Below are 57,671 nucleotides of genomic sequence, written 5' to 3' on the forward strand. Positions count from 1 at the left end.
CCGCCGCGACGGCATCGACGCCCAGGTCAGGGTGGTCGACACGGTGCGGCGGCCCACCGCGACGCCCAGCACGCTGGCCCGGCTGAGGGTCGAGGCGGGCCGGCCCGGCGTCGAGGTCGTCTGACCCGGTCCGCGAGCGAGTGAGCCCGGTACTCTCGTGAGTCCCGGGCTCTTCGCCGTACGGGGCGGACGGAAGGCCGAGAAGTCCGGCCCGGGTTTGCGGCGTATTGCTGCCGCCGAGACCGAAATGCTGCGGAATCGCAACCAGGAATTCCCTGCCATTGGGCTGACGGGAGAGCCGTATTCGCGGCCCGCCGTCATGAAGAACACGTGCAGCCGTGTGTACCGGGAAGTGGGGATCCGCGCACCTGGACCCACGTCCCCGGCCCCGCGGACGGCGGGCGCGGTACGCGGGGCGTCCCCAAAGGGCGTACCGTGCACTGGACATCGTCCGAGGAACCCGTGAAGGTGCCCCCGGTCACCGCTGTCCCGTGCGGCTCCGCGGCCCCTGAGCTTCTGTGCAGTTACTCACAGCGCAATTCACCGGGGCTCGCGCAACCGTCCGCAATCACCAGTGCCGTCAGGTGAATGAGAGGTGGCGCGCACATATGCGGTGGAGGGCGCTCACCTTGCATCGCGGTAACCACAAGTGGGACCATTTCCGGGTTCCCTGTCGCCCCAAGGTAGGTCACCTGTGTCCCAGCACATAGCCAAGCCCCGTACCACCGCAGTGATCCTGGCCGGTGGCACCGGTCAGCGCGTGGGTCTGTCGATCCCCAAGCAGCTGCTGAAGATCGCCGGCAAGGCAGTCATCGAGCACACGCTGACCACCTTCGAGAACGCCGACTCGATCGACGACATCATCGTGCTGATGGCGCCGGGTTACGTGCCCGACATCGAGAAGATCGTCGCGAAGGCCGGATTCAAGAAGGTCTCGAAGGTCATCGAGGGCGGCTCCACGCGGAACGAGACCACCGAGCGTGCCATCGCCGCGCTGGGCGAGGGCCTGGCCGAGGGCGAGGACGCCAACGTCCTCTTCCACGACGCCGTGCGCCCCCTGCTCTCGCAGCGCGTCATCGACGACTGCGTCGTCGCGCTGGAGCGCTACCAGGCCGTCGACGTGGCCATCCCGTCCGCGGACACCATCATCGTCACGCGCACGCACGGCGAGGACGGCGAGTTCATCACCGAGATCCCGGACCGCTCCCGGCTGCGCCGCGGCCAGACGCCGCAGGCGTTCAAGCTGTCCACGATCAAGCGGGCCTACGAGGTCGCCGCCGGCGACCCCAACTTCCAGGCCACCGACGACTGCTCCGTCGTGCTCAAGTACCTGCCGGACGTGCCGATCCACGTCGTCGCGGGTGACGAGTACAACATGAAGGTCACCCAGCCCGTCGACGTCTTCATCGCCGACAAGCTCTTCCAGCTGGCCTCCACGGCCGCGCCCGAGCAGGTCTCCGAGGAGGCCTACCGCGAGCTCCTCACCGGCAAGACCGTGGTCGTCTTCGGCGGCAGCTACGGCATCGGCAAGGACATCGCCGAGCTCGCCGAGTCCTACGGCGCCAAGGTCTACGCCCTCGGCCGCTCCACCACCGGCACCCACGTGGAGAACCCGGAGGAGGTCGACGACGCCCTGTCCAAGGCGTACGCCGAGACCGGCCGCATCGACTACGTGGTCAACACCGCCGGCGTGCTGCGCATAGGCAAGCTCGCCGAGACCGACAACGCCACCATCGAGGAGGCGCTGAAGGTCAACTACCTGGCACCGGTGCAGATCGCCCGCTCGTCGTACAAGTACCTCTCCGAGACCAAGGGCCAGTTGCTGCTCTACACCTCCAGCAGCTACACCCGGGGCCGCGCCGAGTACAGCCTGTACTCCTCCACCAAGGCCGCCATGGTGAACCTCACCCAGGCCCTGTCCGACGAGTGGGCCGGCGACGGCGTCCGTGTCAACTGCATCAACCCCGAGCGCACCGCCACCCCCATGCGCACCAAGGCCTTCGGCCAGGAGCCCTCCGGGTCCCTGCTGTCCTCCGAGGCCGTGGCCCGCACCTCCCTCGACGTGCTGCTCTCCGAGCTCACCGGCCACGTCATCGACGTCCGCCAGCAGGACCCGACGGCCGGCGCGGCCCGGGCCTCCGGCTTCGAGCAGGCCCTGGCCACGGTGCTGGACCGGCAGGACGGCGTGTAATAATTGGCGCCAAATAGACTTCAGTAATTCAGGCCTCTGCGCCCTCCTGCCAACGGGTTTCCGTGTACAGGGGGTTTCGCAGGGGCCTGAATCCATACCGTCTCGCGAATATTCACAGACCAGCCGCATTCTCGAACCACGACCGGCACACCCCTCCCAAGAGCAGGTTTATCCGTGATATCCACCGCTATTCGCGTCGCCCGGGTGGGCAGCGCGGCCCAGCTGGCCGCGGCGGTCCTCATGGTGGCGGGCTTCCCCGCCCTCATGCTGGCCGCGCTCGTCCCGAGCGTTCCCGCCTTCGCGGCAGCGGCCGCCGTGACGTACCTGGCGGACCACTATCTGCACCGCAAGGGCAGCTACCTGATCAACCGCCTCGGCAAGGTGCGGGCCGGCCTGTCGATCCGCTTCCTGATACGGCAGCTGCTGCTCGTCCTGCTCCTGGCCAGGCTGTCCCTCGCGGACAACCTGATCTACTACGGGGCGATCGCCTGCTTCATCGCCTTCTACGGCCTGCAGGCCCCGCACGGCGCGCTGGTCCAGCTGATCCGCAACCGCCGCCGCATGCCGGTCGCCACCCGCAACGTCGACCTGGCCTCCCGCATCCGCATCCCGGACGCCCCGCCGCGCAAGCTGCTGCACCGCTCCGCCGAGAAGATGCTCCACCTCGACCTCGCGGCCGTCGTCGGCGTCCTGCTCGCCGCCCAGGTGAAGTCGTCCCTGGTCGGCTTCATCGGCATCGGCGTCACGGTGGCCCTGGCCACCCTGTACGTCCTGGCGCTCGTGCCGTTCGTGCGCGGCCGGAAGATCCCGCCGAAGGCCGAGATCGTCCTGGCCGCCGTCGACGACTGGCTGGCCGAGTACAAGCCGGAGACGGTGCTGTACTTCTCCGGTTCCAAGGACTCCGCCTACCAGGTCAACATGTGGCTCGACACCATGGAGAAGCTGGAGTCCAAGCCGCTGATCATCCTGCGTGAGCGGGCCATCCTGAACAACCTGGCGCCCACCACGGTCCCCGTCATCTGCGTGCCCGGAGGGGTGCACCTGATGAACATGGACCTGTCCACGGTGCGCGTCGCGCTCTACGCGGCCAACGTCGGCAAGAACATCCACATGCTGCGCGTGCCCACCATCAAGCACGTCTTCATCGGCCACGGCGACAGCGACAAGCTCGCCAGCGTCAACCCGTACAGCAAGGTCTACGACGAGGTGTGGACGGCCGGCCGCGCGGGCCGCGACCGCTACGCCATCGCCGACGTCGGTGTCCGCGACGACGACATCGTCGAGGTCGGCCGCCCGCAGCTCGCCCCGATCCAGACCTGGCAGGGCGTGCCCGAGGGCCGCATCCCCACGGTGCTGTACGCCCCCACCTGGGAGGGCTGGGACGGCAACCCGGGCAACACCTCGGTCGTGCTGGCCGGCGAGAACATCGTGAAGAAGCTGGTCGCGGCCGATCCGCCGGTCCGCGTCCTGTACAAGCCGCACCCGTTCACCGGCAACGTCAGCAAGGAGGCCGGCGCCGCGCACAAGCGGATCACCGCGCTGGTGCAGAAGGCCGCCGCCGAGCGCGCCATGGACAGCCGGTTCATCGCCGACACCGCCGCCCAGGCACAGGCCAAGGCCGAGCTGGACCGGATCCAGGCCCGGCTCGCGCAGCTGTCCGGTTCCGGCGGGGACCGCGGCGACGAGGCCGTGGCCACCCGTGACGGGCTGGTCGACGTCGCCCGGCACGAGGAGGTCGCCCGGCTGCGCGCCGAGTGGAACGACGCCTACTGGCGCTCCTTCCCGTCCTGGGAACACCGCGTCATCACGGGCGCCGAACCGCGGCTGTACGACTGCTTCAACGTCTCCGACGCGATGGTCTCCGACATCTCCAGCGTGGTCTCCGACTTCATCGCGAGCGGCAAGCCGTACGCGGTCACGGACTCCGCCGGGGTGGGCGTCGAGGAGTTCAAGCGGAACAACACGGCGGTGCGTGCCGCGGTGATCCTTTCCAACAGCGCCGACGAGCTGGGCGAGCTGCTCGGCGCGGTCCGCGTCCCGGACGCCGACCCGCTGGCCGAGGACCGCAAGGAGCTCAAGCAGTACCTGCTGGGCCCGGACGAGCCGAGCTCGCTGGAGCAGTTCAACACCGCCGTCGCGAACCTCGCCCTCAAGGCCGAGACGCGCAACGTCGGCCAGCAGTCACGGGACGCGGCCGCCCTCGCGGAGACCGAGGCCGAGCTGGCCAACGCCGTGCCCGGGCAGCGGGTGTCCGCCCCCGGTGAGACGGACGGTGTCGGCACGGCCTGAACTGCCGCCGCTGACTGAAGAGTTCGGCCCCGAGGAGAAACTCCTCGGGGCCGAACTCTTTCTCTTTCCCGGACCTGTCGGATCACTGTGTGACGTGTCCCACTAAGACCCGTGTGCGAGGCAACCGCTTGCCTCGATCACCCGTCTATCAAGTAGCGAATGAGGCGATACGAGGGGGAATGTCCAGATGACTAGGGGGAAACGTGACCGTGACGCAGCCTGATGTGAGTGTGATCATCGGTGCGTACGAAGCGATGCCGTATCTGATCGAGTGCCTCTCGTCCGTCGAGGCACAGACCATCGATCCGACACGCGTCGAGGTCATCGCGGTGGACGACGGCTCGACGGACGGGACAGGTGAGTACCTGGAGGAGTTCGCCGAGCGGGCTCCCATGCACGTGCTGGTGATCCGGCAGGAGAACTCCGGCGGCCCCAGCGGCCCGCGCAACGTCGGTCTGGGAAAGGCCACCGGACGCTACGTCTTCTTTCTCGACGCCGACGACCGGCTCGGCCCCGAGGCCCTGGAGCGGATGGTCGCCATGGCCGACCGGGCCGGCACGGACGTCGTGCTCGGCAAGGTCGAGGGCGTCAACCGCTCGGCCCCGAAGTCCATGTGGGGCAGGACGGTGGAACGGACGGACGTCTTCTCCTCCAACATCAAGTTCACCCTCAGTGCGCAGAAGCTCTTCCGCCGCGCACTGCTGGACCGGCACGGCATGCGCTTCGACGAATCGCTGTTCACCGGCGAGGACGCGCTGTTCACCATGGAGGCGTATCTGCGGGCGGACGGCGTCTCCGTGGTCGCCGACCACACCTGCTACTACCTGGTGGGCCGTGACGACGGCAAGCACGTGACCAAGAGCGGCGGTTACACACTGCGCTTCGACTCCGCGCGGGCTCTGATGAACCTCATCGCCGAGCTCGTCCCCGCGGGCGGCCGGCGCGACCAGCTGATGGTCCGGCCCTTCCTCGTCACGCTGCTGCCGCAGTTCGGGCCGAAGTACCTGACGGACAGCGAGGAGATCCGCCGGCACAAGTTCGAGCTCGCCAAGCCGCTGATGGACACCTACTGGACCGAGGGCGTCGCCCACCGCCTCAAGGTGCACGAGCGGCTGCGGCTGCACCTGGTCGCCGAGCAGCGGCCCGAACTGCTTCTGGACGTGGTGAAGTTCGTCAAGAGCAAGAAGCAGGCGGCGGCCCTCCTCGAGAGGAAGGGCCGCCGTGTGTACCTGGCCTACCCGCACTTCCGGGACCGCGCCGCCGGAGTCCCCGACTCGGTCTACCGCGCCGAGCCCCGTGAGGCCCGCGCCTTCCCGGGGTACCGCGAAGGCGGCGTCGACACGTTCATGCGGCGCGCCGTGCGCAAGGCCCGACGCGTGCTGACATCCCGGGAGATGCGCCACGCGGCGTGACCGAGGCGGGGGTGTCCGGTGCTCAGCGCTGTGCGGTCGGGACCTCGGCCCCGGTGCGCTGGCCGGGCACCGCGGCCAGCCGCTCCGTCACCCGTGCCCGGTGCTCCCGGGCCTCCGCGCTCAGCGCCCGCACGGCCTCGTTGAAGCGCTCCTGCGAGGTCGGCTCCGCCGGGCCCAGCAGACGCAGCTTCAACTCGGCTCGCGCCTCGGCCAGGCCGTCGTGCTCCGGGTGCCGGACCGTCTCCAGCAGGCCCGGCACCCCGGCGGCGTCCGGCGTCAGCACCGTCGCCGCCACCACCGTCGGGAACGCCGTACGGAAGGCCTCCTCGGACAGCCCGCTGGTGTTGGCCACCGCGTATGGCTTCTCGCTCGCCAGGAAGTCGCTGATCACGCTCGACACATCGCTGATCAGCAGGTCGGACACGTTGAAGCAGGAGTACAGCGTCGGCCGGGCGTCCGTGACGATCTGGTGCTCACCCGCCGGCAGCGAGGCCCAGTACGCCTCCTCCCACGCGGTCGTCGCCCGCGCCACCGCCTCTGCGCGGCCCGGCTCCGGCGCCGACTGCACCAGCATCCGTTCCACGGTGTCGGCTCCGGACCGGAAGACCGACGTGGTGAGCCGTTCCAGCTCGGCGGTGCGGCGGGCCAGTTCCGCGCCGTCGGAGGGGCGCGTTCCCGCCCGCTCCCGGTTGGCCGCCCGGATGAGCTCCCGGATCCGCAGATCGGCCGCGCCGGCGCGCGGGTCCACCGAGCCCGTCAGCGGATGCGGCTTGTACAGCAGCCGCACGCCCGGGTCGGCGAGCAGTGCCCGCACCAAGTTCTCCCCGGCCGCGATGACCGACGTGTTGCCGGGGTTGCCGTCCCAGCCCTCCCAGGTCGGCGCGTACAGCACGGTCGTCCAGGGGCCGGCCGGCGGCCCCGCGTAGGGCAGTATGCCGTCCAGCTGCGGGCGGCCCGTCTCCACCACGTCCTTGTCCTCGACCCCGACCTCGGCCAGCGCGTACCGCTCGCGGGCGGCGGGTCCGGCCACCCACACCTCGTCGTACGCCTTGGCGTACGGGTTGCACGAGGACAGCTTGTCGCTCTCGCCGTGGTTGACGAAGGTGTGCCTGATGGTGGGGATGCGCAGCACCTGGGAGGTCTTGCCGGAGTTCGACGGGTGGATGAGGACCTGCAGCGTGGAGTGCTCAAGGCGCATCAGCGTCGACACCTTCGGCAGGCACACGATCGGGATGTCGGTCGCCGCGATCTTCTGCACCATGAACCGCTCGCGCAGGATGATGACCGGCCTGCCGTCGATGCCGGCGAGCGGCTCCAGCCACATGTTCGCCTGGTAGGCCGAGGCGGCGCCGCCGGAGAAGTACAGACCGACGGTCGGCCGGTACGCGGCCAGCCATGCGTCGAACCACTCCAGCACCTCCTGCTCGTCCGCCGGACGACGGCCCGGCAGCAGGCGGAGCAGCAGCGCTCCGAGGCCGGTCAGGCCGAGGGCGAGGGAGAGCGCGATGCCCGCCGCCGCGTACACCGGACGGTCGCCCGGCGTGCCGGCCAGCAGCCCGGCCGTCGCCGGCAGGCCGAACACCAGCAGCCGGTGGCCGGGGCGGCGCAGCAGCACGGACGGGGCCGGGGACAGCCGCAGAGCCGAGGCGTCGATGTTGCGGGTCAGCACCGGCAGGGTGCGGGTGCGGCGCACCAGCACGGAAACCGCCTGGATCGCGCAGTGCAGCACGTAGCAGACGAGCAGCCCGGCCATCAGCGGCGCGTACACCGTCTCCCGGTCCTGCTCGCCCAGCCGCAGCAGGGCCACGACCAGCAGCAGGTCCCGTACGACCTGGCGCACGGTGATGTCCGCGTGCGACTTCGCGAACAGCGACAGCACCCCGCGCTGCCACCGGTACAGGACACCTTCGGTGGCCAGGGAGACGATCGTCGCGGCGAGCAGCAGCGGGACGTCGGGCAGCAGCGCCGCGACCGCCTGGGCGGCGAACGCGGCGGCCAGGACGACGGTGACCAGCCCCTTGAGGAGGGTCTGCTGGCGGGGGAGAGGTACGGGCACTGCGGTCACTCCAGGAGCGTCGGGTCGGCGCAGGTCGGCCGTCCGGGTTAACGCGCGGCGGCCTCCCGACGACACGCGCGTGTCGCCGGGGCGTGGGGGCGGGGGCCGTATGGCGTGTCGTCGGACCGTAGCGGAAGATCCTGTTCCTGTCGTGGGGTGGGCCCGGAAGAAGCAGAAGGTCGGTTTCCGGCCAGGGGTGGAGCAGTGTCGGGGGGATGGTGATCGGCGCCCTGGTGTGGGGCCGAGGGGCTGCGCGATCGATGTTCCGCCGGGGGTTGTCGGGGGATGGGTGATCGGCCGCGGGTCCTCGGAGCGAGGAACGGCTGATCGGTTTTCGGTCATGGGCCCGGGGCGAAGGGACGGCTGATCGGTTTTCGGTCGTGTGTAAGCCGAGGGGCGGGGCATCAACTCCCCGGCGTGGCGGGCCGAGGAGGCGGTGAAGCGGCTCCGGCCCCGCTGCGGGACCGCGGGAGGGCGCGGGTGCTCCCGTGACACGGACGGCACCGTCCGTAGCGTGGACCGCCGCCGCACGCGGTCCGGCCGTCCCGTAGATTTCCTGGTGAGGGAGCGAATCGACGCGAGGGGACGGACGGCGACGTGGCAGGGGCAAGGCAGGCCGTGGGCGAGGCCCGCAGGATCGTCGTCAAAGTCGGGTCCTCCTCGCTGACCACCGCCTCGGGCGGCCTGGACGCGGACCGCGTGGACGCGCTGGTCGACGTCCTCGCCAAGGTCCGCAGCGGAGGAGAACGCGAGATCGTCCTGGTCTCCTCGGGCGCCATCGCCGCCGGTCTCGCCCCGCTCGGCCTGCGCCGCCGCCCCAAGGACCTGGCCCGCCAGCAGGCAGCCGCCAGCGTCGGCCAGGGCCTGCTGGTCGCCCGCTACACCGCCTCCTTCGCCCGCTACGGCGTCCGCGTCGGGCAGGTCCTGCTGACCTCCGACGACATGAGCCGCCGCTCGCACCACCGCAACGCCTCGCGCACCCTCGACAAGCTCCTCGCGATGGGCGCCTTCCCGATCGTCAACGAGAACGACACCGTCGCCACCGACGAGATCCGCTTCGGCGACAACGACCGCCTCGCCGCCCTGGTCGCCCACCTCGTCCACGCCGACCTTCTGGTCCTGCTGTCCGACGTGGACGGCGTCTACGACGGGGACCCCGCCAAGCCCGGCACCTCCCGCATCGGCGAGGTGCGCGACCCCTCCGACCTCGCCGACGTCGAGATCGGCAGCGCGGGCAAGGCCGGTGTCGGCACCGGAGGCATGGTCACCAAGGTCGAGGCAGCCCGGATCGCGGCCGCCGCCGGTGTCCCCGTCGTCCTGACCAGCGCCGTCCACGCCGCCGACGCCCTGACCGGCCAGGACACCGGCACCTTCTTCCACCCCACCGGCAAGCGCTCCGCCGACCGGCTGCTGTGGCTCCAGCACGCCTCCACCCCGCAGGGCGCGCTGACCCTGGACGACGGCGCCGTGCAGGCCGTCGTGGACCGCCGCAAGTCGCTGCTGCCGGCCGGTATCGCCGCCGTCGAGGGCGAGTTCAGCGCCGGCGACCCGGTCGAGCTGCGGGACGGTACGGGTCACGCGGTGGCCCGGGGGGTCGTCAACTTCGATGCCAAGGAGATCCCCCGGCTGATCGGCCGTTCCACCCGGGAGCTGGCCCGCGAACTCGGACCGGCGTACGAACGCGAGGTCGTACACAGGGACGACCTGGTGGTCCTGCACCCCTAATGTGTCGAAACGTCCGCCCCCGGTGGTGGACGTTCCGCAAAACCGCCACGCGATCCCTTGCGGCCTGCTCAACTTTGTCTCGGGGAACTGTTCCGCAGCAGCGCCACTGTGCAAAGGAGGCCGTCGTGAGACGAGTGCGCCCGGGGACTCAGGCGTCCCGCGGTGGTGCCGGCTCCCGCGCGGCCGGCGAGGAGCGCGCCCTGACCAGCGTCGCGGCCGGCGACCGGTTCGAGGGCGAGGAACCCGTGGACATCCCACGCCTGTGGCACGTCACCCTCAGCGTCTCCGGCAAGGAGGCCCCGCTCCCGGAGGTCCGCCGTGCCCTGGAGCAGCTCGCCCACGACCACCCCTTCTTCCTGACCAGCCGGTACGCGGTGGACCACGCGGAGATCCGCTACTGGGAGGAGGCCCGCGACCTGCACGACGCGGCCGCCGTCGCCCTGCGCCTGTGGGGCGAGCACCGGCAGACCGCCGGGCTGCCGCCCTGGGAGATCGTCGGCCTGGAGGTCATCGACCGCGCCACCTACCACCAGCGCGTCGCCGAGGGGTACGGTCCGCCGCCGGCGTCCCCGGTCGGCGTCCACCCGTTTTGACCCGTTCCACGAAGTGTCTCGCGCTGTGGAACGAACGATGAACCGAGCCGCCCGGCGCACTACCCTTCCCTCATGACCACGCTCTCTCCGTACGACTCCATGTCCCCGGTCACCGAGGCCGCCTATCGCGCCAAGGCCGCCGCCGCGAGCCTCGCGCCACTGCCCCGGGCCGAGAAGGACGACGCGCTGCTCGCCATCGCGGACGCGCTGGAGGTCCGTGCGAGCGAGATCGTCGAGGCCAACGCCGAGGACGTCGCCAGGGCCCGCGAGGCCGGCATCAGCGAGGGCATGATCGACCGGCTCACGCTCACCCCCGAGCGGATCCGCGCCATCGCCTCCGACGTGCGCGACGTGGCCGCGCTGCCCGACCCCGTCGGCGAGGTCGTGCGCGGCTCCACGCTGCCCAACGGCATCGACCTGCGCCAGGTCCGCGTACCGCTCGGCGTCGTCGGCATCATCTACGAGGGCCGGCCGAACGTCACCGTCGACGCCGCCGCCCTCTGCCTGAAGTCGGGCAACGCGGTCCTGCTGCGCGGCTCCTCCTCGGCGTACCGGTCCAACACCGCCCTCGTGCGCGTCCTGCGCGACGCCGTCGGCGGGGCCGGACTGCCCGCCGACGCCGTCCAGCTCGTCCCCGGCGAGAGCCGTGACAGCGTGCGCGAGCTGATGCGCGCCCGCGGCCTGGTCGACGTCCTCATCCCGCGTGGCGGCGCCTCATTGATCAACACGGTCGTGAAGGAGTCCGTCGTCCCGGTCATCGAGACCGGCACCGGCAACTGCCACGTCTACGTCGACGCGCAGGCCGACCTCGACATGGCCGTCGAGATCCTGATCAACTCCAAGGCCCACCGGGTCGGCGTCTGCAACGCCGCCGAGACCCTCCTGGTCCACCAGGACATCGCCGCCGAGTTCCTGCCCCGCGCCCTGGACGCCCTCGCGGAGGCCGGGGTCACCGTCCACGCCGACGAGCGCGTGCAGGCCCACGCCAAGGACTCCAAGGCCACCGTCGTCGAGGCGACCGCCGAGGACTGGGAGACCGAGTACCTGTCCTACGACATCGCCGCCGCGGTCGTGGACTCGCTGGACAAGGCCGTCGAGCACATCCGGCTGTGGACCTCCGGCCACACCGAGGCCATCGTCACGACCTCCCAGCAGGCCGCCCGCCGCTTCACCCAGCTGGTCGACTCCACCACCGTCGCCGTGAACGCCTCCACCCGCTTCACCGACGGCGGCCAGTTCGGCTTCGGCGCCGAGATCGGCATCTCCACCCAGAAGCTGCACTCCCGTGGCCCCATGGGCCTTCCGGAACTGACCAGCACGAAGTACATCGTCACCGGGGACGGGCACGTACGGCGCTGAGCCGCGCCCCGCGCGGAGCACGGGCATGCGCGGGGGCGCATGCCCGTGCGCACTCACCCGAATGGCGCAGAAGCGCACGGGAGGTGTGTCCTGCGGGGCGTGCGCCGTACGGCGCCCCTGGGAAGCGTCTCGACCAGTGGATGAATTTCCATACCGTCTGCCCAAATTGACCCCCCCGGTCTACTCTGGATCCGTGCCGGAGGACGTGGGGGGCACGCCGTTTCCGGACGGCCGGGAGCCCGACGACGACCACGACCGCGGGGTGTCGGACGAAGAGTTCGCCTCCGTGGTCTTCGACGAGGCCTTCGTACGCGCGGCCGTGGTGCACGAGCCGACCGCCGTGGAGCGCCTCCTGGCCGCCGCCCAGGCCAGAGCCGAAGCCTCCGAGGCCGAGGCGCGCCGCGCCCACAGCAGAGGCGAGCGCTACGACGACGGGTACGGCCCGGACCGGCGGGGCGTCTTCGGTCCTGACCCCGGCCTCGACGACCTCGACGACCCCGACGTCCTCGAGGACCACTACGGCGACACCGGACCGTACTCCAGACAGGTGCGCTGGCACCGCCCCGTCGCCTGGCTGCTCGCCCTCGTGATGGGGGTCGGCATGGTCGCCCTGGCCTTCACGGCGGTCTACCGCGGTGCCTCCTCCGAGCGTGAGGAGCCGGCGCCGCCGCCCGCCTCGACCGGGCTGGAACAGGGCAGCGCGGCGGCCCCCTCGGCGTCCGCCGAACACTCCCCGCCGGCCATCTCGGTGATCCCCCGCAGCCCCTGACCGGAACCCGCCCATCTTGGTGAGAACCTGTCAGAACTTGTGGAGCAGCCGGGCGTTTACCCGAGCTTCCCGCGACCTACCCTGAAGATATGGGCGGGCCTGGAAACCCACCTGAGGGGACTCCAGAGGGCGCCCCCGGAGGTGGAGAGGACGAGTACCGATCCGTCGTGTTCGACGAGTCGTTCGTCCGTGCTGCGCGCCTCCAGGAGTTCTCCGCGCAGGAGCGCATCGACGACCACGCCCCCGCGGTCCGGCGCCGCCCGCCGCTGCGCCGGGGCCTGTCCCGGCAGGCTCTGGTCCTCGTCCTGCTGATCGCGGTCGCCTTCGGCACGGCGATCTACATGGGCGTACGGCACCCCTACCAGACCCCGGCCGCCCAGGAGCCGGTCGAGCCCCTGCGGATGACCGTCATCCCGCTCGCCCCCGAGGGCAAGGTGCCCGGTGCGGCAGACCCCGCCTACCTGTACGAGCACAGCCCCGCCGCACAGTTCCGGACCGGAGCGGAGGGGGTGCCCCTACCCGCCTCGCGGCGCACCGCGCACTTCTCGGACAGCCAGGTCGTGAGCGCCCTGACCACCGCCAAGGACTACATCGTCCGCTCGGCCCTGGACCCCGAGGTCCTCACGGGCGGTGAGGTGCGCGCCGTCCGCGTGCTGCTCGACCCCGACCAGCTGGACCAGTTCGACCAGAGCTTCGCCCGCCCCACCGCCGACGGACGCCACGCGCCCACCGGCTGGCTGGTGCGCTTCGACCCCTCACGCGCCGAGCTCGCCGACCGGAAGGTCCGGGTCCAGGGCACGCTGCAGGCCGCCGAGGCCGACGCGTCGACGCTGGAGGTCACCGCCGACCACACGTTCGTGTACGCGCTGCGGGCGGCCGGAGGCGGCGACAAGGACGAGGTGTCGCTGTTCACCCTCCGGCGCGAGCTGCACTTCCGCTTCGACCGCGACGACCTGCGGCTGCACCAGGCCCAGCTCCTGGTCTCCTACGTCCAGGCCGGCCCTCTGTCCTGCGCCGAGGACTCCACGAACCACCTCCGGCCGCTCCTGGCCGGCCAGACGGCCAAGGAGGGCGGTCCCGCGGGCACCGACCCCTACGCCACGGGCGGCGCCACGGCCCTGTGCGGCACCCTGGCGACGAGCGCGCAGCCGAAGGTGTGAGGTCCTCCTGGTGTGGTGCCTGGTGCCGTTGCTGCCACGGCACTAGCGCTCGTCTCGCGGCGGCTGGTCGTCCCCCGAGGAGTCCGACGGGCCCGACGCGTCCGTGCCGGGGCTCTGAGGCGGCTTCGGGGGCGTGGTCGTGAAGCCGTTGAAGCCGCGGCGGACCCGGTCGCCCAGGTCGCCGGCGCCGCCCGCGAGGTCCGTGACCAGCTTCATCAGCGGGTCCTTGGAGTTCTTCACGTGGGAGGTGTAGTGGCTCGCCGAATCCCGCCAGGAGTCCCGGACCGAGGTGTCCTTGTCCTCGTCACGCCGCGCGTAGTGGCCGTCCATGATCCGCTGGTAGTCCCGCGACTCCGCCCACTTCTTCAGTTCGGCGGCCCGCACGGTGGTGAAGGGGTGGGAGCGGGGCAGCACGTTCAGGATCTTCAGCACGGAGTCGCGCAGGTCGCCCCCGGCCTCGTACTCCTCGGCCTGGGCCAGGAAGGCGTCCACGTTCATCTCGTGCAGGTGGTTGCCGCCCGCGATCTTCATCAGACCCCTCATCGAGGCCTGCAGGTCCTGCCCGACCAGCAGCCCCGCGCGGTCCGCGCTCAGCTCCGACTTGCGGAACCACTCCCGCAGCCCGGTCACGATCGCCATGATCGCCAGATTGCCCAGGGGGATCCAGGCGACCCGGACGGCGAGGCTCGTCAGGAACAGCAGGATCGTCCGGTAGACGGAGTGCCCGGACAGCGCGTGCCCCACCTCGTGTCCGACGACCGCCCGCATCTCCTCCTCGTCGAGCAGCTCGACGAGACCGGTCGTGACGACGATGATCGGCTCGTCCAGGCCGATGCACATCGCGTTGGGCTGCGGGTCCTGGTTCACGTACATCGGCGGGACCTTCTCCAGGTCCAGGATGTAGCAGGCGTCCCGCAGCATCACGTTCAGGTGGGCGAACTGCTGGTCCGAGACACGCACCGAGTCGGACAGGAACAGCAGCCGCAGACTGCGCTCGGGCAGCAGACCGCTGAGCGCCTTGAACACCGTGTCGAACCCACTCAGCTTGCGCAGGGCCACCAGGGCGGAACGGTCGGCCGGGTGCTCGTACGTACGCGAGGAGATCCCCGGGAAGCGCCTGCGCTGCCTGCTCGGCACGCGCTCGTGCCCGTGGTGCTCATGGCCGTCGGACATGTCTTCCCCCATGCGTCTGGTCTGACCTTTGCGGCCCCTTGTGCGGCCTTTTGCCTCCCCGAGGCAGGGCCCAGCCTAGGCGGAGTTACGGTGGTCGGGCAGTACAGCGAAGGAGACCACCGTCATGCAGCACCACCCCGCCACCGCCTGGCTCGCCGAGGCCGCGAGCGCCGCCGAGGGGGAGGGGCCGGGGTTGCTGCGGATCGTGCTGATCGTGATGATCCTGGGCTGTGCGCTGACCGCCTGGTTCCTGCTGCGTGGCTACAGACGCAAGGACGACTGAGGCCACGCGAAGGTTCCCCGACGGGCCCCGGGACCGGCCCCGGCGGCGGCACGTGGGAGCGCCCGGGGCACGAACAAGCGGAGTCGGGGTGATCGCGGAACGGGCGCCCGCTTACGATGAGCCGACGTCTTTAACCCGCCCTCACGCGATAGGTCCTGCCGAAGATGAGCTTCCACAGCACCGCTGCCCAGTTGGTCACCCTCGCCGCCGAGGGCGAGGAGCACGGCGGAAACCACGAGAGCCTCAGCCCGTACCTCACCGGCGGCGGCGCGCTCTTCATCCTGCTGCTCCTGCTGTGGATCACCACCCGCTTCAACCGCGACCGCTGAGACCGGCGGGGCATCCCGCCGAGGATGCCCGGGGGACCACGGGGGCGGCCGGAGCCCTCAGGCAGGGCCGGTAGGGTCTGCACGCATGGGAGAGCAGGACATGCCTACCGGTCCGGCGAACGAGACGCCGCACGACCCGGCACAGGAGACGGCGAGCGGCACCGAGCGACACTCGGCGCCCCGCCGTGCCTCCGCGACGGCCCCTCGCACCGGCGCCACCGGAGAAGGCGTTTCACCGCGGGGCAAGCGCCGGCTCGGCGTCATGGGCGGCACTTTCGACCCGATCCACCACGGGCACCTGGTGGCGGCCAGCGAGGTCGCCGCGGCGTTCCACCTCGACGAGGTGGTCTTCGTCCCGACCGGCCAGCCCTGGCAGAAGAGCCACCGCAGCGTCTCCCCGGCGGAGGACCGCTACCTGATGACGGTCATCGCGACCGCCGAGAACCCGCAGTTCTCCGTGAGCCGCATCGACATCGACCGCGGCGGCCCCACGTACACCGTGGACACCCTGCGCGACCTGCGCGCACTCAACCCGGACACGGACCTGTTCTTCATCACCGGCGCCGACGCCCTCGCCCAGATCCTCACCTGGCGGGACAGCGAGGAGCTGTTCTCCCTGGCGCATTTCATCGGGGCGACCCGGCCGGGCCACCACCTGGACGACTCCGGACTCCCCGAGGGCGGTGTCTCGCTGGTGGAGGTTCCCGCCCTGGCCATCTCCTCCACCGACTGCCGCGCGAGAGTCGCCAAGGGCGATCCGATCTGGTACCTGGTGCCGGACGGCGTCGTGCGCTATATCGACAAGCGCGAGCTGTACCGCGGCGAGTGAGCCGAGAGGGGCACCGGTGAACGACCGATACGACGCGGGGGCCGCGGACCACGGCGCCGACCAGTACGAACTCGTCGGCTACGACGAGTACGGCCGGCCCGTCTACCGGCAGGTCCAGGGCGCGCAGCAGACGTACGACCCGTATGCCCAGCAGCACCAGCAGGGCTACGGCTACGACCCGTACGCGCAGACGGCGCAGCAGCCCCCGTCCGCCTACGGCTACGGCACGGGCGCACAGCCCGCCACCGACTACGGCTCCTACGACCCGTACGGCACCGCGACCCAGCAGGGCGGCCCCGCGCACGACCCCTACGGCCGGGCCACCGCCGCCGATGCCACCGGCCGGCAGCCCCGTGTCGCGGAACAGGCGGCCCAGCAGACCGCCCACATCCCGCAGCAGGCCGGTCCGGTCCACGACCAGGAGACTCCCGACGAGCCGCAACGGGAGTACCACACGGAGCAGTTCGCCTTCGTCGAGGAGCCGGACGCCAACTCCGAAGACGTCATCGACTGGCTCAAGTTCACCGAGAACCGCACGGAACGCCGCGAGGAGGCCCGGCGGCGGGCCCGCAGCCGGATCGTCGCCCTGGCGGTCGTCCTCGCGCTCGTAGCGGCCGGCGGCGTCGGCTGGCTCTGGTACGCGGGCAAGCTGCCCGGAGTGTCCTCCGAGGACTCCAAGGCGGGCTCGGCGACGGCCGCGGGCGCCCAGAAGCGCGACGTGATCGTCGTCCACCTGCACGACACCAAGGGCGGTGGCACCTCCACGGCCCTGCTCGTCGACAACACCACCACCGAGCGGGGCACGACCGTCCTGCTGCCCAACTCCCTCGCCCTGACCAGCGACGACGGCACCACGACGACGCTCGCCAAGTCGGTCGAGGACGACGGCTCCGACGGCACCCGCGACGCGCTCGACACGGTCCTCGGCACCGACATCGAGGGCACCTGGCGCCTGGACACGCCCTACCTGCAGAACCTCGTCGACCTCGTCGGCAACATCGACGTCGACACCGACACCGACGTCCCCGACCCGGCAGCCAAGAAGAAGGGCGAGGCCCCGCTGGTCAACAAGGGCCCGGACCAGACGCTCAGCGGCAAGATGGCGGTCGCCTACGCCACCTACCGCGCTCCCGGTGAGGCCCAGAACGCCCAGCTGGAGCGTTTCGGGCAGGTCATGCAGGGCGTCCTGCGCAAGATGTCCTCCGATCCGAAGGCCGCCACGACCACCATCCAGACCCTGGCGCAGATCCTGGACCCGTCCCTCACCGACAACGACCTCGGCACCTTCCTGGCCGGGCTCTCCGACCTCGCCAAGGGCGGCGACCTCAAGACCGACCTGCTGCCCGTCCGGAACGACGGCACGCTCAGCGCCCAGGCGAGCGCCGGGGTCGTCAAGAACGTCCTCGGAGGCACCGCCAAGAGCCCCGACAAGGACGCCGCCGTCAGCGTCTCCGTCCAGAACGCCACCGGCGTCGAGGACAACACCGAAAAGGCCCGTGTCGTGCTCCTCAACGGCGGCTTCACCTTCCTGGAGGGCGGCACCGGCACCGCCCGCGCCACCTCCCGGGTCGTGTACGCCGACGCGGCCGACAAGGCGAACGCCGCCGAGGTCGCCAAGACCCTGGGCCTGCCCGCGGGCTCGGTCGGCAAGGGCAAGATCTCCGCGAGTGCCGACGTCTCCGTGGTGCTCGGCCAGGACTACAAGCCGTCCGCCGGCTAGGTCCTGGGAGCGCGCTCTCCACGTGATCGCCGTTTATCGCGTGGGGGGCCCGCGGCGGTCCGTGAGACCCTTGGTGTCAAGTGTCCGCCGACCGAAAGCCTTGCAGTGACCGTGACCGACCGCTCTCACGAGCTGATCAACACCGCCGCCCAGGCGGCCGCCGACAAGCTGGCCCACGACATCGTCGCCTACGACGTCAGCGACGTGCTGTCCATCACGGACGCCTTCCTGCTGGCCTCCGCGCCCAACGACCGCCAGGTCAAGGCGATCGTCGACGCGATCGAGGAGCGCCTCTCGAAGGAACTCGACGCCAAGCCGGTGCGCCGCGAGGGTGACCGCGAGGCCCGCTGGGTGCTGCTCGACTACGTCGACATCGTCGTCCACGTCCAGCACAGCGAGGAGCGCGTCTTCTACGCCCTCGAGCGGCTGTGGAAGGACTGCCCCGAGCTCGACCTGCCCGAGGAGGCCAAGGCCACCCGTGGCAAGGCCGAGGAGCACGCCAAGCTGCGGGCCGCCGAGGAGGAGGCGGAACTGGACGGTGACTGGCGGTGACATCCCCTGAGGTGTCCGCCAAGAAGGGCCGTGGCCGTCGCATCATCCTCTGGCGGCACGGCCAGACCTCGTGGAACGTGGAGCGCCGCTTCCAGGGCACCACGGACGTCGAGCTGACCGAGACCGGCCTCGCCCAGGCCCGCCGTGCCGCCCGGCTGCTCGTCTCTCTGAAGCCGGACGCCATGGTCGCCTCCGACCTGCGTCGCGCAGCCGCCACGGCCGCCGAGCTCGCCACGCTCACCGGTCTCGACGTCACCCACGACGAGGGGCTGCGGGAGACCTACGCGGGCGTCTGGCAGGGCCTGACGCACGAGGAGATCATCGCCCGGTACGGCGAGGAGTACGCCGCGTGGAAGCGCGGCGAGCCGGTGCGCCGTGGTGGCGGCGAACTGGAGACCGAGGTCGCCGACCGCGCGGCCCCGGTGGTGCTCCGGCACGCCGAGAAGCTCCCCGAGGACGGCACGCTCGTCGTGGTCAGTCACGGCGGCACGATCCGCACCACCATCGGCCGCCTGCTGGGTCTCGACCCCCGCAACTGGGAGAGCCTCGGCGGACTCTCCAACTGCTGCTGGTCCGTGCTCGGCGAAGGCGCCCGTGGCTGGCGTCTGCTGGAGCACAACGCCGGCACTCTGCCCGAACCGGTGCTCGGCGACGACGACTGACCCCGGATTTCACTTTCCGGCAGGTCGCAGGCTAAAGTTCTTCTTGTTCGCCCCGCCAGCGGGGAAGGACAGAGGGGCTATAGCTCAGTTGGTAGAGCGCCTGCATGGCATGCAGGAGGTCAGGAGTTCAATTCTCCTTAGCTCCACGACAAGATCCCGTTCCCGGTGTGGGGGCGGGATTTTTCGTGCTCCGGCTTGAGTCACTCGGGCTCGCTGAGGCGTATACCTCTACGGCCCCGCCGGGTGGCGTGTCCGGACTGGTACTGAGGCGTCGCTGACCGTATTGGCCCGGCCGTGGCAGAATCAAACGGCCGGAAGGGGGCGCGGCCCGACGGGAGGAGTAAGCGATGCCTGCGAGCATCCTCGAGGAGGTCGACCACCTCCTCGAAGCAGCGTTCACACGGGACATGTCCACCCGACTCAGCTGCCCTTCCTGCGGTTCCGCGCACGTGGCCCAGATGCTCGGCGACAACGGCGGGATCTCCTACGTGTGCACGGCCTGCGGCCACAGCTGGAGCTGATCGATGGGTGCACACAGGCGGAAGTGCGACTGGTGCGGCAGCGGGACTCCGATCGTCCGCGACATGGAGCCGCTCAATCCCGACTACCAGTACTGGTGCGAGGAATGCGCGCGGGCGCTGATCATAAAAGGCGACCCGATCGAGACGTACCGCGAGTTGGAGGGCGAGCCGATCTACGGCCGGCTCCTGGAGGAGCACTGCACGCTCAAGCGGTTCTATTCGTTCGTCACGGCCTGACGCCCGACGCCCCGGGAGCGTCATAACGGTCATATCGGACAAGGTGAAACCGATTTGGTGTTGGGCCCTCAGGGCCAGTAATGTTGGCGTCGCCGCCGGGGAAACCGGGCGGAACACAGCAAGGGGCTATAGCTCAGTTGGTAGAGCGCCTGCATGGCATGCAGGAGGTCAGGAGTTCAATTCTCCTTAGCTCCACAGCAGATGAGAAGGCGGGCCATCCGATCGGATGGCCCGCCTTCTTGTCGTTCCCGTCGCGCCCGTCGTGCGTATGCGAACGGCGGGCCTCCCGGAAGGGAAGCCCGCCGTTGCGTCCGCTCAGCGGCCGAGGGCGCGGCGGCCGCGGCCCTGGGAGAGGACCGGGAGGTTGCGGGACGGCGCGCCCGCTCCGCCCGACTCCTCGATGCGCAGGGCCAGCGCCGGGCAGCGGCGCACCGCGCGTAGAGCCTTGGCCTCGGCGTAGCGCGGTACCTGAGCCTGCGCCACGGTCGGGAAGCCGTCCGCGCCCAGCTGGAACACCTCCGGGAGGATGTCCGCGCACAGGCCGTGGCCCCGGCACAGCGTCCAGTCGACGTAGATCTTCTGACGGCTCGGGCCGTTCTCCTCGGACTCGCCGCCGCCCGGGATGCCCGTAGGGGCCCTGCCGCCCTCGAAGAGCGGCAGAACGCCCTCCACGGGCCGTCCGCAGCCGTTGCCGAGGACGTGGGCGGCCAGGTCGTCGGTGAAGGCCTTGATGGTCGACTCGATGAACATCGCGGAGCCGTCCGGGTGCGAGCACGCGCCGCGCCGCTTCACGTTCTTGGCGACCTGCTTGAGCGCCTCCAGGGCCGCGGGGCCGCCGCCGTTGAGGATGTCCTCCAGACCGCGCGCGGCGGCCGGCAACCCGAGGTAGCAGGGGCCGCACTGGCCCGCGCTCTCCTCCGCCAGCCACTGCGCCACCCGCAGCGACTCGCCCAGCGGGCAGGTCTCCTGAGTGATCGGCAGAATCGCGCCGGCGCCGAGCGCGCCGCCCACCGCGTCGAGGGAGTTGCGGGAGACGACCGCCTCGTTGACCGTCGCCGCGTCGATCCACTTGCCGTGGTAGCCGCCCGTGAGCACGCCCTGCGGCACCGGCGGCGCGCCGGCGAGCTGCAGGACGTAGCGCAGCGGCACGCCCGTCGGGACCTCGATCACCATGGGGCGGGCGACCGCACCGGAGACCGTGAGCATGACGGTGCCCGGCTCGTCGTACAGGCCGGTGTTGCCGTAGCGCTCGGGGCCGATGCGGGCGGCGATCGCCAGCTGGGCGAAGGTCTCGGCGTTGGAGAGCAGGGTGGGTGCGCCGCCGACGCCGTTCTGAGAGGCGCTGACCTTGCGGCCGGGCGGGACGGCCGGGCCGCCGTCGATCGAGCGGATCAGCGACGCGGCGGCGCCGGTGACCATACGGACCGGATTGCGCTGGACCCGCGCGCGCAGCGCCGACCGGCGGCCGTTGCTGAGGCCGCGTTCGGCGAGCGCGGCCTCCATGGAGCGCTGGGTCGACTCACGGGTGACCCCCACCACGAGCGTGCGGGCACCCAGGGCCTCGGCGCACAGCAGGGCGCCGTCCAGGATGAGGTGTGGGGCACGGTTGATCAGCACCGTGTCCTTGCGGCAGGCCGGCTCGTCCTCGCTTCCGTTCACGACGACGACCGGCCGGACGCCGCGCTTGATCGCCGCTTCGGCGACCGAGCGCAGCTTCTTGTGGAAGGGGAAGCCCGCGCCGCCGCGGCCCTTCAGGTTGATGCGTTCGGCGAGCTGCGCGAGCTGCTCACCGCCCATCGGCTCGAGCGGCCCGTGCACCTTGAGGTGCATGGGCAGATCGAGCCGATCGACAAGGTCGAAACCCGACGTGAGCTGGGGAAGACCGACCACGCGGACTTCGGGTACGTCGGGCAGGGCCTCGTTCACTTAAAGCCTCCGGAAGGCGTGTTCCAAGGTTCGCCCGATCCCGGTGCGTCGAAGTCGTAGGACGCACCGGGACGTGTGTCAGTGGCGGGACCGCTGTTGTACGTGTCGTTCGGGTAGTACGTGTCGAAGGCGGCGTTCGTCTCACCCGTGTCGTACACGTCACTCGATCCGTAACCGGCGGCGCCTGGATTGCCATAGGCCGGGATGCTTTGTCCGGTGTCCTGCAGGGGGTCGTAGGGCGGGATGTTGAAGCCCGTGTCCTGGAGCGGGTCGTAGGCGGACGGCGGCGCCTCGCCGACCGGCGGCGGGGATGGGATCGGCCAGTTGCCCGAGGTGCTGGAGGGGCCGTCCACGGTCGGGAAGGTCTCGGTGGGCTGCATGTCCAGCGGCAACTGCATGCTGGTGGTCGGCCCGGGCGCGAAGGCCTGCTGGCCCTGCGGCGGGCCCGAGACGGCCCGGTAGGCGGCGGCGAAGCCGTTCGCGGGCTCCTTGGCCGCGGGGCGTTCCGCCTTCTCGTACAGCGGCCCCGACGGGGACGCCGCGGCGCGCGCCGACGCTCCCCGGCCCTCCTGGTCGCCGCGCCCGAAGCCGCCGGCCGCCCGGGCCCGGCTCTCCTCCAGGTCCCTGCGGCCCAGACCCTCGCCGGGTCCGATCATCGACGCGATCTTGTCGGCGAACCGGCGCTTGACCTGGCGCGGAGCAGCGCGCAGGGCGAGCGCTCCGGCCACGCCGGCCAGGGCCAGGCAGTACAGGATGAGGAAGATCGGCTTGGCCGCGCGACCCGCGTAGAGTCCGTGGACCAGGGCGGCGCACCAGGCCGGGTAGGCCAGCATGTGCATGGCCCGCCAGCGGGCCGCGACGGGCGCGGGGGAGGCGAAGCGGTTGCGCAGCACGCCGGTGATGCCCACGAAGATCATGAGCATGCCGGCCAGGGTGCCCAGGCCGATCAGGAAGGACCTGCCCGCGACCAGTTCGTCGTCGGTGAACAGCAGCCCGAAGGGGATCACCGCGGCGACCCACGAGGTGTGGGACAGGGCCAGCTTCACCCCGATGTGCACCAGCAGGAAGGCGATCGAGGCGACGGCCGTGGTCCGGTGCACGGCCTGCGCCAGGATGCGGCGGCGGGTGTCGAGGAGCACTCGGTCCTGGGCGACCAGCCCCCAGATCACCGAGCACGTCAGGGACACGAGGGACAGCACGCCCGCACCGAAGTTGAGGAACTCGGCGAACGAGTCGTCTGCCGTGGAGTCGTAGGGGTTCACGACAAGCCTCCCCACGTCCCGGCGGCCGGGGGTAGGGAGGCGTTACTGCGATGAGGGTTCATGGGGGCAACTCCGAGCGGTTCGGGAAAGCAGCGGTCCCGCTGCCGAACTCTAAGCGGAGTCATACCGATCAGTACGAGGTTTGAGTTATTGCGTTGTTATCAAAGGACAATATGGCTGCGGCGATGTCCCTTAGCGGCTGTTACGCGAAGTAACTATTGACCAAGGTTCAGCATTTCGGACGCCGGATCGCCCCTCCACAGCGCGTCGCGGCACGCTGAGAGCCTGCGGTACCCTAGCGCCATGCGTGCCGTACGCCTTCTGCTTAGCGGGCCGCGCTGATCAGTCCCGGCCACCGGAGAAGTCGAGTGGCCGGCATCGGCGCGGCGTCCCCTCCTGTGTGAGGGGATTTTTCGTTTCTCGAACCAGACAGCCGCAGGCAGAGACGATCGATGGAGCTTTGAGGATCATGAGCGAGACGAACCCCGCCGCCGCCTCCGAGGTGGCGGCGCCGCACCGCTACACGGCCGCCATGGCTGCCGAGATCGAGGCACGCTGGCAGGACTTCTGGGACGCCGACGGCACCTACGCCGCGCCCAACCCCACGGGTGACCTGGCCGGTGACCGGGAGATCGCCGCCCGCCCCAAGAAGTTCATCATGGACATGTTCCCGTACCCCTCCGGTGCGGGCCTGCACGTCGGCCACCCCCTGGGCTACATCGCCACGGACGTCTTCGCGCGCTTCCAGCGGATGACCGGCCACAACGTCCTGCACACCCTGGGCTTCGACGCCTTCGGCCTGCCCGCCGAGCAGTACGCGGTGCAGACCGGCACGCACCCGCGCGTGTCCACCGAGGCCAACATGGAGAACATGAAGTCCCAGCTGCGCCGGCTGGGACTGGGCCACGACAAGCGCCGGTCGTTCGCCACGATCGACCCGGACTACTACAAGTGGACCCAGTGGATCTTCCTGCAGATCTTCAACTCCTGGTACGACCACGACGCCCGCCGGGCCCGCCCGATCGCCGAGCTGGTCGCCGAGTTCGAGTCCGGTGAGCGGCCCGTACCCGGGCACACACGCGCGTGGAGCGAGCTGAGCGCCGCCGAGAGGGCCGACGTCCTGGGCGAGTTCCGCCTGGCCTACGCCTCCGACGCGCCGGTCAACTGGTGCCCCGGGCTGGGCACCGTGCTGGCCAACGAGGAGGTCACCGCCGAGGGCCGCTCCGAGCGCGGCAACTTCCCGGTCTTCAAGGCCAAGCTGCGCCAGTGGAACATGCGCATCACGGCCTACGCCGACCGGCTGCTGGAGGACCTGGACGCGCTGGACTGGCCCGAGGCCATCAAGCTGCAGCAGCGCAACTGGATCGGCCGCTCCGAGGGCGCCCGCGTCGACTTCCCCATCGACGGCGAGCGCATCACGGTCTTCACCACCCGCCCCGACACCCTGTTCGGAGCCACCTACATGGTGCTGGCGCCCGAGCACCCGCTGGTCGAGAAGTTCACCCCCGCCGCCTGGCCGGAGGGCACCCACGAGATGTGGACCGGCGGCCACGCCACCCCCGCCGAGGCCGTCGCCGCCTACCGCGCCCAGGCCGCGTCCAAGTCCGACGTGGAGCGCCAGGCCGAGGCCAAGGACAAGACGGGTGTCTTCATCGGCGCGTACGCGACCAACCCGGTCAACGGCGAGCAGGTCCCGGTCTTCATCGCCGACTACGTGCTGATGGGGTACGGCACCGGCGCGATCATGGCCGTGCCGGCCGGCGACCAGCGCGACTTCGAGTTCGCCCGCGCGTTCGAGCTGCCGGTCCACTGCGTCGTCGAGCCGACCGACGACCGCGGCACGGACACCTCGACCTGGGAGAACGCCTTCTCGTCGCACGACGCGAAGATCATCAACTCTTCGAACGACCAGGTCAGCCTGGACGGCCTGGACGTCGCCGAGGCCAAGGCGCGCATCACCGAATGGCTGGAAAGCGCGGGCTTCGGCGAGGGCACCGTCAACTTCCGGCTGCGCGACTGGCTGTTCAGCCGTCAGCGCTACTGGGGCGAGCCCTTCCCGATCGTCTACGACGAGGACGGCATCGCCCACGCGCTGCCCGAGTCGATGCTGCCGCTGGAGCTGCCCGAGGTCGAGGACTACAGCCCCCGCACCTTCGACCCGGACGACGCCGACACCCAGCCCGAGACGCCGCTGTCGCGCAACGAGGACTGGGTGAACGTCACGCTGGACCTGGGCGACGGCCGCGGCCCGCGCCCGTACCGGCGCGAGACCAACACCATGCCCAACTGGGCCGGTTCCTGCTGGTACGAACTGCGTTACCTGGACCCGCACAACTCCGAGAAGCTGGTCGACCCCGAGATCGAGCGGTACTGGATGGGCCCGCGCGAGGGCATGCCGCACGGCGGTGTCGACCTGTACGTCGGCGGCGCCGAGCACGCCGTGCTGCACCTGCTGTACGCGCGCTTCTGGTCCAAGGTCCTGTACGACCTGGGACACGTCTCCTCCGCCGAGCCGTTCCACAAGCTGTTCAACCAGGGCATGATCCAGGCCTACGTCTACCGCGACAGCCGCGGCATCGCGGTGCCGGCCGCCGAGGTCGAAGAGCGCGACGGCGCCTACTGGTACCAGGGCGAGAAGGTCTCCCGGCTGCTGGGCAAGATGGGCAAGTCCCTGAAGAACGCGGTCACTCCGGACGAGATCTGCGCCGAGTACGGAGCCGACACGCTGCGCCTGTACGAGATGGCCATGGGCCCGCTGGACGTCTCCCGTCCCTGGGACACGCGCGCGGTGGTCGGTCAGTTCCGGCTGCTGCAGCGGCTGTGGCGCAACATCGTCGACGAGGCGACCGGCGAGGTGACCGTCGTCGACGCCGAGCCCGATGAGGAGACGCTGCGCGCCCTGCACAAGGCGATCGACGGGGTCCGCGGCGACCTGGAGGGCATGCGGTTCAACACCGCCATCGCCAAGGTCACCGAGCTGAACAACCATCTGACCAAGGCGGGCGGCGCCGTGCCGCGCTCGGTCGCCGAGCCGCTGGTGCTGATGGTCGCGCCGCTGGCCCCGCACATCGCCGAGGAACTGTGGCGCAGGCTGGGGCACACGGACTCGGTGGTGCACCGGGAGTTCCCGGTGGCCGACCCGGCCTACGTGGTCGACGAGACCGTGACCTGTGTCGTGCAGATCAAGGGCAAGGTCAAGGCGCGGCTGGAGGTCGCGCCGTCGATCTCCGACGAGGAACTGGAGAAGGCCGCGCTGGCGGACGAGAAGGTCGTCGCAGCGCTGGGCGGCGCCGGGATCCGGAAGGTGATCGTGCGCGCGCCGAAGCTGGTGAACATCGTTCCGGCCTAGCGAGCAGGGCGTGAGGGCCGCTCTCGGGGTGGTCCCCTACGGGCAGGTTCGGGGTTTTTCTGGAACTCCGGACCTGCCCGTTGCGTTTACCGTGGAAGAGCGACGCGAGGCGCCGTGACGTCCTGAGGAGGAGCCCTTGTGGAAGCAGTGATCGCAGTCTTCGCCCTGCTCTTCGTGCTCTTTCTCGGGCTCGGGGCGTACGCCACCGTGAAGGCGGTCGGCGCCGCCAGGCGCGGCGTGGACCGCGGCATCGCGCAGGCCCGCCGCACGGTCGAGGACCACACACTGCGCGCCAAGTCCTTCGCCCAGCCCGGAGCCGCGGGCGAACTGGCCCAGCTCCGGCTGAAGCTGCGCACCTCGATGCGCGCCACCCAGGACGCCTTGCACGCGGCCGCCGCCGAGGACGCGTCCCTGAAGGAGTCCGTCGGCCTCTTCGAGCGGCTCAGCGCGCTCGGACACGAGCTGGACGGCGAGCTCAAGCGCCTGGAGTCGGAGCCGGACCGCGCCGCTCTCACCGAGCGGCTGCCCGGCCTGCGCGAGCGCACCGAACGCATCACGCACTCGGCGGACTCGCTGCGCTGGGCGGCCCGCGACCGGGCCCGCCGCTTCGCCGACGACGACCTGGACACCCTCAGCGCCCAGATCGACCTGGAGTCCGGCGCGCTGCGGCACTGGACGGGGCCGGAACCGCAGTCCGGGTCCGCACAGAGGTCCGCGTCCTCGCAGCAGTCCGCGTCCGCGCGGCAGCCCGGCTCGCCGCCGCGGCCCGCGACGCCGCCGTGGCCCGAGGCGCCCGCCGCCGACGCCGGCACGGCCGGGCAGACCTGGCCGGACCGTGCGCAGCCGGGCCCCGCGCAGGAACCGACGCGGCCCGCCATCACGCCGCCGGGACCGCGTCTGACGCACCCCTGGCAGAAGAAGCCCCGTCCCGAGAGCACCACTTGAACCGGCCACTCGCGCCGCAGGGCGCGGGGCCCGGGCTGCCACACGAGCGCTACGGCAGGTAACCTCCAGCTCATGTCCCGCCATGTCGCGATCGTCACCGATTCAACGGCCTACCTGCCGACCCGGACGATGGAGCGTCACGGCATCACAGCGGTACCGCTGACCGTGGTCCTCGGTGACCGGGCCTTGGAGGAGGGCACCGAGATCTCGACCCGGGCCCTCGCCCAGGCTTTGCAGAAGCGGCGGTCCGTGACGACCTCGCGGCCCGCTCCGGCGGTCTTCGAGGAGACCTACCGCAAGGTCGCCGAGTCCGGCGCCACCGGCATCGTCTCCCTCCACCTCTCCGCAGAGCTGTCCGGCACGTACGACGCGGCCGTCGTGGCCGCACGGCAGGCGCCGGTGCCGGTGCGGGTGGTGGACACCGGCATGATCGCGATGGCGCTCGGCTTCTGCGCGCTCTCCGCGGCGCAGACCGCCGAGTCGGGCGGGACGGTCGACGAGGCCGTCGCAGCGGCGGAGAAGAGGGCCGCGGGCAGCTCCGCCTACTTCTACGTCGACACCCTCGACTACCTGCGGCGCGGCGGCCGTATCGGCGCCGCTCAGGCGCTGCTGGGTTCGGCGCTCGCGGTGAAGCCGCTGCTGCAGCTGGCCGACGGCCGTATCGAACCGCTGGAGAAAGTGCGGACCGCTTCCAAGGCGATCGCCCGCCTGGAGGAGATCGCCGCCGACCGCGCGGGCAGCGCCCCGGTTGACGTCGCCGTCCACCATCTCGCCGCCCCCGACCGGGCCTCGGCCCTCGCCGACCGGTTGCGGACACGGGTGTCCGGGCTGGCCGATCTGCATGTCAGTGAGGTCGGGGCGGTGATCGGGGCGCACACGGGGCCCGGGCTGCTGGGAGTCGTGGTTTCGCCCCGGTGAACGTTGCTGTGGGTCTCCGGTCGCCCGTGTGAGTGACGGAGTTGTCCACAACCGGTGCTCTGTCCCCGGGAATTGACCATGATCATCGCGGGTCGGGCGAGGTGGCCGATCCTCGTCACATGGCACTTCGATCACGTTCACGCACAGCGACAGCGACCAGTGGGCCCGGCCGTGGGCCGGGGTCCGACGGGCGCGTCCGTCCTCACCGACGCCCGCCGGCCGCGCGCGGGCGGGCCGGACAGCGTCATGCCTCGGCGGAGGAACTCCGGCGGCGCGCGGGGGCGCTGTTCGGCGACCGCACCGGGCCGGTGGTGCATCCGGGGCGGGCCGAGCCGGCCGAACGGCCCCCAGGGCACCGGGAGTCGGGGCAGGGACCGCCGGGTCCGCCAGAGGGTGAGGAGAACGGGCGGCCGGGCCCGGCCCGTGGTGAGGAGAACGGGCGGTGGCTCGGTGGTCGGGAGACCCTCGGGCAGCCCGTGGGCGTCCCCCTTCCGCCGGCCGGTCCGGAGGGCGGCGCCGTGGAGGGAGCCTGGAGGGAGCGGGCGGGCCTGGCGCTGCGGGAGCGCATGCCGCTGTGGGTGCAGTCCAGGTGCGGTCTGGAGCGGCGGAGCGTACTGGCCCTGACGGTGGTGCTCGTCGTCGCGGCGGCATTCGCCGCGCAGCACTTCTGGACGGGGCGGACGCAGTCCGTGCGGGCGCCGGAGGTGGTGCGGGCGGCGGTGCCGTTCGGCGAGCGGCAGGAGAGCGGGCCGGACGGACAGAAGCGGGGCCCTGGTGCCGTCGGAGCTTCCTCCGGTGCGTCCTCCGAGGCCCCGTCCGGGTCCCTGAAGGCGGCGGCCGGCGAGATCGTCGTGGACGTCGGTGGCAAGGTCCGCGAGCCGGGGATCCACCGGCTGCCGCCCGGCTCGCGGGTGGCGGACGCGCTGCAGGCGGCGGGCGGGGTGAAGCCGGGCACGAAGACCGACGGGCTCAACCGTGCCCGGTTCCTCGTGGACGGCGAGCAGGTGATCGTCGGGGGACCGGCTCCCGCAGGCGGACCGGGGATGAGCGGTACGGCTCCGGGCGGCCCGGCCGGGGTGACGGGCGGGGTGGCGGGACCCGCGGAGCCGGTCTCCCTCAACACGGCCACCGCGGACCAGCTCGACACCCTGCCGGGCGTCGGTCCGGTGCTGGCACAGCACATCATCGACTACCGCACGCAGCACGGCGGTTTCCGTTCCGTGGACGAGCTGCGCGAGGTGAACGGCATCGGCGACCGCCGCTTCGCCGACCTGCGCGACCTCGTACGGCCATGAGGAGCCGCCCAGGCGCCCCGGCACGGCAGGACGAGGCCGCGCCCGGGCTCCGCCCCGCCCGGTCGTCCGTGCACGCGTCCTCCGGCACGCGTCTCGGCACGGCCCGTCCACGCCAGGAAGGCCCGGCGGACCTGCGGCTCGTGCCGCCCGCCCTCGCGGCCTGGGGCACGACGGCGCTGGTCCTGCCCGCCTCGCCCCGGTGGGCGCTCGGCATCGTGATCGGATGCCTGGCGGCCGCCGGACTGCTGTCCCTGGCCCGGGGCCGTCGGGCCGCGTCATGGCCGCGCGCCACGCTCGCCGCCCTGCTGCTGTGTGTCGCCGGGGCTGCCGCCTCGGCCGGACTGCACGGGGCGGATCTGCGCCGGGGACCCGTGCCCGGCCTGGCGCGGGAGTACGCGACGGTGACCTCCGAGGTCGAGCTCACGTCCGACCCCCGGCTCACCCGGCCCCGCGTGAGCGGCGATCACGTGGCTCCGACAGCCGTGCTGATCGACGCCGACGTGCTGCGGGTCCACGAGACGGGCGGCGCGGTGCTGACCACACGGACACCGGTGCTGATGATCGTGGACGTGGGCCCGGCCCCACTGGACCGGGCGGCCGGAGGGAGAGGGAGGGGGCGGTCGCCATGGCTCGGGCTGCTGCCGTCGACGCGGCTGCGGGTCGACGCCCGGCTGGCACCCGCCATGACGGGCGGAGACCGCGTCGCGGCAGTGCTGCGCGTGCGGGACCAGGGCGCACCGGACGTGGTGCGAGGGCCCTCCGGGCCGCAGCGGCTCGCCGGGCGGCTGCGTGCCGGGCTTCGGCAGGCGACCGACGGGCTGCCCGCGGACGCCCGGGCACTGCTGCCGGGACTGGTGGTCGGGGACACCTCACGTGTCACGCCCGAGCTGGAGGAGGCGTTCAAGGAGACCGATCTCACGCACACCCTGGCCGTCTCCGGCGCCAACTTCACGATCCTCCTCGCGCTGCTCCTCGGTCCGCCCGGCCTGGCGCAGCACGTCGAACGGCGGGGGCTCGCGCCCCGGCTGGGTGTCTCACTGCGCGGTACGGCCGTGCTCGGCGGGGTGCTCTCGCTCGGGTTCGTCGTGGTGTGCAGACCGGATCCGAGCGTGGTGCGGGCCGCGGCCTGCGGGGCCGTGGCCCTGCTCGCCCTGGCGACCGGTCGCCGGAGGTCGATGATCCCGGCGCTGGCGACGGCGGTTCTGCTGCTGGTGCTGTACGACCCGTGGCTGGCACGGAGTTACGGGTTCCTGCTGTCCGTCGTCGCGACCGGTGCCCTGCTCACACTCGCGCCGCGCTGGAGTGCCGGGTTGCGGCGGCGAGGGGTGCCGCCGAGGTGGGCGGAGGCCCTGGGCGCCGCCGCAGCCGCGCAGGCCCTGTGCGCGCCTGTCGTCGCCGTGCTGTCGGCGCGGGTGAGTGTGGTGGCGGTGCCGTGCAATCTGCTCGCGGAGTTCGCGATCGCGCCGGCGACCGTGCTGGGGTTCGCGGCACTGGCGACGGCGCCGGTGGCGATGCCGGTGGCCAAGGCCCTGGCCTGGTGCGCGCACTGGCCCGCCGAGTGGATCGCGGGGATCGCCCGGGCCGGGGCGGCACTGCCGGGCGGGGGAGTGGACTGGCCGGGCAGTTGGGCGGGCGCGGCGCTGCTGCCGGCCGTGACCCTCGCCCTGGTGCTCGTCGGACGGCGGCTGCTCGGGCATCCCTGGTGGTGCGGGATCTGCGGGGTGCTGCTGCTCCTGGTGGTGGTGCAGCCGCCACCGCTGACCCGGGTGGTGACGGGCTGGCCGCCGCCCGGCTGGCGGCTGGTGATGTGTGACGTGGGGCAGGGCGACGCCCTGGTGCTCGCGGCGGGCGAGGGGGCCGGGGTGGTGGTGGACGCGGGGCCCGACCCGCGGCTCGTCGACCGGTGTCTGCGCTCACTGGGCATCAGCCGGATCCCGCTGGTCGTGCTCACCCACTTCCACGCCGATCACGTGGCGGGCCTTCCCGGGGTGCTGCGTGGACGGGCGGTGGGCGCGATCGAGACGACGGGGCTGGAGGAGCCCGCGGACCAGGCCGCGTTCGTGCGGAGGCTGGCGGCGGCGCGGCGGATTCCCGTGACACGTGCGGCGGTCGGGGAGCGGCGGCGCACGGGTGAGTTGTCCTGGCAGGTGGTCTGGCCGCCCCCGAGCCCACCGCCGGACAGCCCACCGCCGGACTCGCGGCCGGGGGTGCTTGCGGGGGTGCGTCCGGCCCACCCGGCGCCGGAGGGGCCGAACGACGCCAGCGTCGCCCTGCTGGTCCGCTCGGCCGGACTGCGCCTGCTCCTCCTCGGAGATCTGGAGCCTCCGGCACAGAGGGCACTGGCGCGCTCGCCGGCAGCCGAGGCGCTGGAGGGGGTGGACGTGCTGAAGGTCGCCCACCACGGCTCGGCCTACCAGGACCCGGGCCTCATACGCCGGGCGGCCCCGCGCCTGGCCCTCATCTCCTGCGGTGCGGACAACTCGTACGGGCATCCGGCACCGGGCACGGTGGCGGCGTTGAGCGCCGGGGGCGCGACGGTGCTGCGGACGGACCGGGACGGCGCGCTCGCGGTCATGGGAGAGGGCGGCGACGAGCTGGCGGTGGCGCGAGACTGAAGGCATGAACTCAAGCCAGGTTGATGCGTACCTCCGCCGACTGGGAGTGGGACACCCGGCGTGGCCCACCGTCGACGCGCTGCGCGAACTGCACCTGCGGCACCTGCGGGCCGTGCCGTTCGAGAACCTCTCGATCCATCTGGGCGAGGAGATCGTGCTGGAGGAGAAGCGGTTGCTGGACAAGGTGGTGGACGGGCGGCGGGGCGGGTTCTGTTACGAACTCAACGGCTCCTTCGGGGCGTTGCTCACGGCGCTGGGATACGACGTGACGCTGCTGGCGGCGCGGGTGTACGGGGACGAGGGGCGGCCCGGCATCCCGTACGACCATCTCGCGCTGCGGGTACGGACGGTGGACGGGGGTGACTGGCTGGCCGATGTCGGGTTCGGCGCGCACAGTCATCTTCCGCTGGCGTTCGGGGAGCGGGGGGAGCAGCAGGATCCGGCGGGCATGTTCCGGGTCGTCGAGGCGGGGCCGGACGCGGCCGGAGTGCGCGGGGGGCACGGCACGGTGGAGGCGGCGGACCTGGACGTGCTCCGGGACGGCAGGGCGCAGTACCGCCTGGAGGTGCGGCCGCGGGCGCTCGCCGACTTCGCGGCCGGAGCGTGGTGGCACAGCACCTCGCCGGTCTCGCACTTCACACGGTCGCTGGTGTGTTCGCTGGTGACGGAGGAGGGAGGACGGATCACGCTCAGCGGGCGCCGGCTCACGGTGACGGCGGCCGACGGCACGCGCGAGGAGAGGGAGCTGGCGACGGACGAGGAGGTGCTCGGGGTGTACCGGGAGCGGTTCGGGATCGAGCTCGACAGGGTGCCGGTGTCGCGAAATCCCGCTTAGAGGTCAATTGCGGCCACAGGGGGCTACTCAGGCGTAGTACCAGCACATCTGCTGGATTCCCGTGATGTGGTCCCGTGTTGCCTCGAAAGCCTCATGGGTGGTCGAATGCGTCTTCGGTACGTGTGATCAACAGTGATCAACAGGCGATTTCGAGTCACTCAGAGGAGCCGTGGATGATCGGCCGCTGGCGGGCAAGCCGCACCGACCGGGTGCACCGGACGAGTCCCCTGGCGGCGGTGCCGACACCGCCGAGCGCGGGGGTGCTGGCCTGCCGGGTGCTGGACCCGGTCAACGAACCGGTCCGGCACGCGGAGTTCGCGGTGACGGACGCCGTGGGGCGGCCGGTCGTCAGCGGCGGAGCGGATCCGTACGGATCGTTCGTGACGACGGTGCCGGCGGGGGAGTACCGGCTGGCGGTGTCGGCGGAGGGGTACACGCCCTACCGGGCGACGACGCAGGTCACCGAGAACGCGCTCGCGTCACTCGGGGACGTGACGCTGCAGGTCGCCCGGCCGCCGGAGCTTCCCGCTACCGGTGACTGGGAGGTCGAGTCGGCGCACTCCTCGATCGGCTTCACCGCGCGGCACATCGGACTGGCCCGCATCCACGGGCAGTTCAAGTCGTTCGCGGGAGTGCTGCGGGTCGCCGATCCGGTGGAGCGGTCGGCGATGCACGTGGTGATCGACGCGGCGTCCATCGACACCAACATGAGGATGCGGGACGACCATCTGCGCTCGGCGGACTTCCTGGACGTCGAGAGGTTTCCGACGCTGGAGTTCTACAGCGACCGGTTCGTGCACAAGGGCGGGAACCGGTGGGCCGTGACCGGGGCGCTGTCACTGCACGGCGTGACGCGGACGGTCACGCTGGACACGGAGTACCTGGGTCTGGGCAACGGCATGGAGGGCGAGGTGCGGGCGGCCTGCCGCGCCACGACCGAACTGCACCGGGACGACTTCACGGTGAGCTGGCAGACCATGCTGGCGCGCGGCATCGCGGTGGTGGGGCCGAGCATCAGGGTCGACCTCGATGTGCAGATCGTCCGCAAGGGCTGAGTGACCCGGCCGCGCGGCGGTGTCGGACAATGTCCGGCGTGAGTGATGTGCGACATGTGCTGGTGCTGCCCGACCGTGATGCCGCGGAAGAGGTGGTGGAGGCGCTGCGGGAGCGGTTCGGGGTCGTCGAGGAGCCGCACCTGGTGCGGGACGCCCTCGCCGGGGAGGACGACGCCGAGGACGCGCAGTGGCTGGTCGTCCTGCGGGACGAGGACAAGCGGCTGGATTCCGGGGAGCTGGACCGGCTGGCCGGCGAGTGGGAGGGCTGGCGGGAGGAACCGTAGGCGGTCCTCCGAGCGCGTACGGCCCGCGTCGGGGTCCGCTGTCAGTGGCGCGTGGGATGCTTGGGGCGATGGCCAGGAAGACTGCGAATGACGACCCCCTCGCCCCGGTGACGCTAGCCGTGGGCCAGGAGGAGCTGCTCCTCGACCGTGCGGTGCAGGAGGTGGTGGCCGCGGCGAAGGCGGCCGACGCCGACACGGACGTACGGGACCTGACCCCGGACCAGTTGCAGCCCGGCACGCTCGCCGAGCTGACGAGCCCGTCGCTCTTCGCGGAGCGCAAGGTCGTGGTCGTGCGCGGCGCGCAGGATCTGTCGGCCGACACGATCAAGGACGTGAAGGCATACCTCGGGGCACCGGCCGAGGAGATCACCCTCGTGCTGCTGCATGCCGGCGGGGCCAAGGGCAAGGGGCTGCTCGACGCGGCGCGCAAGGCGGGGGCCCGCGAGGTGGCCTGCCCGAAGATGACGAAGCCGGCGGACCGGCTGGCGTTCGTGCGGGGCGAGTTCAGGACGACGGGGAGGTCCGCCACGCCGGAGGCGTGCCAGGCGCTCGTCGACGCGATCGGCAGCGATCTGCGGGAGCTGGCCTCGGCGGTGTCGCAGCTGGTCGCGGACGTCGAGGGGACGATCGACGAGGCGGTCGTCGGGCGGTACTACACCGGGCGGGCCGAGGCGTCGAGCTTCACGGTCGCCGACCGGGCGGTCGAGGGGCGGGCCGCGGAGGCCCTGGAGGCGTTGCGCTGGTCGCTGGCGACCGGGGTCGCGCCGGTGCTCATCACGAGCGCGCTCGCGCAGGGGGTCCGGGCGATCGGGAAGCTGTCCTCCGCGCGCGGAGGGCGGCCGGCGGATCTCGCGCGGGAGCTGGGCATGCCGCCGTGGAAGATCGACCGGGTGCGGCAGCAGATGCGGGGCTGGACCCCGGACGGCGTGTCGGTCGCGCTGCGGGCCGTGGCCGAGGCGGACGCGGGGGTGAAGGGCGGGGGCGACGACCCCGAGTACGCCTTGGAGAAAGCAGTGGTCACCATCGCCAGGGCGGCCCGCTCCAGGGGGCGCGGCTAGCGGGACCCGGGCCGACAGGGACTGCCTCAGAACACCGGCTCCCCCATCCCCAGCAGATTGCCCTCGCTGTCGTGGAACCAGGCGCCGCGTTCGCCCCGCGCGACCTTGCTGGGGTAGTTGCCCTCGATCTCGGCGATTCCGCCCCGCGTGCGGAAGCCCGGGGCGTCGACCTCCTCGAAGACCACCCCGCGGCGCTTCAGTTCGGCGACCGCCGCATCGAGATCCTCGACCTCCAACGCCATCTGCGTGAAGGTGCCCGGGGAGGCCCCCGTCGAGCGGAACAGGACGAACTCCGCGCCGCCGCACCGGTAGAGCAGCCCGCCGGGGCGTTCGTCCACGGGATCCAGACCCAGTTTCTCCGCGTAGAAGCGCCGCGCCCGCTCCAGGTCCTGGGCGGGGAGCCTGGTCGCCGCGCGGACCAGGACCGGTGCCTCGGTGTCGTGTGCGTCCATCTCTCCACTGTGCCGTGATCGAGTCGCCCTCTTCCTGCCGGAGAGGAGAATCGGGTGTATCAGCCGTACGTCGCCAAGTGACGGAGAGGTGGCGAAGACCATGGCTGAACACCCGCACGCAGCGCTGGTCCGCAAGGGATTCGAGGCCTTCTCGCGTGGTGACATGGACACTCTGCGCGGATTGATGGCGGGGGACGCCACCCACCACGTGCCCGGCGATCACCCGTTGTCGGGCGACTACAAAGGGGTGGACTCGATCATCGAGATGTACGAACGGCTCGGCGCGGAGACGAACGGAACCATGCGCGTCGACCTGATCGGCATCGCTGTCGACGGCCGTGGTCACGCGGTCGGCATGACCCGCTTCATGGCCGAGCGCAACGGCAAGAGCCTCGACGACACCGGCTGCATCGTCTTCCGGATCGTCGGAGACAAGGTCACCGACCTCGACGAGTGCGTGGAGGACATCGACAAGAACAACGAGTTCTGGTCCTGAACAGGCCGAAGGCCCCGCCGACCGCCCTGGGGAAGGGCGGAAGGCGGGGCCTTCGGTACGAGCTGCTGGATCCGCGCCCGCGTGGCGAACGCAGGCCGCGCGCGGATCCGGGGTGCCGGACGGGAGCGGATGAGAGAGGGCCCGCTCGGTTCCCTCCGGCGTCACATCAGATGTCAGCCCTTGAGCGCGTCGACCTTCGAAGCCAGCGCCGACTTCTTGTTGGCGGCCTGGTTCTTGTGGATGACGCCCTTCGAGACGGCCTTGTCGAGCTGACGCGCGGCGACGCGCTGGTACTCGGTGGCCTTCTCGACGTCACCCGCGGCAGCAGCCTCACGGGCCTTGCGGATCGCGGTCTTGAGGGAGGACTTGACGGCCTTGTTGCGCAGCCGCGCCTTCTCGTTGGTCTTGATCCGCTTGATCTGGGACTTGATGTTCGCCACGAATGAGCCTTCTCAGGTTCTGGCACGAGGCCGCACGGACACCGCACGATTCCCGCACCGGGTGATTTCTTGGGTCGTGCCTCCTGCGAGAGGGCATGAGGCACAGCCACCCAGGCTACCAGCGGCCCCTTCCGCGGCCCAAACCCGTCCGTGGTCCCCACCCGTGGGACCATGGAGGCTACGTATCGATCCGACCCGAGACCGCAGACACTGCGGACGCCTCAAGAATCAGGACCCTGCGTGCCCGCGATCCCCAGCCACGTGCCCGAGCCGAGCCGTACCGACCCGGCTCTGATCCGCAACTTCTGCATCATCGCGCACATCGACCACGGCAAGTCCACGCTCGCCGACCGGATGCTCCAGCTCACCGGAGTGGTCGAGCAGCGGCAGATGCGCGCCCAGTACCTCGACCGCATGGACATCGAGCGCGAGCGTGGCATCACGATCAAGTCACAGGCGGTGCGTCTGCCGTGGGCTCCCACCCACGACAAGAACGACACGCACATCCTGAACATGATCGACACCCCCGGGCACGTCGACTTCACCTACGAGGTCTCCCGGTCGCTCGCCGCGTGCGAGGGGACCATCCTCCTGGTCGACGCCGCCCAGGGCATCGAGGCGCAGACCCTCGCCAACCTCTACCTGGCGATGGAGAACGACCTCAAGATCATCCCGGTGCTCAACAAGATCGACCTGCCGGCGGCGCAGCCCGAGAAGTTCTCCGAGGAGCTCGCCAACCTGGTCGGGTGCGACCCCGAGGACGTGCTCAAGGTGTCCGCCAAGACGGGCCTGGGCGTCGAGGCGCTGCTCGACAAGGTCGTCGCGGAGATCCCGCCACCGGTCGGTGTCGCCGACGCCCCCGCCCGCGCGATGATCTTCGACTCGGTCTACGACTCCTACCGCGGTGTCGTGACGTACGTCCGTGTCATCGACGGCCAGCTCAACAAGCGCGAGCGGATCCGGATGATGTCCACCGGAGCCACGCACGAGCTGCTGGAGATCGGCACCAACTCCCCGGAGATGCTGTCGGCCGACGGTCTCGGCGTCGGCGAGGTGGGCTACCTCATCACCGGTGTGAAGGACGTCCGCCAGTCCAAGGTCGGTGACACCGTCACCAGCCAGCACAAGGGCGCCGAGGAGGCGCTCGGCGGTTACAAGGACCCCAAGCCGATGGTCTTCTCGGGCCTGTATCCGCTGGACGGCTCCGACTACCCCGAGCTGCGCGAGGCGCTGGACAAGCTCCAGCTCAACGACGCCGCCCTCGTCTACGAGCCGGAGACCTCCGCCGCCCTCGGCTTCGGTTTCCGCGTCGGTTTCCTCGGCCTGCTGCACCTGGACGTGATCAGGGAGCGGCTGGAGCGCGAGTTCGGCCTCGACCTCATCGCCACCGCGCCGAACGTGGTCTACCGCGTCCTCATGGAGGACGGCACCGAGCACACGGTGACCAACCCGAGCGAGTTCCCCGAGGGCAAGATCTCGGAGGTCTACGAGCCGGTCGTGCGGGCCACCATCCTCGCGCCCAGCGAGTTCATCGGCTCGATCATGGAGCTGTGCCAGACCCGGCGCGGCACCCTGCTCGGCATGGACTACCTCTCCGAGGACCGGGTCGAGATCCGCTACACCCTGCCGCTCGCCGAGATCGTCTTCGACTTCTTCGACCAGCTGAAGTCCAAGACCCGCGGCTACGCCTCCCTCGACTACGAGCCCACCGGCGAGCAGACCTCCAGCCTGGTCAAGGTCGACATCCTGCTGCACGGCGACAAGGTGGACGCCTTCTCGGCGATCACCCACAAGGACGCCGCGTACGCGTACGGTGTGCGGCTCGTCGCCAAGCTGCGCGAGCTCATCCCGCGGCAGGCCTTCGAGGTGCCCATCCAGGCCGCCATCGGCTCCCGGGTCATCGCCCGCGAGACCATCCGCGCCATCCGTAAGGACGTCCTCGCCAAGTGCTACGGCGGTGACATCTCCCGTAAGCGGAAGCTGCTGGAGAAGCAGAAGGAGGGCAAGAAGCGGATGAAGATGGTGGGTTCCGTGGAGGTTCCGCAGGAGGCCTTCATCGCCGTCCTGTCGAGTGATGACAGCGCGGGGTCGGGCAAGGGCAAGAAGTAATCACTGATTACCGCGGGTTACACCGCAATCCGGGTTGAACAGGGGCCCGCCGTGCGAAAGTGCGGCGGGCCCTGCGCGTTCGCGGGGTAGCTCTCTGTACGAAGTGACAGGCCGCGGACCCTTACGCGGGGGCCGGTCGCCCTTTACTCTGATCCCTGCTCGATAGTTACTCGCGAGTTAAACAAGGGCTCGCGAGCGAACCCAGCCGCACCTGAGCCAGCCGCACGTCGCGGGCCCGGAGGATGTCGTGAGCGACACACAGACCCTGATCGAGAACCGTCCGCCGTCCGTGGCGGGCCTCTTCCTGGAGCGCGTGGCGGCCACGCCGGACGCCGAGGCCTATCGGTATCCGGTCCCGTCGGCGGGCCAGGGGCCGGACGACTGGAAGTCACTGACCTGGGCGCAGTCCGCCGAGCGGGTCTACGCCATCGCGGCGGGCCTCATCGAGCTGGGTGTGCAGCCCGAGCAGCGCGTGGCCCTCGCCGCCGGTACCCGGATCGAGTGGATCCTCGCCGACCTCGGCATCATGTGCGCCGGAGCGGCCACGACCACGGTGTACCCGCAGACCAACGCCGACGAGTCCGCGTACATCCTGTCGGACTCCGAGAGCCGGGTGCTGATCGCGGAGAACGCCGAGCAGCTGGCCAAGGCGCGGGAGAAGCGCGCCGAGCTGCCCGAGCTGACGCATGTCGTGGTGATCGACGGGGCCGGTGTCGAGACCGCCGACTGGATCCTCACCCTGGACGAGCTGGAGAAGCGCGGCGCGGCCCGGCTGGAGAAGGACCCCGACCTGATCAAGGAGCGGGTCGGCGCGATCACCAAGGACCAGCTGGCCACCCTCATCTACACCTCCGGCACCACGGGCCGCCCCAAGGGGGTGCGCCTGCCGCACGACAACTGGTCGTACATGGCGAAGGCGATCGCGGCGACGGGGCTGGTCGGCACGGAGGACGTGCAGTACCTGTGGCTGCCCCTCGCGCACGTCTTCGGCAAGGTGCTGACCTCCGGGCAGATCGAGGTCGGGCATGTCACCGCCGTGGACGGCCGGGTCGACAAGATCATCGAGAATCTGCCGGTGGTGCAGCCGACGTACATGGCGGCCGTGCCGCGCATCTTCGAGAAGGTCTACAACGGCGTGGCCGCCAAGGCCCGGGCGGGCGGCGGTGCCAAGTACAAGATCTTCCAGTGGGCGGCCGAGGTGGCCCGCGAGTACGCCAAGGCCGCCCAGGACAACTTCCGCCGGACCGGCACCGCGTCCGTGCCGTTCGGGCTGGGCGCGAAGCACAAGGTGGCCGACGCGCTGGTGTTCGCCAAGATCCGCGAGGCCTTCGGCGGGAACCTGCGGGCCTGCGTCTCCGGTTCCGCCGCCCTCGCGCCGGAGATCGGCTACTTCTTCTCGGGGGCCGGCATCCACATCCTGGAGGGCTACGGACTGACCGAGTCCTCCGCCGCGTCCTTCGTGAACCCGGGCGAGGCCTACCGCACCGGTACGGTCGGCAAGCCGTTCCCCGGCACAGAGGTGCGGATCGCCGACGACGGGGAGATCCTGCTGCGCGGCCCGGGCATCATGGAGGGCTACCACAAGCTGCCCGAGAAGACCGCCGAGGTGCTGGAGCCGGACGGCTGGTTCCACACCGGGGACATCGGGGAGCTGTCGCCCGACGGCTACCTGCGGATCACCGACCGCAAGAAGGACCTCATCAAGACCTCGGGCGGCAAGTACATCGCCCCGGCGGAGGTCGAGGGGCAGTTCAAGGCGGTGTGCCCGTACGTGTCCAACATCCTGGTGCACGGGGCCGACCGGAACTTCTGCACGGCGCTGATCGCGCTCGACGAGGTCGCCATCACCGACTGGGCCAAGGACAACGGCCTGGAGGGCAAGTCGTACGCGGAGATCGTCGCCGCGCCGGTGACCGTCGAGATGGTCGACGGGTATGTGAAGCAGCTCAACGAGGGGCTGCAGCGGTGGCAGACCATCAAGAAGTTCCGGCTGCTGCCGCGGGATCTGGACGTCGAGCACGGTGAGATCACGCCGAGTTTGAAGCTGAAGCGGCCCGTGGTGGAGCGGGAGTACAAGCATCTGATCGACGAGATGTACGACGGGTCTCGCGAGGCGTAGGGGGTGGTTGGGGCTGTGTCGCGGCTGCGGGTCCGTTGTGGCTTGTCGCGCAGTTCCCCGCGCCCCTAAGTGGCCTGTCCCACCCGACGTTTGAGCTCCTGGATCTCTGCGCGCAGGCGTTCCACCTCTCTTCCTTTGCGGTAGAGGTCCAGGAAGACGCTGACCTTTGCCCTGAGGACCCACGGGTCGAAGGGCTTGGTCACGTAGTCGGCGGCGCCGGTCGCGTAGCCGCGGAAGGCGTAGCCGGCGTCGTCGTCCGCGCCGGTGAGGAAGATGATCGGGACGTCCCGGGTCTGGTCGAGGCGTTTGATGTGGGCGGCCGTCTCGAAGCCGTCCATGCCGGGCATGCGGATGTCGAGCAGGACCAGGGCGATCGGCTGCCGCAGCAGGGCCTTCATCGCCTCCTCGCCGGAACGGGCGCGCAGCAGCGGCTCGTTGAGGGAGGCGAGGACGGCCTCCAGGGCGGTGAGGTTGTCCTCCATGTCGTCGACCAGGAGGATTCCGGCGCGTTCGGGGTGGGTGGGCGTGCCGCTCATGCCTCTTCTTCCGTGCCCTCGGGGTCCAGTAGGGCGCACACGACCGTCAGCAGGCCGTCGATGTCCACCGGCTTGGGGACGTAGTCGTTGGCGCCGCGGGCGATGGACTTCTCCCGGTCGCCGGGCATCGCCTTGGCGGTCAGGGCCACGATCGGCAGGCCCGACCAGCGGGGTGTGCGGCGGATCGCGGAGATGGTCTCGTAGCCGTCCATCTCCGGCATCATGATGTCCATCAGCACCAGTTCGACGCCGGCGCTGCGCTCCAGCGTCTCGATGCCCTCGCGGCCGTTCTCCGCGTAGAGCACGGTCATGCCGACCCGGCCCAGGACATGGGTGAGGGCGAAGACGTTGCGGATGTCGTCGTCGACGATCAGCACCCGCCGGCCGGCGAGGATCCGGCCCGGCCGGCCGGACGTCCACGCCTCCAGCTTCGTCGGCGACGGCCAGGCGTCGTCCGTGTCGTGCGCGACCGGGACGGTCCCGGCGGCGGGCTCGAGGGGCAGCGGGAGGGCGGCGCGGTCCTGGGGCACGGATGCGGGCGCGGTGTGGCCGGGGCTGACGACCGGCACGTACAGGGTGAACGTAGAGCCCTTCCCGGGTTCGCTCTCGGCGACGATCCGGCCGCCGAGCAGGCCCGCGATCTCCCGGCTGATGGACAGGCCGAGGCCGGTTCCGCCGTACTTGCGGTTGGTGGTGCCGTCGGCCTGCGCGAACGCCTCGAAGATCACCGGGAGTTTCTCCGGCGCGATCCCGATGCCGGTGTCGGACACGGCGAACGCGATGACGTCGTCGGTGTCCCGGACCCAGCGGTGCTCGGCGTCCTGCACCCGGTCCACCCGCAGCTCGACCTTGCCGGACGCGGTGAACTTGATCGCGTTGGAGAGGAGGTTGCGCAGGATCTGCTGCAGGCGTTGTTCGTCCGAGTACATCTCCCGCGGCACGTCCTCGCCGACCGCGACCTCGAAAGCGAGCCCCCGGTCGAGGGTGAGGGGCCGGAAGGTGGCGTGGACGTAGTCGAGCAGCTTGATGAGCGGGAGCCGCTTGGGGCGTACGTCCATCCGGCCGGCCTCGATCTTCGACAGGTCCAGGATGTCGTTGATCAGCTGCAGGAGGTCCGATCCCGAGCGGTGGATGGTCGTGGCGAACTGCACCTCCTGGTCGGAGAGATGGCCGTCCGGGTTGTCGGAGAGCAGCCGGGCCAGGATCAGCAGCGAGTTCAGCGGCGTACGCAGCTCGTGCGACATGTTGGCCAGGAACTCCGACTTGTACTGGGACGACGTCGCCAGCAGGGCCGCCTTCTCCTCCAGTTCGGCATTGGAGCGCTGCAGTTCGCCCTGCTGCTTCTGGAGTTCGTCCGAGCGCTCCTGGAGCTGCATGGCCAGGCGCTGGGACTCGCCGAGCAGCGACTCCGTGCGGGAGTTGGCGATGATCGTGTTGATGGCGACGCCGATGGTGTTGACGAACTGGTCGAAGAACGCCAGGTGGACGTCGGAGAAGCGGGAGAACGAGGCGAGCTCGATGACGCCGAGGAGCTTGTCCTCGAAGAGGATCGGGATGATGACGATCGTGGTCGGGGCCGCCTCGCCCAGACCGCTGTTGATCTTGATGTAGTCGGGTGGGGCGCCCTCCACCAGGATGCGCTTCTTCTCCCTGGCCGCCTGCGCGACCAGGCCGTGCACCGGCAGGCCGCCGGTCTCGACGGTCGCGTCCTGGGCGGCACCGTACCCGGCGATGAAGGCGAGCCCCTTGGTGGGAGTCGCGGCTCCGGCCTCTTCCGGGTCGGCCAGGTAGAACGCGCCGTACTGGGCGTTCACCAGCGGGGTCAGCTCGCGGAGTATCAGGTCGGCGACCTCCATCAGGTCCCGGTGGCCCTGCATGAGGGCGGCGAGCCGGGCCAGGTTGGACTCCAGCCAGTCCTTGGCGCGGGTCGTCTCGCGCAGGTTGGCCACCATCAGGTTGATGTTGTCCTTGAGCTCGGCGACCTCGCCCTGCGTCTCCACGGTGATCGAGCGGGACATGTCGCCCTGGGCCACCGCGGAGGCGACCTCGGCGATGGCGCGGACCTGGGTGGTGAGGTTGGAGGCGAGTTCGTTGACGTTCGTCGTCAGGCGCTTCCACGTGCCGTAGACGCCTTCGACCCGGGCCTGGCCGCCGAGCCGTCCCTCCGAGCCCACCTCGCGGGCGACCCGCGTGACCTCCGAGGAGAAGGAGGACAGCGTGTCGACCATGGTGTTGATGGTGGTCTTCAGCTCCAGGATCTCGCCGCGCGCGTCCACGTCGATCTTCCGGGACAGGTCGCCCTGCGCCACGGCCGTCGCGACCTGGGCGATGTTGCGCACCTGGGAGGTGAGGTTGTCGGCCATGTAGTTGACGTTGTCCGTCAGGTCCCGCCAGACGCCGGAGACGCCCAGCACCTGGGCCCGGCCGCCGAGCCGCCCGTCGGTGCCGACCTCCCGGGCCACCCGTGTCACCTCGTCGGCGAAGGCGCGCAGCTGCTCCACCATCGTGTTGACGGTGTCCTTCAGCTCCAGGATCTCGCCGCGCGCGTCGACGGTGATCTTCTTCGACAGGTCGCCGTTGGCGACGGCCGTCGTCACCTGGGCGATGTTGCGGACCTGCGAGGTCAGGTTCAGCGCCATGAAGTTGACGTTGTCGGTGAGGTCCTTCCAGACGCCGGAGACGCCCCGCACCTGGGCCTGGCCGCCGAGGTTGCCTTCCGTGCCGACCTCGCGGGCGACGCGGGTGACCTCGTCGGCGAAGGCGGAGAGCTGGTCGACCATCGTGTTGATCGTGGACTTCAGCTCCAGGATCTCGCCCTTGGCCTCCACCGTGATCTTCTTGCCGAGGTCGCCCTGCGCGACGGCGGTGGAGACCAGGGCGATGTTGCGGACCTGCGAGGTGAGGTTGTCCGCCATGAAGTTGACGTTGTCGGTGAGGTCCTTCCAGACGCCGGAGACGCCCCGCACCTGCGCCCGGCCGCCGAGGTTGCCCTCGGTGCCGACCTCGCGGGCGACGCGGGTGACCTCGTCGGCGAAGGCGGACAGTTGGTCGACCATCGTGTTGATGGTCGACTTCAGCTCCAGGATCTCGCCCTGAGCGTCGACCGTGATCTTCTGGGACAGGTCGCCGTTGGCCACCGCCGTGGTCACCTGGGCGATGTTGCGGACCTGGGACGTCAGATTCGACGCCATGAAGTTGACGTTGTCGGTGAGGTCCTTCCAGACGCCGGACACGCCCCGCACCTGCGCCCGGCCGCCCAGCCGGCCCTCGGTGCCGACCTCGCGGGCCACCCGGGTGACCTCGTCGGCGAAGGCGGAGAGCTGGTCGACCATCGTGTTCACGGTCAGCTTCAGCTCCAGCAGCTCGCCGGTCGCCTCCACCGTCACCGTGCGGGTCAGGTCGCCGCGGGCCACCGCGGTCGTCACCGCCGCGATGTCCCGGACCTGGGCCGTCAGCCGGGACGCCATCGTGTTGACGGCCTCCGTCACGTCCCGCCAACTGCCCGACAGACCCTGCACCTTGGCCCGCCCGCCGAGCCGCCCCTCGGTGCCCACCTCGCGGGCCACCCGCGTCACCTCGCCGGTGAACAGGGAGAGCTGGTCCACCATCTTGTTCACGGCCCGGCCCAGGTGCCGCAGATCACCGCGCAACTGCCGCGTCCCGTCGTGCAGATCGACCCGCTGGGTCAGATCGCCGCCGGCCACCGCGTCCAGCACGCGCGTGGCGTTCGCCGCCGGGGCGACCAGGGCGTCGAGCAACTGGTTCACGTCATCGACCCGGGACGTCCACAAGCCCTGGCCCGGGCTGGCCGAGAGCCGCTCGTCGAGCCGTCCGTGCCGCACCAGTTCCCGACGGACGCGCTGCACCTCGGAGGTGAAGTGGACGCTGCGGTCCATGATCTGGTTGTAGACGGCGGTCAGTTCGGCCACCATCCCGTGGCCTGATTCCGGCACCTTGCCGAAGTCGCCGTCGCGTGCAGCGGTCATGGCGGCGAGCAGCGGGCGCAGATCGGATGCACGAATCTGACCGTCTTCGTACCGGTCTTCGACCACAGGAGTAGCACTGTTCTCACTCATGGCGGCCCACTTCGGTAACTCGGCGCTTATGGGCGGGGTCAGTCTGTCACTCTGTCGGCATCGACTGTGGCGTATTCGTACGAACTGCCCGGGGAGCTGTCCATGGGGGCCATTCCGACGCAACGGGAGACCGCCTCCCGTGCCTCAGAAGCGCCTGTACCCGCTTGGGAGACGCCCGTGCCCGTCCAGGAAGGGCCCGTTGCCGAGGAGCCCGCACCGGCCGCGGAGGTGGGGACACCGTCCGCCGGGGCGCCCGCCTCCGGCACACGCGCGCCCGCCCGCACGGCGCCCGGGTCCGCCGCCGAGGCGCCCGTACCGGAGCGCACGCGGGCGCACGCGACCCTGCCCGGCACCTCGCTCGCCCCGGGCGCCGCCCGCGCCCTGGTGCGCGAGGCTCTCGCCGGGTGGACCGGGCTCGGACTGCCCGGCGCCGAGCACCTCACCGACCGCCTCGCCGACGACGCCACCCTCGTCGTCAGCGAACTCGTCACCAACGCCGTCGTGCACGCCGGCACCGACGTCGAGACGGCGTTCCGGCTGGAAGGCGCCGTGGGCGGCACCCCGGACACGACCGCGGTGGTCGTCGAGGTCTCCGACCACCACCCCTCCCGTGCCCCGCGCGGCGGCGAGCCGGAGACCCCCCATGACACCCCCGATCACGGGCGCGGGCTGCGGCTCGTCGCCGCGCTCTGCGAGGCGTGGGGGGTCACGTACCGTACGGGCCGCAAGACCGTATGGGCCCGGCTGCCCGCCGGCGGCTGCGCCGCGGACGAGCAGACCGAGGCGTACGCCGGTGAGCACGCGCTCGCGCGCGGCCTGCGGACGGCCGAGACCCCGCCACCCGAACCACGCCCGGGCGAGGAGGCGGAGAAGGCTCTGCGGTCCGGGGGCGGCGGAGACCTGTGGGACCCGCGTGCGGACCGGGAGCCGTGGGGGCGGCCGAGGGGCACCCGATACAACTGGGGCACACGGGGCGACGGCGAAGAGCGGTGGGACGGGCAGGACCCGGCGGCCCCCCACGCGGAGGCGCAGCCCCGGCCCGGCTTACGGGAGTCCCGTGACCTGCGCGACTTCAACGATCTGCGGGACTGGCGGGACCGGCACGAGAACCGCGACGGACGGCACGGCCCCGACGGCGCCTGGCTCGGCCGCGGCGCCCTGTCCTTCCTCGCCGAGGCCTCCGACCTCCTCGCCGGACAGCTCGACGAGGACCTCGTCGCTGCCCTCGCCGGGCAGCTGATCGTGCCCCGGCTGGCCGACTGGTGCGCGGTGTGGCTGGAGGACGAGGCCACCGCCGGCGGCTGGAGCGGTGGAGCCGGCCTGGGCGGACCGCGCCTCGCCCGGGTCTGGCACGGCAGCGAGAACCGCATCGAGGAGCTGCGCCGCGCCCTGGAGAAGGACCCTCCGCAACCGTTCGACCCGATGGGTGCGTCTCCGTTCGAGCGCGGCCGGGACCAGGGCGGATCCGGGCCCGTCGACTGCCCCTGGCCCGGCGAGGCGCTGGGGGACGACGATCCCGGTTCGGCCCTCGCGTACCGCCTGGTCGCCGGGGGACGCCCGCTGGGCACCCTCGTCATCGGGCGGTCCGGGCCGGCCGGCTTCCCCGACGAGATCACCGGCCTCGTCGAGGACCTCAGCCGCCGGGTGGCCCTCGCCATCGGCGCCGCCCGCCAGTACGCCCGGCAGGCCACCATCAGCGCCGTGCTCCAGCGCGGGCTGCTGCCCGGCGCCGTCGCCGAGATCCCCGGTGTGCGCAGCGCCCTCGTCTACGAGCCGTGCGACAAGGGCGGTCCCAGCGGCGACTTCTACGACCTGTTCCCGGCCGGCGACGGACGCTGGTGCTTCGCCGTCGGCGACGTCCAGGGCAAGGGTCCCGAGGCGGCCGTCGTGATCGGGCTGGCCCGGCCCTGGCTGCGGCTGCTGGCCCGCGAGGGCTACCGGGTCGCCGACGTCCTCGACCGCCTCAACCAGCTCCTGCTCGACGACGCCACGGAGGCCGCCGACGCGGCCGCCCGGGCGCTGGTCGCCGCGGGCGCGCTAGCCACCCCGCCCGGCGACGGCCCCCAGACCCGCTTCCTGTCCCTGCTCTACGGCGAGCTCGTCCCCTTCGACGGTGGTGTCCGCTGCACCGTCGCCTCCGCCGGGCACCCGCTGCCCCTGGTGCTGGGGGCGGGCGGTGAGGTGCACACGGTCGCGCAGCCCCAGACCCTGCTCGGCGTCGTCGACGACGCCACCTACACCAGCGACACCTTCGAGCTGCGGTCCGGCGACACCCTGCTGTGCGTCACCGACGGGGTGACCGAGCGCCGCTCGGGCTCCCGCCAGTTCGACGACGGGGACGGGCTCGCGGCGGCGCTGGCCGGGTGCGCGGGCCTGGACGCGGAGCTGATAGCCGAGCGGATCAAACGGCTGGTGCACGAGTTCGGCGCCCGGCCCCCGGCGGACGATCTGGCGCTGCTGGTGCTCCAGGCGGACTGACCGCCCGGGTGCTGGACAATGGAAGGCATGCCTTCCGCACTCCCCGACGGCGAGCCCGTCCCCGACGACGGCGCGCTGCCCGCGTCCGCCCTCGCCGGGGCCGCCGATCGTCCGCTCGGGTTCTACCTGCACGTCCCGTACTGCGCGACCCGCTGCGGCTACTGCGACTTCAACACGTACACCGCGACCGAGCTGCGCGGCACCGGCGGCGTACTGGCGTCCCGCGACAACTACGCCGAGACGCTGGCCGACGAGATCCGGCTGGCGCGCAAGGTGCTGGGGGACGATCCGCGGCCGGTGCGGACGGTGTTCGTGGGCGGCGGCACGCCCACACTGCTGGACGCCGGTGACCTCGTACGGATGCTGAAGGCCGTGCGGGACGAGTTCGGGCTGGCGGAGGACGCCGAGGTCACGACCGAGGCGAACCCGGAGTCGGTCGATCCCGCGTACCTGGCCGCCCTGCGCGAGGGGGGCTTCAACCGGATCTCCTTCGGGATGCAGAGCGCGCGGCAGCACGTGCTGAAGGTGCTGGACCGTACCCACACGCCCGGGCGGCCCGAGGCCTGTGTGGCGGAGGCCAGGGCGGCCGGGTTCGAGCACGTCAACCTCGACCTGATCTACGGCACACCGGGCGAGTCCGACGACGACTGGCGGGCCTCGCTGGACGCGGTGCTGGGGGCCGGGCCGGATCACGTGAGTGCGTACGCCCTGATCGTCGAGGAGGGCACGCAGCTGGCCCGCCGGATCCGCCGGGGCGAGGTGCCGATGACCGACGACGACGTCCACGCCGACCGGTACCTGATCGCGGACGGGGTGCTCTCCGGGGCGGGCTTCGAGTGGTACGAGGTGTCGAACTGGGCGACCTCGGCGGCCGGGCGGTGTCTGCACAACGAGCTGTACTGGCGGGGGGCCGACTGGTGGGGGGCCGGGCCCGGTGCGCACAGCCATGTGGGCGGGGTGCGGTGGTGGAACGTGAAGCATCCGGGGGCGTACGCGGCCGCGCTGGCTTCGGGGAGGTCGCCGGGGGCCGGGCGTGAGGTGCTGTCGGGGGAGGACCGGCGGGTCGAGCGGATTCTGCTGGAGCTGCGGCTCAAGGAGGGGGTGCCGTTGTCGCTGCTGCGGGAGGAGGGGCTTGCGGCGTCTCGGCGGGCGCTGTCCGAGGGGTTGCTCCAGGAAGAGCCGTATGCGGAGGGCCGGGCTGTGCTGACCTTGCGCGGGCGGTTGCTGGCGGACGGGGTTGTGCGCGATCTCGTGGACTGAGGTGCTGGGCGTGGGTGTTGAGGCCGGGTGGGTCCGCAGCCCGGCGTAGCGGGGCGCCGCTGCGCCCACCCTTCCCCAAGCTCTCGGCTTCGCTCGAGCAGGGGGGACCGCCATCGCCCCTCGCGGCACGCATGCCCGCAGCTAGGGCGCCGTGACGAAGTCGATGAGTTCTTCCACCCTGCCCAGCAGTTCCGGCTCCAGGTCCTTGTACGAATGGACGCCCGACAGGATCCGCTGCCAGGCCGCGCCCGTGTTCTCCGGCCAGCCCAGGGCCCGGCACACGCCCGTCTTCCAGTCCTGGCCGCGCGGGACCCGGGGCCAGGCGGTGATGCCCAGCGACGACGGCTTCACCGCCTCCCAGATGTCGATGTAGGGGTGGCCCACGACCAGCGCGTGCTCGCTCGTCACCGACTGTGCGATGCGCCACTCCTTGCTGCCCGGAACCAGGTGGTCCACCAGGACGCCCAGCCGCGCGTCCGGCCCGGGACCGAACTCGGAGACGATCGACGGCAGGTCGTCGACGCCCTCCAGGTACTCCACGACCACGCCCTCGATGCGCAGGTCGTCGCCCCACACCCTCTCGACCAGCTCGGCGTCGTGTCGGCCCTCGACGTAGATGCGGCCGGCGCGGGCCACGCGGGCGCGGGCGCCGGGGACGGCGACCGACCCCGAGGCCGTGCGGGCGGGACGTGCCGGGCCGCCGGGCGCGGGGCGGACCAGGGTCACCACCCTGCCCTCCAGCAGGAAGCCGCGTGGCTCCATCGGGAACACCCGGTGCTTGCCGAAGCGGTCCTCCAGCGTCACCGTGCCCGCCTCGCAGCGGATCACCGCGCCGCAGAAGCCGGTCCCCGGCTCCTCCACCACCAGGCCCGGCTCCGCCGCCACCTCGGGCACCGGCTTCGGCTTCTTCCACGGCGGGGTCAGATCGGCGGAGTACTGGCGCATTCGAATGACGATAGGAGAAGGCCGTCGGCGATCACCGCGACACGCCGAAACGCGCTGCCAGCGCGTCCCGTTGCGCCCGCACGAACACCGCGTCCACCACCGCTCCGTGACCGGGCACGTACACCGCGTCCTCGCCGCCGAGATCGAGCAGCCGGTCGAGGGCGGCAGGCCACTGCGACGGCACCGCGTCGGGGCCCGCCTGGGGCTCACCGGACTCCTCGACCAGGTCCCCGCAGAACACGACCTCCGGATCACCGGGCACCAGCACCGCCAGGTCGTGCGCGGTGTGCCCCGGCCCGACGTTCGCCAGCAGCACCTGCCGGCCGCCGCCCAGGTCGAGCGTCCACTCGCCGGAGACCAGATGGCCTGGGGTGACCAGCCGCTCCGCCGCCTCCCGGGCCGCGGGCGCCGCCAGACCCTGGCGCACCGCGTCCTCGCGCAGCTCCTCACGGTCCCGCACCCGCGACAGCAGCGCGTCCACGCCCACCGCGCCGAACACCTCGGTGCCGGGGAGGGCCCCGGCGCCGAGGACGTGGTCGAAGTGCGGATGGGTCAGCGCGAGATGTGTCACACGGTGACCGGTGAGCGCCCGCGCCTGCGCACCCAGCTTCGCGCCCTCGGCGAGGCTCGACCCCGCGTCGATCATGAGGACCGCCCCCTCGCCGGCGACCAGCCCGATCGTGCAGTCCCACACCGGCAGCCGGCACCGCCCCACCCCGGCGGCCACGCGCTCCCATCCGAGGTCTTCCCAAGTCACCGTCATACGGCGACGCTAGCGGGTACGCCCCGCTCGGGGCGCGGCGCCGCACGACCAGCCTTGCCGGGGGTGTACCCCACCGCCGTACACTGGGCCGGGGAATGCTGGCACTCGCACGCGCAGAGTGCCAGGCCGGACCGGCAGGGCAAGCAGGCGGAGACTTCTGGAGGTGTGCGCGATGCTCAGTGAACGCAGGCTGCAGGTGCTGCGCGCCATCGTCCAGGACTACGTCGGCACCGAGGAGCCGGTGGGCTCCAAGGCCCTCACCGAGCGGCACAGCCTCGGCGTCTCCCCGGCCACCGTCCGCAACGACATGGCGGCCCTCGAGGACGAGGGGTACATCGCCCAGCCGCACACCAGTGCCGGGCGCATCCCCACCGACAAGGGATACCGGCTGTTCGTCGACAAGCTCGCCGGCGTCAAGCCGATGACCGCGCCCGAGCGGCGCGCGATCCAGAACTTCCTCGAGGGTGCCGTCGACCTCGACGACGTCGTGGCGCGCACGGTACGGCTGCTCGCGCAGCTGACGCGTCAGGTCGCCGTCGTGCAGTACCCGTCGCTGACCCGTTCGACCGTGCGGCACGTGGAGTTGCTCTCCCTGGCGCCCGCACGCGTGATGCTGGTGCTGATCACGGACACCGGGCGGGTCGAGCAGCGGGTGGTCGACTGCCCGGCGCCCTTCGGCGACGCCTCGCTCGCGGATCTGCGCGCGCGGCTCAACAGCCGTGTGGCGAACCGGCGTTTCGCGGATGTGCCCGGTCTGGTGGAGGATCTGCCCGAGGCGTTCGAGCACGAGGACCGGGGTACGGTCTCCACGGTGCTCTCCACACTTCTGGAGACGCTCGTCGAGGAGAACGAGGAGCGGCTGATGATCGGCGGCACCGCCAATCTGACCCGCTTCGGGCATGACTTCCCTCTCACGATCCGGCCGGTGCTGGAGGCGCTTGAGGAGCAGGTCGTGCTCCTCAAGCTGCTCGGCGAGGCGAAGGATCCGGGCGTGACCGTACGGATCGGTCACGAGAACGCCCACGAAGGACTCAACTCCACGTCCGTCGTGTCGGTCGGCTACGGTTCGGGCGGCGAGGCAGTCGCCAAGCTCGGCGTGGTCGGACCGACCCGCATGGACTACCCGGGAACGATGGGAGCGGTACGCGCAGTGGCACGGTACGTCGGACAGATCCTGGCGGAGTCGTAGTGGCCACGGACTACTACGCCGTACTCGGCGTGCGCCGCGACGCGTCGCAGGAAGAGATCAAGAAGGCCTTCCGGCGGCTCGCGCGCGAGCTGCACCCGGACGTCAACCCCGATCCGAAGACCCAGGAGCGGTTCAAGGAGATCAACGCCGCTTACGAGGTGCTGTCGGACCCGCAGAAGAAGCAGGTCTACGACCTCGGCGGCGACCCGCTCTCGCAGGCCGGAGGCGGCGGCGCGGGCGGCTTCGGAGCCGGTGGCTTCGGGAACTTCTCGGACATCATGGACGCGTTCTTCGGGACGGCGTCGCAGCGCGGACCGCGCTCGCGCACCCGCCGCGGCCAGGACGCGATGATCCGTATCGAGGTCGAGCTCGACGAGGCGGCCTTCGGTACGACCAAGGACATCCAGGTCGACACGGCCGTCGTCTGCAACACCTGCAGCGGTGAGGGCGCGGCCCCGGGCACCTCCGCCCAGACGTGTGACATGTGCCGCGGCCGCGGTGAGGTCTCGCAGGTGACCCGGTCCTTCCTGGGGCAGGTCATGACGTCCCGGCCGTGCCCGCAGTGCCAGGGCTTCGGCACGGTCGTCCCGACCCCGTGCCCGGAGTGCGCCGGTGACGGCCGCGTCCGGTCCCGCCGTACGCTCACGGTCAAGATCCCGGCCGGTGTCGACAACGGCACGCGGATCCAGCTCGCCGGAGAGGGCGAGGTCGGCCCCGGCGGCGGCCCGGCCGGTGACCTCTACGTCGAGATCCACGAGCTGCCGCACAGCACGTTCCAGCGGCGCGGCGACGATCTGCACTGCACGGTGACGATCCCCATGACGGCGGCGGCCCTCGGCACGAAGGTGCCGCTGGAGACGCTCGACGGCATGGAGGAGGTCGACATCCGCCCGGGCACCCAGTCCGGCCAGTCGATCCCGCTGCACGGCCGGGGCGTCACGCACCTGCGCGGCGGCGGACGCGGCGACCTCATCGTCCACGTCGAGGTCCAGACCCCGACCAAGCTCGACCCCGAGCAGGAACGCCTGCTGCGCGAGCTCTCCAAGCTCCGCGGCGAGGAACGGCCCACGGGGCAGTTCCAGCCGGGGCAGCAGGGGTTGTTCTCGCGGTTGAAGGACGCCTTCAACGGTCGCTGACGGGGCGCCCGTAACCGGTGATACAGGGCGCCTCCCGGGTGACGGGAGGTGCCTGTTCCTCTGGTCTATGCCAGTCGGCAGGCCGGTTTCGGAGTGGTGCGCGGGACGTGACAACATGCGGTCATGTCCTCCGCACTGACCGATCTCTTCCCCCACCCGATCGTGCAGGCCCCCATGGCGGGCGGCGTCTCCGTACCGCAGCTCGCCGCCGCCGTGTGCGAGGCGGGCGGGCTCGGATTCCTCGCCGCCGGGTACAAGACCGCCGACGGGATGTACCAGGAGATCAAGCAGCTCCGGAGCCTCACGAGCAGGCCCTTCGGCGTCAACGTCTTCATGCCGCAGCCGGAGTACGCCGACCCCGCCGCCGTCGACGTCTACGCCCACCAGCTGGCCGGCGAGGCCACCTGGTACGAGGCCGAGCTCGGCGACCCGGACAGCGGACGCGACGACGGCTTCGAGGCCAAGCTCGTGGTGCTGCGCGACAACCCCGTACAGGTCGTGTCGTTCCACTTCGGCGTCCCGGGCCGCGAGGTCGTCGACGCCCTGCACCGCGTCGGCACCTTCGTCCTGGCCGCCGCGACCACCCCCGACGAGGCCCGGGCCGTGGAGCGGGCGGGTGCGGACGGGGTCATCGCCCAGGGCGTCGAGGCCGGCGGCCACCAGGGCACCCACCGGGACATCCCCGAGACCGACCGTTCCGGCGTCGGCCTGCTGTCGCTGATCGCCCAGGTCCGTGAGGCCGTGAGCATCCCGATCATCGCCGCCGGCGGCATCATGCGCGGCGGCCAGATCGCCGGTGTCCTCGCCGCGGGCGCGAGCGCCGCCCAGCTGGGCACCGCCTTCCTCGCCACACACGAGTCGGGGGCGAACGCCCTGCACAAGCAGGCGCTGACCAACCCCCTCTTCGTACGTACGGAGTTGACCCGGGCCTTCTCCGGCCGTCCGGCACGCGGCCTGGTCAACCGGTTCCTGCGCGAGCACGGCCCGTACGCGCCCGCCGCCTACCCCGAGATCCACCACCTCACCTCGCCGCTGCGCAAGGCCGCCGCCAAGGCCGGGGACGCGCAGGGCATGGCACTGTGGGCCGGGCAGGGGCACCGGATGGCGCGGGAGCTGCCCGCCGGGCAGCTGGTGGAGGTACTGGCCGGTGAACTGGCCGCCGCCCGCGCCTCGTTGACCGGCGGGGGTGTGCTGTGACCGCGCCGGTGTTCGTGGTCGACCACTTCGACGCCGGGGGTGGCGGCCGGTACGTACTCGACGGACCGGAGGGACGGCACGCCGTCTCCGTGAAGCGGCTGCGCGCCGGTGAGGACGTCGTCCTCACGGACGGGGCCGGCCGCTGGGCGGACTGCGTCGTGCTCGGCACGGAGGGCAAGGACCGGCTGATCCTTCAGCTGGACTCGTGGTCCGAGGAGCCCGCGGAGCAGCCCCGGATCACCGTCGTCCAGGCCCTGCCCAAGGGCGACCGGGGCGAACTCGCCGTCGAGACGATGACCGAGACCGGCGTCGACGCGATCGTGCCGTGGGCGGCGTCGCGCTGCATCACGCAGTGGAAGGGCGAACGCGGGCAGAAGGCCCTGGGCAAGTGGCGGGCCACGGCCCGGGAGGCCGGCAAGCAGTCCCGCCGGCTGCGCTTCCCCGAGGTCGCGGCGGCGGCGACGACCAAGCAGGTCGCCTCCCTGCTGGCCGGAGCGGACTTCGCAGCCGTGCTGCACGAGAGCGGGGACACCCCCCTGGCCACCGCCGAGCTGCCGGCCACCGGTGAGATCGTGCTGGTCGTGGGACCCGAGGGCGGCGTGGCGCCGGAGGAACTGGCGCTGTTCGAGGAGGCGGGGGCGCGGGCGTACCGCCTCGGACCCAGTGTGCTGCGCACATCGACCGCCGGGACGGCCGCCGCGGCCGTACTCCTGGCACGCACCGGACGCTGGTCCTGATCTCTGGAGGCACCAAGTTCAGCCCCGCGGTGGGCTCCGCGGGGATCGCGTTGCAGGACCGGTCGATGATGGCCGAGGTGCTCGACGAAGTGGGCGACGCGGCGGCCGGCCACCGCTCCCTGGTCGTACTGCGGGTGGACGGCCTCGACGCGTACTGCGAGGAGATCACCATGCGCGGCGCCACGGTGCTGCACGGCCCGGCGCCCATGACGGACCGCATGCGGGTGGCCCATCTCAAGGACCCCGAGGGCAACTTGGTGGAGCTTCAGGAGTGGCTGCTGCTGCGCGGCTGACGCCTTTGCGCCCTACCGCGCCGCCTCCGACAGTGGCAGGCTCCCCTCCATGGGGGCTTCGAGGAGGATTCGGAGGGGGCCGCGCGGCCGGCGCGTCGCGGTGGCGGCGGTGTTCGCCGCCGTGGCCGTGGGCGGCGCCGTCGCCTGCGAGCCCGGCAGCGTCAGCGCCGCGTCCGTCGCGTACACCACCGACCAGACGGTGACCGAAGAGCTCGAGCGGCAGAAGGCGGACGTGCGGTGGCTCACGTGCACCGCCTCCTACGGGGAGAACGGCGGGAAGTCGTCACCCTCCGCGCGTGAGCGGACCGTCGCGACCGTCGACTGCGAGGGCGAGACCGACGACGGCAAGGACATCACCGTCGACGGCAAGGTCACCCACGCGGTGAACGGCGCCTGCGTACGCGGGAACATCACCGCCAAGGTGGACGGCAAGGTGTGGTTCGAGGTCGACGGCCTCGGCGACTGCGACTCCACCAGCCCGCCGCCCGTCGGCGGCCCCTCGAACGGGCAGCCCGGGCCGACGGTCACCGTGACCGTCACCCAGACCATCTGGTGCGAGCGGTACCCGGACTGCCGCCCTGTCGAGGGCAAGTGATCCGAACCCTGTCCGCGCGGCGTCGTCCCTGCATAGGGTGATCGGGTGACATCGCCTGCTTACCTCCGGTTCCCCCATGTGCACGGCGACCTGGTCGCCTTCACCGCCGAGGACGACGTGTGGCTCGCTCCGTTCGACGGCGGCCGGGCCTGGCGGGTCAGCGCCGACAACATGCCGGTGACCCAGCCCCGGATCTCGCCCGACGGCACCACCGTCGCCTGGACCTCCACCCGTGACGGCGCCCCCGAGGTCTTCATCGCCCCGGTCGACGGCGGTCCGGCCAAGCGGCTGACGTACTGGGGGAGTCTCAAGACACAGGTGCGCGGCTGGACCCCGGACGGCGAGGTCCTGGCGATCAGCGCCCATGGGGAGGCGAGCCTGCGCCGCACCTGGGCGCGTGCCGTACCGCTGGACGGCGGCCCGGCCACCACCCTGCCGTACGGGCCCGTCGGCGACGTCGCGCACGGCCCGCACACGGTGCTGCTGTCCGCGCCCATGGGGCGTGAGGCGGCCTGGTGGAAGCGGTACCGCGGAGGCACGGCGGGCAAGCTGTGGATCGACCCCGAGAACGACGGGGAGTTCGTGCGGCTGCACGAGGACCTCGACGGCAACATCGAGTACCCGCTCTGGGTGGAGGACAGGATCGGCTTCCTCTCCGACCACGAGGGCACCGGAGCGCTCTACTCCTCCCTCGCCGACGGATCCGACCTGCGCCGGCACACACCCCTCGACGGCTTCTACGCCCGGCACGCGGCGAGCGACGGCACCCGGGTCGTCTACTCCAGCGCCGGTGAACTGTGGGTGCTGGACGACCTGGAGGGCGCCGAGCCGCGGCGGCTGGACGTGCGGCTGGGCGGACAGCGCGCCGATCTCCAGCCGTTCCCGGTGAACGCCTCCCGGTGGTTCGGCTCGGCGTCCCCGGACCACACCGCACGCGGCAGCGCCGTCGCCGTACGCGGCTCCGTGCACTGGGTCACCCACCGCTCCGGCCCGGCCCGCGCGCTTGCCGCGACACCGGGCGTACGGGCCCGGCTGCCGCGGACGTTCCGCGCGGACGGCGAGCAGTGGGTGGTGTGGGTGACGGACGCCGAGGGCGACGACGCCCTGGAGTTCGCCCCCGCCACCGGACTCGCCCCGGGCGCGACACCCCGCCGGATCGCCGCCGGACAGCTCGGCCGGGTGCTGGACCTCGCCATGGCGCCCGACGGCAGCCGTGCCGCCGTGTCCTGCCACGACGGGCGCCTGCTGCTGGTGGAGCGGGAGACGGGCGAGGTGCGGGAGGTCGACCGCAGCGAGGACGGTGACGTGTCGGGCCTGGTCTTCTCGCCCGACTCGTCGTGGCTCGCCTGGTCCCACCCCGGCCCCCGGCCGCTGAGCCAGCTGAAACTCGCCAACACCACCGACCTCTCGGTCACCGAGGCCACCCCGCTGCGCTTCCAGGACTACGC

General features: G+C 71.4%; 47 protein-coding genes, 2 tRNA genes and 1 pseudogene (2 of these 50 cut by a window edge). 40 read left to right on the forward strand and 10 right to left on the reverse strand.

The window, feature by feature from the left end; genetic code table 11:
- From ADK65_RS07890 to ADK65_RS07905, 4 genes are all read left to right on the forward strand, one after another.
- Window positions 1-124, forward strand: partial view of an alkaline phosphatase D family protein gene (locus ADK65_RS07890; protein WP_053669078.1) — the end only. The gene continues 1,427 nt to the left of window position 1, outside the view; the window shows 124 of its 1,551 coding nt (coding positions 1,428-1,551); its start codon lies beyond the left edge, outside the window; its stop codon occupies window positions 122-124.
- Between the two features lie 570 nt (window positions 125-694).
- Window positions 695-2,191 (forward strand): bifunctional cytidylyltransferase/SDR family oxidoreductase, encoded by a 1,497-nt coding sequence (locus tag ADK65_RS07895; RefSeq protein WP_053669079.1) that lies wholly within the window; start codon window positions 695-697, stop codon window positions 2,189-2,191.
- 204 nt (window positions 2,192-2,395) lie between these two features.
- Window positions 2,396-4,480, forward strand: a complete 2,085-nt coding sequence (locus ADK65_RS07900) for a hypothetical protein (protein WP_053669080.1) — start codon at window positions 2,396-2,398, stop codon at window positions 4,478-4,480.
- 203 nt (window positions 4,481-4,683) lie between these two features.
- Window positions 4,684-5,892, forward strand: coding sequence for a glycosyltransferase family 2 protein (locus ADK65_RS07905; protein WP_053669081.1), 1,209 nt, complete (start codon window positions 4,684-4,686; stop codon window positions 5,890-5,892).
- Window positions 5,893-5,914: 22 nt separating this feature from the next.
- Here the strand turns inward: ADK65_RS07905 and ADK65_RS07910 are convergent, their stop codons facing one another.
- On the reverse strand, window positions 5,915-7,957 hold the full coding sequence (locus ADK65_RS07910) for a hypothetical protein (protein ID WP_420708981.1): 2,043 nt from the start codon (window positions 7,955-7,957) through the stop codon (window positions 5,915-5,917).
- A 609-nt stretch (window positions 7,958-8,566) separates the two neighbouring features.
- Here ADK65_RS07910 and proB point away from each other — a divergent pair.
- The 5 genes from proB to ADK65_RS07935 all read left to right on the forward strand — a co-directional run bounded on the left by proB (window position 8,567) and on the right by ADK65_RS07935 (window position 13,554).
- Window positions 8,567-9,673 carry a glutamate 5-kinase gene (gene proB, locus ADK65_RS07915; RefSeq protein ID WP_053669084.1) on the forward strand — a complete coding sequence of 369 codons (1,107 nt, stop codon included), beginning with the start codon at window positions 8,567-8,569 and terminating at the stop codon, window positions 9,671-9,673.
- 134 nt (window positions 9,674-9,807) lie between these two features.
- Window positions 9,808-10,266, forward strand: coding sequence for a hypothetical protein (locus tag ADK65_RS07920; protein ID WP_053669086.1), 459 nt, complete (start codon window positions 9,808-9,810; stop codon window positions 10,264-10,266).
- A 72-nt stretch (window positions 10,267-10,338) separates the two neighbouring features.
- Window positions 10,339-11,625 (forward strand): glutamate-5-semialdehyde dehydrogenase, encoded by a 1,287-nt coding sequence (locus ADK65_RS07925; protein WP_053669088.1) that lies wholly within the window; start codon window positions 10,339-10,341, stop codon window positions 11,623-11,625.
- Window positions 11,626-11,791: 166 nt separating this feature from the next.
- On the forward strand, window positions 11,792-12,394 hold the full coding sequence (locus ADK65_RS07930) for a hypothetical protein (protein WP_053669090.1): 603 nt from the start codon (window positions 11,792-11,794) through the stop codon (window positions 12,392-12,394).
- An 89-nt stretch (window positions 12,395-12,483) separates the two neighbouring features.
- Window positions 12,484-13,554, forward strand: a complete 1,071-nt coding sequence (locus tag ADK65_RS07935) for a hypothetical protein (protein ID WP_053669092.1) — start codon at window positions 12,484-12,486, stop codon at window positions 13,552-13,554.
- 42 nt (window positions 13,555-13,596) lie between these two features.
- Here the strand turns inward: ADK65_RS07935 and ADK65_RS07940 are convergent, their stop codons facing one another.
- Window positions 13,597-14,727, reverse strand: coding sequence for a M48 family metalloprotease (locus tag ADK65_RS07940; RefSeq protein WP_053669094.1), 1,131 nt, complete (start codon window positions 14,725-14,727; stop codon window positions 13,597-13,599).
- A gap of 124 nt (window positions 14,728-14,851) precedes the next feature.
- Here ADK65_RS07940 and ADK65_RS38760 point away from each other — a divergent pair, with 124 nt between their 5' ends.
- The 10 genes from ADK65_RS38760 to ADK65_RS07975 all read left to right on the forward strand — a co-directional run bounded on the left by ADK65_RS38760 (window position 14,852) and on the right by ADK65_RS07975 (window position 20,055).
- Window positions 14,852-15,010, forward strand: coding sequence for a hypothetical protein (locus ADK65_RS38760; protein ID WP_199825586.1), 159 nt, complete (start codon window positions 14,852-14,854; stop codon window positions 15,008-15,010).
- Between the two features lie 164 nt (window positions 15,011-15,174).
- Entirely contained in the window at window positions 15,175-15,339 is a 165-nt protein-coding gene (locus tag ADK65_RS38765; protein ID WP_003990192.1) for a hypothetical protein, read from the forward strand.
- Between the two features lie 85 nt (window positions 15,340-15,424).
- Window positions 15,425-16,168: a nicotinate-nucleotide adenylyltransferase gene (gene nadD / locus ADK65_RS07945; protein ID WP_053669096.1), complete on the forward strand. Its 744-nt coding sequence runs from the start codon at window positions 15,425-15,427 to the stop codon at window positions 16,166-16,168.
- Window positions 16,169-16,184: 16 nt separating this feature from the next.
- A complete protein-coding gene (locus ADK65_RS07950) occupies window positions 16,185-17,888 on the forward strand; it encodes a LytR C-terminal domain-containing protein (RefSeq protein ID WP_053669097.1) in 1,704 nt (567 codons plus the stop codon).
- A gap of 105 nt (window positions 17,889-17,993) precedes the next feature.
- Window positions 17,994-18,440 (forward strand): ribosome silencing factor, encoded by a 447-nt coding sequence (rsfS, locus tag ADK65_RS07955; protein WP_053669099.1) that lies wholly within the window; start codon window positions 17,994-17,996, stop codon window positions 18,438-18,440.
- The gene (locus ADK65_RS07960; RefSeq protein WP_053669101.1) at window positions 18,431-19,102 is read left to right on the forward strand and encodes a histidine phosphatase family protein; all 672 of its coding nucleotides are present in this window, start codon (window positions 18,431-18,433) and stop codon (window positions 19,100-19,102) included. Before rsfS ends, ADK65_RS07960 begins: the two co-directional genes overlap by 10 nt.
- Before the next feature lie 73 nt (window positions 19,103-19,175).
- A tRNA-Ala gene (locus ADK65_RS07965) sits at window positions 19,176-19,248 on the forward strand.
- A 201-nt stretch (window positions 19,249-19,449) separates the two neighbouring features.
- Window positions 19,450-19,623 carry a hypothetical protein gene (locus ADK65_RS37945; protein ID WP_104780615.1) on the forward strand — a complete coding sequence of 58 codons (174 nt, stop codon included), beginning with the start codon at window positions 19,450-19,452 and terminating at the stop codon, window positions 19,621-19,623.
- A 3-nt stretch (window positions 19,624-19,626) separates the two neighbouring features.
- Complete coding sequence (locus ADK65_RS07970; RefSeq protein WP_019523121.1) at window positions 19,627-19,860, forward strand: hypothetical protein; 234 nt, start codon at window positions 19,627-19,629, stop codon at window positions 19,858-19,860.
- 122 nt (window positions 19,861-19,982) lie between these two features.
- A tRNA-Ala gene (locus tag ADK65_RS07975) sits at window positions 19,983-20,055 on the forward strand.
- 120 nt (window positions 20,056-20,175) lie between these two features.
- Here ADK65_RS07975 and ADK65_RS07980 read toward each other — a convergent pair.
- Complete coding sequence (locus ADK65_RS07980) at window positions 20,176-21,786, reverse strand: NADH-quinone oxidoreductase subunit NuoF family protein (protein WP_053669104.1); 1,611 nt, start codon at window positions 21,784-21,786, stop codon at window positions 20,176-20,178.
- Window positions 21,783-23,048, reverse strand: coding sequence for a ferric reductase-like transmembrane domain-containing protein (locus tag ADK65_RS07985; protein WP_053669106.1), 1,266 nt, complete (start codon window positions 23,046-23,048; stop codon window positions 21,783-21,785). Before ADK65_RS07985 ends, ADK65_RS07980 begins: the two co-directional genes overlap by 4 nt.
- A gap of 469 nt (window positions 23,049-23,517) precedes the next feature.
- Between ADK65_RS07985 and leuS the strand changes: the two genes are divergently transcribed.
- The 9 genes from leuS to holA all read left to right on the forward strand — a co-directional run bounded on the left by leuS (window position 23,518) and on the right by holA (window position 35,402).
- Entirely contained in the window at window positions 23,518-26,397 is a 2,880-nt protein-coding gene (leuS, locus tag ADK65_RS07990; RefSeq protein WP_053669108.1) for a leucine--tRNA ligase, read from the forward strand.
- 138 nt (window positions 26,398-26,535) lie between these two features.
- Window positions 26,536-27,342, forward strand: a complete 807-nt coding sequence (locus ADK65_RS07995; protein WP_078955857.1) for a hypothetical protein — start codon at window positions 26,536-26,538, stop codon at window positions 27,340-27,342.
- Between the two features lie 72 nt (window positions 27,343-27,414).
- Entirely contained in the window at window positions 27,415-28,260 is an 846-nt protein-coding gene (locus ADK65_RS08000) for a DegV family protein (protein ID WP_053669112.1), read from the forward strand.
- A 119-nt stretch (window positions 28,261-28,379) separates the two neighbouring features.
- Window positions 28,380-29,555, forward strand: a complete 1,176-nt coding sequence (locus tag ADK65_RS08005) for a ComEA family DNA-binding protein (protein WP_078955858.1) — start codon at window positions 28,380-28,382, stop codon at window positions 29,553-29,555.
- Window positions 29,552-32,170: a ComEC/Rec2 family competence protein gene (locus ADK65_RS08010; protein WP_078955859.1), complete on the forward strand. Its 2,619-nt coding sequence runs from the start codon at window positions 29,552-29,554 to the stop codon at window positions 32,168-32,170. The genes ADK65_RS08005 and ADK65_RS08010 overlap by 4 nt, the downstream gene beginning before the upstream one ends.
- Window positions 32,171-32,174: 4 nt before the next feature.
- Window positions 32,175-33,005, forward strand: coding sequence for an arylamine N-acetyltransferase family protein (locus ADK65_RS08015; protein ID WP_053669118.1), 831 nt, complete (start codon window positions 32,175-32,177; stop codon window positions 33,003-33,005).
- Between the two features lie 173 nt (window positions 33,006-33,178).
- Window positions 33,179-34,060: a YceI family protein gene (locus ADK65_RS08020; RefSeq protein ID WP_107092230.1), complete on the forward strand. Its 882-nt coding sequence runs from the start codon at window positions 33,179-33,181 to the stop codon at window positions 34,058-34,060.
- A 38-nt stretch (window positions 34,061-34,098) separates the two neighbouring features.
- On the forward strand, window positions 34,099-34,344 hold the full coding sequence (locus ADK65_RS08025) for a hypothetical protein (protein WP_078955868.1): 246 nt from the start codon (window positions 34,099-34,101) through the stop codon (window positions 34,342-34,344).
- 68 nt (window positions 34,345-34,412) lie between these two features.
- Window positions 34,413-35,402, forward strand: a complete 990-nt coding sequence (holA, locus tag ADK65_RS08030) for a DNA polymerase III subunit delta (RefSeq protein ID WP_199825587.1) — start codon at window positions 34,413-34,415, stop codon at window positions 35,400-35,402.
- A gap of 26 nt (window positions 35,403-35,428) precedes the next feature.
- Here the strand turns inward: holA and ADK65_RS08035 are convergent, their stop codons facing one another.
- Window positions 35,429-35,854 (reverse strand): VOC family protein, encoded by a 426-nt coding sequence (locus ADK65_RS08035; RefSeq protein ID WP_053669125.1) that lies wholly within the window; start codon window positions 35,852-35,854, stop codon window positions 35,429-35,431.
- Between the two features lie 100 nt (window positions 35,855-35,954).
- Here ADK65_RS08035 and ADK65_RS08040 point away from each other — a divergent pair, with 100 nt between their 5' ends.
- A complete protein-coding gene (locus ADK65_RS08040) occupies window positions 35,955-36,350 on the forward strand; it encodes a nuclear transport factor 2 family protein (RefSeq protein WP_053669275.1) in 396 nt (131 codons plus the stop codon).
- 173 nt (window positions 36,351-36,523) lie between these two features.
- Here the strand turns inward: ADK65_RS08040 and rpsT are convergent, their stop codons facing one another.
- On the reverse strand, window positions 36,524-36,790 hold the full coding sequence (gene rpsT / locus ADK65_RS08045) for a 30S ribosomal protein S20 (protein WP_053669127.1): 267 nt from the start codon (window positions 36,788-36,790) through the stop codon (window positions 36,524-36,526).
- Between the two features lie 240 nt (window positions 36,791-37,030).
- Here rpsT and lepA point away from each other — a divergent pair, with 240 nt between their 5' ends.
- On the forward strand, window positions 37,031-38,899 hold the full coding sequence (gene lepA / locus ADK65_RS08050; RefSeq protein ID WP_053669128.1) for a translation elongation factor 4: 1,869 nt from the start codon (window positions 37,031-37,033) through the stop codon (window positions 38,897-38,899).
- 247 nt (window positions 38,900-39,146) lie between these two features.
- Window positions 39,147-41,018, forward strand: a complete 1,872-nt coding sequence (locus tag ADK65_RS08055) for an AMP-dependent synthetase/ligase (protein WP_053669131.1) — start codon at window positions 39,147-39,149, stop codon at window positions 41,016-41,018.
- Between the two features lie 65 nt (window positions 41,019-41,083).
- Here ADK65_RS08055 and ADK65_RS08060 read toward each other — a convergent pair whose 3' ends face one another.
- Both ADK65_RS08060 and ADK65_RS08065 read right to left on the reverse strand, forming a co-directional pair.
- Window positions 41,084-41,554 (reverse strand): response regulator, encoded by a 471-nt coding sequence (locus ADK65_RS08060; RefSeq protein WP_053669132.1) that lies wholly within the window; start codon window positions 41,552-41,554, stop codon window positions 41,084-41,086.
- The gene (locus ADK65_RS08065) at window positions 41,551-45,630 is read right to left on the reverse strand and encodes a HAMP domain-containing protein (RefSeq protein WP_199825588.1); all 4,080 of its coding nucleotides are present in this window, start codon (window positions 45,628-45,630) and stop codon (window positions 41,551-41,553) included. Before ADK65_RS08065 ends, ADK65_RS08060 begins: the two co-directional genes overlap by 4 nt.
- 177 nt (window positions 45,631-45,807) lie before the next feature.
- Here ADK65_RS08065 and ADK65_RS08070 point away from each other — a divergent pair, with 177 nt between their 5' ends.
- Together ADK65_RS08070 and hemW are read left to right on the forward strand one after the other, a co-directional pair.
- Window positions 45,808-48,108: a SpoIIE family protein phosphatase gene (locus ADK65_RS08070; protein ID WP_053669134.1), complete on the forward strand. Its 2,301-nt coding sequence runs from the start codon at window positions 45,808-45,810 to the stop codon at window positions 48,106-48,108.
- Window positions 48,109-48,135: 27 nt separating this feature from the next.
- Window positions 48,136-49,368, forward strand: a complete 1,233-nt coding sequence (gene hemW / locus ADK65_RS08075; protein ID WP_053669136.1) for a radical SAM family heme chaperone HemW — start codon at window positions 48,136-48,138, stop codon at window positions 49,366-49,368.
- A gap of 141 nt (window positions 49,369-49,509) precedes the next feature.
- Here hemW and ADK65_RS08080 read toward each other — a convergent pair whose 3' ends face one another.
- Window positions 49,510-50,313 (reverse strand): DUF3097 domain-containing protein, encoded by an 804-nt coding sequence (locus ADK65_RS08080; RefSeq protein WP_053669139.1) that lies wholly within the window; start codon window positions 50,311-50,313, stop codon window positions 49,510-49,512.
- 31 nt (window positions 50,314-50,344) lie between these two features.
- A complete protein-coding gene (locus tag ADK65_RS08085; protein ID WP_053669142.1) occupies window positions 50,345-51,076 on the reverse strand; it encodes an MBL fold metallo-hydrolase in 732 nt (243 codons plus the stop codon).
- Between the two features lie 172 nt (window positions 51,077-51,248).
- Between ADK65_RS08085 and hrcA the strand changes: the two genes are divergently transcribed.
- The 7 genes and pseudogenes from hrcA to ADK65_RS08120 all read left to right on the forward strand — a co-directional run.
- Window positions 51,249-52,265 carry a heat-inducible transcriptional repressor HrcA gene (hrcA, locus tag ADK65_RS08090; protein ID WP_053669144.1) on the forward strand — a complete coding sequence of 339 codons (1,017 nt, stop codon included), beginning with the start codon at window positions 51,249-51,251 and terminating at the stop codon, window positions 52,263-52,265.
- Window positions 52,265-53,401, forward strand: a complete 1,137-nt coding sequence (gene dnaJ, locus ADK65_RS08095) for a molecular chaperone DnaJ (protein ID WP_033306348.1) — start codon at window positions 52,265-52,267, stop codon at window positions 53,399-53,401. Before hrcA ends, dnaJ begins: the two co-directional genes overlap by 1 nt.
- Window positions 53,402-53,524: 123 nt before the next feature.
- Window positions 53,525-54,598 carry a nitronate monooxygenase gene (locus ADK65_RS08100; RefSeq protein WP_053669146.1) on the forward strand — a complete coding sequence of 358 codons (1,074 nt, stop codon included), beginning with the start codon at window positions 53,525-53,527 and terminating at the stop codon, window positions 54,596-54,598.
- Window positions 54,595-55,335, forward strand: coding sequence for a 16S rRNA (uracil(1498)-N(3))-methyltransferase (locus ADK65_RS08105; RefSeq protein ID WP_053669148.1), 741 nt, complete (start codon window positions 54,595-54,597; stop codon window positions 55,333-55,335). Before ADK65_RS08100 ends, ADK65_RS08105 begins: the two co-directional genes overlap by 4 nt.
- 14 nt (window positions 55,336-55,349) lie before the next feature.
- Window positions 55,350-55,628 (forward strand): annotated as a pseudogene (locus tag ADK65_RS08110) (VOC family protein); the annotation flags it as partial.
- A gap of 49 nt (window positions 55,629-55,677) precedes the next feature.
- Entirely contained in the window at window positions 55,678-56,223 is a 546-nt protein-coding gene (locus ADK65_RS08115; RefSeq protein WP_053669150.1) for a hypothetical protein, read from the forward strand.
- Window positions 56,224-56,268: 45 nt separating this feature from the next.
- Window positions 56,269-57,671, forward strand: the 5' end (the start) of a protein-coding gene (locus ADK65_RS08120) for a S41 family peptidase (protein ID WP_053669152.1). The gene runs 1,789 nt beyond the window's last position; the window shows 1,403 of its 3,192 coding nt (coding positions 1-1,403); its start codon is at window positions 56,269-56,271; its stop codon lies beyond the right edge, outside the window.

Source organism: Streptomyces sp. NRRL B-1140, assembly GCF_001280065.1.
Lineage (GTDB): Bacteria > Actinomycetota > Actinomycetes > Streptomycetales > Streptomycetaceae > Streptomyces.

What these genes read in the sequence shown, in the direction of transcription:
- ADK65_RS08040 (WP_053669275.1), top strand. Translation starts at nt 35,955, where the DNA reads ATGGCTGAACACCCGCACGCAGCGCTGGTCCGCAAGGGATTCGAGGCC.
- ADK65_RS38760 (WP_199825586.1), top strand. Translation starts at nt 14,852, where the DNA reads ATGCAGCACCACCCCGCCACCGCCTGGCTCGCCGAGGCCGCGAGCGCC.
- ADK65_RS07970 (WP_019523121.1), top strand. Translation starts at nt 19,627, where the DNA reads ATGGGTGCACACAGGCGGAAGTGCGACTGGTGCGGCAGCGGGACTCCG.
- ADK65_RS08080 (WP_053669139.1), bottom strand. Translation starts at nt 50,313, where the DNA reads ATGCGCCAGTACTCCGCCGATCTGACCCCGCCGTGGAAGAAGCCGAAG.
- ADK65_RS08085 (WP_053669142.1), bottom strand. Translation starts at nt 51,076, where the DNA reads ATGACGGTGACTTGGGAAGACCTCGGATGGGAGCGCGTGGCCGCCGGG.
- ADK65_RS08115 (WP_053669150.1), top strand. Translation starts at nt 55,678, where the DNA reads ATGGGGGCTTCGAGGAGGATTCGGAGGGGGCCGCGCGGCCGGCGCGTC.
- hrcA (WP_053669144.1), top strand. Translation starts at nt 51,249, where the DNA reads ATGCTCAGTGAACGCAGGCTGCAGGTGCTGCGCGCCATCGTCCAGGAC.
- ADK65_RS08010 (WP_078955859.1), top strand. Translation starts at nt 29,552, where the DNA reads ATGAGGAGCCGCCCAGGCGCCCCGGCACGGCAGGACGAGGCCGCGCCC.
- ADK65_RS07935 (WP_053669092.1), top strand. Translation starts at nt 12,484, where the DNA reads ATGGGCGGGCCTGGAAACCCACCTGAGGGGACTCCAGAGGGCGCCCCC.
- holA (WP_199825587.1), top strand. Translation starts at nt 34,413, where the DNA reads ATGGCCAGGAAGACTGCGAATGACGACCCCCTCGCCCCGGTGACGCTA.
- nadD (WP_053669096.1), top strand. Translation starts at nt 15,425, where the DNA reads ATGGGAGAGCAGGACATGCCTACCGGTCCGGCGAACGAGACGCCGCAC.
- ADK65_RS08015 (WP_053669118.1), top strand. Translation starts at nt 32,175, where the DNA reads ATGAACTCAAGCCAGGTTGATGCGTACCTCCGCCGACTGGGAGTGGGA.
- leuS (WP_053669108.1), top strand. Translation starts at nt 23,518, where the DNA reads ATGAGCGAGACGAACCCCGCCGCCGCCTCCGAGGTGGCGGCGCCGCAC.
- ADK65_RS08000 (WP_053669112.1), top strand. Translation starts at nt 27,415, where the DNA reads ATGTCCCGCCATGTCGCGATCGTCACCGATTCAACGGCCTACCTGCCG.
- ADK65_RS08100 (WP_053669146.1), top strand. Translation starts at nt 53,525, where the DNA reads ATGTCCTCCGCACTGACCGATCTCTTCCCCCACCCGATCGTGCAGGCC.
- ADK65_RS38765 (WP_003990192.1), top strand. Translation starts at nt 15,175, where the DNA reads ATGAGCTTCCACAGCACCGCTGCCCAGTTGGTCACCCTCGCCGCCGAG.
- ADK65_RS07940 (WP_053669094.1), bottom strand. Translation starts at nt 14,727, where the DNA reads ATGTCCGACGGCCATGAGCACCACGGGCACGAGCGCGTGCCGAGCAGG.
- ADK65_RS08005 (WP_078955858.1), top strand. Translation starts at nt 28,380, where the DNA reads ATGGCACTTCGATCACGTTCACGCACAGCGACAGCGACCAGTGGGCCC.
- ADK65_RS07925 (WP_053669088.1), top strand. Translation starts at nt 10,339, where the DNA reads ATGACCACGCTCTCTCCGTACGACTCCATGTCCCCGGTCACCGAGGCC.
- ADK65_RS37945 (WP_104780615.1), top strand. Translation starts at nt 19,450, where the DNA reads ATGCCTGCGAGCATCCTCGAGGAGGTCGACCACCTCCTCGAAGCAGCG.
- ADK65_RS08020 (WP_107092230.1), top strand. Translation starts at nt 33,179, where the DNA reads ATGATCGGCCGCTGGCGGGCAAGCCGCACCGACCGGGTGCACCGGACG.
- ADK65_RS08065 (WP_199825588.1), bottom strand. Translation starts at nt 45,630, where the DNA reads ATGAGTGAGAACAGTGCTACTCCTGTGGTCGAAGACCGGTACGAAGAC.
- ADK65_RS08035 (WP_053669125.1), bottom strand. Translation starts at nt 35,854, where the DNA reads ATGGACGCACACGACACCGAGGCACCGGTCCTGGTCCGCGCGGCGACC.
- ADK65_RS08060 (WP_053669132.1), bottom strand. Translation starts at nt 41,554, where the DNA reads ATGAGCGGCACGCCCACCCACCCCGAACGCGCCGGAATCCTCCTGGTC.
- hemW (WP_053669136.1), top strand. Translation starts at nt 48,136, where the DNA reads ATGCCTTCCGCACTCCCCGACGGCGAGCCCGTCCCCGACGACGGCGCG.